49 protein-coding genes, 1 other RNA gene and 2 pseudogenes (2 of these 52 only partly in view) are annotated in these 56463 nt (G+C 64.1%); 21 read left to right on the top strand and 31 right to left on the bottom strand.

What is annotated here, in order from left to right; translation table 11 throughout:
- Both ABIB73_RS25600 and ABIB73_RS25605 read left to right on the top strand, forming a co-directional pair.
- A protein-coding gene (locus tag ABIB73_RS25600; RefSeq protein ID WP_354228542.1) for a DUF3734 domain-containing protein crosses the window boundary here: on the top strand, nucleotides 1-912 show its 3' portion. It extends 264 nt beyond the left edge of the window; the window shows 912 of its 1176 coding nt (coding positions 265-1176); its start codon lies beyond the left edge, outside the window; it ends in the stop codon at nucleotides 910-912.
- A 1-nt stretch (nucleotide 913) separates the two neighbouring features.
- Nucleotides 914-1702, top strand: a complete 789-nt coding sequence (locus ABIB73_RS25605) for a 3-hydroxybutyrate dehydrogenase (RefSeq protein ID WP_354228544.1) — start codon at nucleotides 914-916, stop codon at nucleotides 1700-1702.
- Nucleotides 1703-1758: 56 nt separating this feature from the next.
- Here ABIB73_RS25605 and ABIB73_RS25610 read toward each other — a convergent pair whose 3' ends face one another.
- From ABIB73_RS25610 to ABIB73_RS25620, 3 genes are all read right to left on the bottom strand, one after another.
- Nucleotides 1759-2583 (bottom strand): sulfite exporter TauE/SafE family protein, encoded by an 825-nt coding sequence (locus ABIB73_RS25610; RefSeq protein WP_354228545.1) that lies wholly within the window; start codon nucleotides 2581-2583, stop codon nucleotides 1759-1761.
- Between the two features lie 201 nt (nucleotides 2584-2784).
- Nucleotides 2785-4152 carry a flippase gene (locus tag ABIB73_RS25615; RefSeq protein ID WP_354228634.1) on the bottom strand — a complete coding sequence of 456 codons (1368 nt, stop codon included), beginning with the start codon at nucleotides 4150-4152 and terminating at the stop codon, nucleotides 2785-2787.
- Nucleotides 4153-4412: 260 nt separating this feature from the next.
- Nucleotides 4413-5252: a protein-disulfide reductase DsbD domain-containing protein gene (locus ABIB73_RS25620; RefSeq protein WP_354228547.1), complete on the bottom strand. Its 840-nt coding sequence runs from the start codon at nucleotides 5250-5252 to the stop codon at nucleotides 4413-4415.
- Nucleotides 5253-5394: 142 nt separating this feature from the next.
- Here ABIB73_RS25620 and ABIB73_RS25625 point away from each other — a divergent pair, with 142 nt between their 5' ends.
- Nucleotides 5395-6039, top strand: a complete 645-nt coding sequence (locus tag ABIB73_RS25625) for a YqgE/AlgH family protein (RefSeq protein WP_354228549.1) — start codon at nucleotides 5395-5397, stop codon at nucleotides 6037-6039.
- A gap of 77 nt (nucleotides 6040-6116) precedes the next feature.
- Here ABIB73_RS25625 and ABIB73_RS25630 read toward each other — a convergent pair whose 3' ends face one another.
- Both ABIB73_RS25630 and ABIB73_RS25635 read right to left on the bottom strand, forming a co-directional pair.
- A complete protein-coding gene (locus tag ABIB73_RS25630; protein WP_354228551.1) occupies nucleotides 6117-7004 on the bottom strand; it encodes a TauD/TfdA dioxygenase family protein in 888 nt (295 codons plus the stop codon).
- Nucleotides 7005-7102: 98 nt separating this feature from the next.
- A complete protein-coding gene (locus ABIB73_RS25635; protein WP_354228553.1) occupies nucleotides 7103-7882 on the bottom strand; it encodes an SDR family NAD(P)-dependent oxidoreductase in 780 nt (259 codons plus the stop codon).
- A gap of 99 nt (nucleotides 7883-7981) precedes the next feature.
- Here ABIB73_RS25635 and ABIB73_RS25640 point away from each other — a divergent pair, with 99 nt between their 5' ends.
- Nucleotides 7982-8719, top strand: a complete 738-nt coding sequence (locus ABIB73_RS25640; protein WP_354228555.1) for an SDR family NAD(P)-dependent oxidoreductase — start codon at nucleotides 7982-7984, stop codon at nucleotides 8717-8719.
- 61 nt (nucleotides 8720-8780) lie between these two features.
- Nucleotides 8781-9155, top strand: a complete 375-nt coding sequence (locus tag ABIB73_RS25645) for a CsbD family protein (protein ID WP_354228557.1) — start codon at nucleotides 8781-8783, stop codon at nucleotides 9153-9155.
- Between the two features lie 138 nt (nucleotides 9156-9293).
- Here the strand turns inward: ABIB73_RS25645 and ABIB73_RS25650 are convergent, their stop codons facing one another.
- Together ABIB73_RS25650 and ABIB73_RS25655 are read right to left on the bottom strand one after the other, a co-directional pair.
- Nucleotides 9294-10997 carry an SGNH/GDSL hydrolase family protein gene (locus ABIB73_RS25650; protein ID WP_354228558.1) on the bottom strand — a complete coding sequence of 568 codons (1704 nt, stop codon included), beginning with the start codon at nucleotides 10995-10997 and terminating at the stop codon, nucleotides 9294-9296.
- Nucleotides 10998-11179: 182 nt separating this feature from the next.
- Nucleotides 11180-12508, bottom strand: coding sequence for a lytic murein transglycosylase (locus tag ABIB73_RS25655; RefSeq protein ID WP_354228559.1), 1329 nt, complete (start codon nucleotides 12506-12508; stop codon nucleotides 11180-11182).
- 252 nt (nucleotides 12509-12760) lie between these two features.
- Between ABIB73_RS25655 and ABIB73_RS25660 the strand changes: the two genes are divergently transcribed.
- Nucleotides 12761-13636, top strand: coding sequence for a UTP--glucose-1-phosphate uridylyltransferase (locus ABIB73_RS25660; RefSeq protein ID WP_354228561.1), 876 nt, complete (start codon nucleotides 12761-12763; stop codon nucleotides 13634-13636).
- A gap of 182 nt (nucleotides 13637-13818) precedes the next feature.
- Here ABIB73_RS25660 and ABIB73_RS25665 read toward each other — a convergent pair whose 3' ends face one another.
- A complete protein-coding gene (locus ABIB73_RS25665; RefSeq protein ID WP_354228563.1) occupies nucleotides 13819-15315 on the bottom strand; it encodes a sensor domain-containing diguanylate cyclase in 1497 nt (498 codons plus the stop codon).
- 146 nt (nucleotides 15316-15461) lie between these two features.
- On the opposite strand from ABIB73_RS25665, the gene ABIB73_RS25670 reads away from it, so the two are divergent.
- A complete protein-coding gene (locus ABIB73_RS25670; protein ID WP_354228564.1) occupies nucleotides 15462-15731 on the top strand; it encodes a DUF7662 domain-containing protein in 270 nt (89 codons plus the stop codon).
- A gap of 177 nt (nucleotides 15732-15908) precedes the next feature.
- Here the strand turns inward: ABIB73_RS25670 and ABIB73_RS25675 are convergent, their stop codons facing one another.
- Nucleotides 15909-18785, bottom strand: a complete 2877-nt coding sequence (locus tag ABIB73_RS25675; protein ID WP_354228566.1) for an EAL domain-containing protein — start codon at nucleotides 18783-18785, stop codon at nucleotides 15909-15911.
- Nucleotides 18786-18924: 139 nt separating this feature from the next.
- On the bottom strand, nucleotides 18925-19923 hold the full coding sequence (locus ABIB73_RS25680; RefSeq protein WP_354228568.1) for an NAD(P)H-quinone oxidoreductase: 999 nt from the start codon (nucleotides 19921-19923) through the stop codon (nucleotides 18925-18927).
- Nucleotides 19924-20036: 113 nt separating this feature from the next.
- Between ABIB73_RS25680 and ABIB73_RS25685 the strand changes: the two genes are divergently transcribed.
- Both ABIB73_RS25685 and rcdA read left to right on the top strand, forming a co-directional pair.
- Nucleotides 20037-20228 (top strand): DUF1192 domain-containing protein, encoded by a 192-nt coding sequence (locus tag ABIB73_RS25685; protein ID WP_354228570.1) that lies wholly within the window; start codon nucleotides 20037-20039, stop codon nucleotides 20226-20228.
- A 492-nt stretch (nucleotides 20229-20720) separates the two neighbouring features.
- The gene (rcdA, locus tag ABIB73_RS25690) at nucleotides 20721-21230 is read left to right on the top strand and encodes a protease adaptor protein RcdA (protein WP_354228571.1); all 510 of its coding nucleotides are present in this window, start codon (nucleotides 20721-20723) and stop codon (nucleotides 21228-21230) included.
- Nucleotides 21231-21482: 252 nt separating this feature from the next.
- Here the strand turns inward: rcdA and rpmE are convergent, their stop codons facing one another.
- Nucleotides 21483-21710 (bottom strand): 50S ribosomal protein L31, encoded by a 228-nt coding sequence (gene rpmE, locus ABIB73_RS25695; protein ID WP_354228573.1) that lies wholly within the window; start codon nucleotides 21708-21710, stop codon nucleotides 21483-21485.
- A 215-nt stretch (nucleotides 21711-21925) separates the two neighbouring features.
- On the opposite strand from rpmE, the gene ABIB73_RS25700 reads away from it, so the two are divergent.
- The gene (locus ABIB73_RS25700; protein WP_354228575.1) at nucleotides 21926-23752 is read left to right on the top strand and encodes an ABC transporter ATP-binding protein/permease; all 1827 of its coding nucleotides are present in this window, start codon (nucleotides 21926-21928) and stop codon (nucleotides 23750-23752) included.
- 314 nt (nucleotides 23753-24066) lie between these two features.
- On the opposite strand, the gene ABIB73_RS25705 is transcribed toward ABIB73_RS25700, so the two are convergent.
- The 3 genes from ABIB73_RS25705 to ABIB73_RS25715 form a co-directional block, all read right to left on the bottom strand.
- Nucleotides 24067-24513 (bottom strand): GNAT family N-acetyltransferase, encoded by a 447-nt coding sequence (locus ABIB73_RS25705; protein WP_354228578.1) that lies wholly within the window; start codon nucleotides 24511-24513, stop codon nucleotides 24067-24069.
- Nucleotides 24513-25541, bottom strand: a complete 1029-nt coding sequence (locus ABIB73_RS25710) for a peptidoglycan -binding protein (RefSeq protein WP_354228579.1) — start codon at nucleotides 25539-25541, stop codon at nucleotides 24513-24515. The genes ABIB73_RS25705 and ABIB73_RS25710 overlap by 1 nt, the downstream gene beginning before the upstream one ends.
- A gap of 154 nt (nucleotides 25542-25695) precedes the next feature.
- On the bottom strand, nucleotides 25696-26712 hold the full coding sequence (locus ABIB73_RS25715) for a flagellar motor protein MotA (RefSeq protein WP_354228580.1): 1017 nt from the start codon (nucleotides 26710-26712) through the stop codon (nucleotides 25696-25698).
- A gap of 200 nt (nucleotides 26713-26912) precedes the next feature.
- Here ABIB73_RS25715 and ABIB73_RS37640 point away from each other — a divergent pair.
- Nucleotides 26913-26999: pseudogene (locus ABIB73_RS37640) on the top strand (DUF1295 domain-containing protein); the annotation flags it as partial.
- Nucleotides 27000-27253: 254 nt separating this feature from the next.
- Entirely contained in the window at nucleotides 27254-27478 is a 225-nt protein-coding gene (locus tag ABIB73_RS25725; protein WP_354228635.1) for a hypothetical protein, read from the top strand.
- A gap of 148 nt (nucleotides 27479-27626) precedes the next feature.
- Here the strand turns inward: ABIB73_RS25725 and ABIB73_RS25730 are convergent, their stop codons facing one another.
- Nucleotides 27627-28028, bottom strand: coding sequence for a response regulator (locus ABIB73_RS25730; protein ID WP_354228582.1), 402 nt, complete (start codon nucleotides 28026-28028; stop codon nucleotides 27627-27629).
- Between the two features lie 359 nt (nucleotides 28029-28387).
- On the opposite strand from ABIB73_RS25730, the gene ABIB73_RS25735 reads away from it, so the two are divergent.
- Both ABIB73_RS25735 and ABIB73_RS25740 read left to right on the top strand, forming a co-directional pair.
- Entirely contained in the window at nucleotides 28388-29581 is a 1194-nt protein-coding gene (locus ABIB73_RS25735) for an efflux RND transporter periplasmic adaptor subunit (RefSeq protein WP_354228584.1), read from the top strand.
- A gap of 6 nt (nucleotides 29582-29587) precedes the next feature.
- Nucleotides 29588-32740: a multidrug efflux RND transporter permease subunit gene (locus ABIB73_RS25740; protein ID WP_354228587.1), complete on the top strand. Its 3153-nt coding sequence runs from the start codon at nucleotides 29588-29590 to the stop codon at nucleotides 32738-32740.
- Nucleotides 32741-32916: 176 nt separating this feature from the next.
- Here the strand turns inward: ABIB73_RS25740 and ABIB73_RS25745 are convergent, their stop codons facing one another.
- The 3 genes and pseudogenes from ABIB73_RS25745 to ABIB73_RS25755 form a co-directional block, all read right to left on the bottom strand.
- Nucleotides 32917-33630, bottom strand: a complete 714-nt coding sequence (locus tag ABIB73_RS25745) for a hypothetical protein (protein ID WP_354228589.1) — start codon at nucleotides 33628-33630, stop codon at nucleotides 32917-32919.
- Between the two features lie 43 nt (nucleotides 33631-33673).
- Nucleotides 33674-33778: pseudogene (locus ABIB73_RS25750) on the bottom strand (inositol monophosphatase); the annotation flags it as partial.
- A gap of 4 nt (nucleotides 33779-33782) precedes the next feature.
- Nucleotides 33783-35228, bottom strand: coding sequence for a hypothetical protein (locus ABIB73_RS25755; protein ID WP_354228591.1), 1446 nt, complete (start codon nucleotides 35226-35228; stop codon nucleotides 33783-33785).
- 317 nt (nucleotides 35229-35545) lie between these two features.
- Between ABIB73_RS25755 and ABIB73_RS25760 the strand changes: the two genes are divergently transcribed.
- The gene (locus ABIB73_RS25760) at nucleotides 35546-35689 is read left to right on the top strand and encodes a hypothetical protein (protein WP_354228593.1); all 144 of its coding nucleotides are present in this window, start codon (nucleotides 35546-35548) and stop codon (nucleotides 35687-35689) included.
- 158 nt (nucleotides 35690-35847) lie between these two features.
- On the opposite strand, the gene ABIB73_RS25765 is transcribed toward ABIB73_RS25760, so the two are convergent.
- From ABIB73_RS25765 to tkt, 8 genes are all read right to left on the bottom strand, one after another.
- Nucleotides 35848-36633, bottom strand: a complete 786-nt coding sequence (locus ABIB73_RS25765) for an inositol monophosphatase family protein (protein WP_354228595.1) — start codon at nucleotides 36631-36633, stop codon at nucleotides 35848-35850.
- Nucleotides 36634-36745: 112 nt separating this feature from the next.
- Nucleotides 36746-37822: a tetratricopeptide repeat protein gene (locus ABIB73_RS25770; RefSeq protein ID WP_354228597.1), complete on the bottom strand. Its 1077-nt coding sequence runs from the start codon at nucleotides 37820-37822 to the stop codon at nucleotides 36746-36748.
- A gap of 8 nt (nucleotides 37823-37830) precedes the next feature.
- The gene (locus tag ABIB73_RS25775; RefSeq protein WP_354228599.1) at nucleotides 37831-38499 is read right to left on the bottom strand and encodes a thiamine phosphate synthase; all 669 of its coding nucleotides are present in this window, start codon (nucleotides 38497-38499) and stop codon (nucleotides 37831-37833) included.
- A gap of 3 nt (nucleotides 38500-38502) precedes the next feature.
- Nucleotides 38503-39528 carry a class I fructose-bisphosphate aldolase gene (locus ABIB73_RS25780; RefSeq protein ID WP_354228601.1) on the bottom strand — a complete coding sequence of 342 codons (1026 nt, stop codon included), beginning with the start codon at nucleotides 39526-39528 and terminating at the stop codon, nucleotides 38503-38505.
- A gap of 280 nt (nucleotides 39529-39808) precedes the next feature.
- Nucleotides 39809-40876 carry a class II fructose-bisphosphate aldolase gene (fba, locus tag ABIB73_RS25785; protein ID WP_354228602.1) on the bottom strand — a complete coding sequence of 356 codons (1068 nt, stop codon included), beginning with the start codon at nucleotides 40874-40876 and terminating at the stop codon, nucleotides 39809-39811.
- Nucleotides 40877-40914: 38 nt separating this feature from the next.
- The gene (locus ABIB73_RS25790) at nucleotides 40915-42111 is read right to left on the bottom strand and encodes a phosphoglycerate kinase (RefSeq protein ID WP_354228604.1); all 1197 of its coding nucleotides are present in this window, start codon (nucleotides 42109-42111) and stop codon (nucleotides 40915-40917) included.
- A 143-nt stretch (nucleotides 42112-42254) separates the two neighbouring features.
- On the bottom strand, nucleotides 42255-43262 hold the full coding sequence (gene gap / locus ABIB73_RS25795; protein WP_354228606.1) for a type I glyceraldehyde-3-phosphate dehydrogenase: 1008 nt from the start codon (nucleotides 43260-43262) through the stop codon (nucleotides 42255-42257).
- 171 nt (nucleotides 43263-43433) lie between these two features.
- On the bottom strand, nucleotides 43434-45428 hold the full coding sequence (tkt, locus tag ABIB73_RS25800; RefSeq protein ID WP_354228636.1) for a transketolase: 1995 nt from the start codon (nucleotides 45426-45428) through the stop codon (nucleotides 43434-43436).
- A gap of 277 nt (nucleotides 45429-45705) precedes the next feature.
- On the opposite strand from tkt, the gene ABIB73_RS25805 reads away from it, so the two are divergent.
- From ABIB73_RS25805 to ABIB73_RS25825, 5 genes are all read left to right on the top strand, one after another.
- Entirely contained in the window at nucleotides 45706-46026 is a 321-nt protein-coding gene (locus ABIB73_RS25805; RefSeq protein WP_502918460.1) for a DUF4164 domain-containing protein, read from the top strand.
- A complete protein-coding gene (locus ABIB73_RS25810; RefSeq protein ID WP_148738730.1) occupies nucleotides 46023-46406 on the top strand; it encodes a cell division protein ZapA in 384 nt (127 codons plus the stop codon). The genes ABIB73_RS25805 and ABIB73_RS25810 overlap by 4 nt, the downstream gene beginning before the upstream one ends.
- Nucleotides 46407-46454: 48 nt before the next feature.
- A non-coding RNA gene (gene ssrS, locus ABIB73_RS25815) (6S RNA) lies at nucleotides 46455-46615 on the top strand.
- Between the two features lie 190 nt (nucleotides 46616-46805).
- Complete coding sequence (locus ABIB73_RS25820; protein WP_354228610.1) at nucleotides 46806-47402, top strand: 5-formyltetrahydrofolate cyclo-ligase; 597 nt, start codon at nucleotides 46806-46808, stop codon at nucleotides 47400-47402.
- The gene (locus ABIB73_RS25825) at nucleotides 47380-48204 is read left to right on the top strand and encodes a TIGR00282 family metallophosphoesterase (protein WP_354228611.1); all 825 of its coding nucleotides are present in this window, start codon (nucleotides 47380-47382) and stop codon (nucleotides 48202-48204) included. Before ABIB73_RS25820 ends, ABIB73_RS25825 begins: the two co-directional genes overlap by 23 nt.
- Before the next feature lie 50 nt (nucleotides 48205-48254).
- Here the strand turns inward: ABIB73_RS25825 and ABIB73_RS25830 are convergent, their stop codons facing one another.
- The 5 genes from ABIB73_RS25830 to ABIB73_RS25850 all read right to left on the bottom strand — a co-directional run bounded on the left by ABIB73_RS25830 (nucleotide 48255) and on the right by ABIB73_RS25850 (nucleotide 55950).
- The gene (locus ABIB73_RS25830; protein WP_354228613.1) at nucleotides 48255-49598 is read right to left on the bottom strand and encodes a c-type cytochrome; all 1344 of its coding nucleotides are present in this window, start codon (nucleotides 49596-49598) and stop codon (nucleotides 48255-48257) included.
- Nucleotides 49595-51772, bottom strand: coding sequence for a xanthine dehydrogenase family protein molybdopterin-binding subunit (locus tag ABIB73_RS25835; RefSeq protein ID WP_354228615.1), 2178 nt, complete (start codon nucleotides 51770-51772; stop codon nucleotides 49595-49597). Before ABIB73_RS25835 ends, ABIB73_RS25830 begins: the two co-directional genes overlap by 4 nt.
- 8 nt (nucleotides 51773-51780) lie before the next feature.
- Nucleotides 51781-52245 (bottom strand): (2Fe-2S)-binding protein, encoded by a 465-nt coding sequence (locus ABIB73_RS25840; RefSeq protein ID WP_354228617.1) that lies wholly within the window; start codon nucleotides 52243-52245, stop codon nucleotides 51781-51783.
- Between the two features lie 343 nt (nucleotides 52246-52588).
- Nucleotides 52589-54004 (bottom strand): methyl-accepting chemotaxis protein, encoded by a 1416-nt coding sequence (locus ABIB73_RS25845; protein ID WP_354228619.1) that lies wholly within the window; start codon nucleotides 54002-54004, stop codon nucleotides 52589-52591.
- A gap of 197 nt (nucleotides 54005-54201) precedes the next feature.
- Nucleotides 54202-55950, bottom strand: coding sequence for a methyl-accepting chemotaxis protein (locus tag ABIB73_RS25850; protein WP_354228621.1), 1749 nt, complete (start codon nucleotides 55948-55950; stop codon nucleotides 54202-54204).
- Nucleotides 55951-56161: 211 nt separating this feature from the next.
- Here ABIB73_RS25850 and ABIB73_RS25855 point away from each other — a divergent pair, with 211 nt between their 5' ends.
- On the top strand, nucleotides 56162-56463 hold the beginning of the coding sequence (locus tag ABIB73_RS25855; protein WP_354228622.1) for a YebC/PmpR family DNA-binding transcriptional regulator. Its footprint extends 445 nt past the window's final position; 302 of the gene's 747 nt are visible here — the first part of the coding sequence; the start codon lies at nucleotides 56162-56164; the stop codon falls past the right edge of the window.

The raw sequence follows: 56463 nt of genomic DNA on the forward strand, positions 1-56463 counted from the left end.
ATCGGCAAGAGCGATCACAGCCGCGAGCTGTTCAATTCCACCAGCGCGGCGCTGATCGCGACCTTCGGCGTGCCGGGCTTCTTCGTCCCGCGCGTCCCGCCGGCGCCGATGTGGCCGCCGGGCCATCCCGAAGCGGAAAGCTATTACGACACCGCGCCGTTGAAGAAGACGCTGGAGCGGCTGGTCGACTTCGACCGCATCAACGACCTCAAGACGCGGCTGTCGGTCGGCGCCGTCGGCGTCACCTCGGGCAATTTCAAATATTTCGACAATTACGAGTTCAAGAAGCTCGGCAAGAAGATCGGCCCGGAGCATATCATGGCCTCCGGCGCGCTGCCGCCCGGCTTTCCGTCCGTGATCATCGACGGCGAGCACTATTGGGACGGCGGCATCGCCTCCAACACGCCGCTCGACTTCGTGCTGGACGCGGAGATCGATCGCGACCTCCTGATCTTCCAGGTCGACCTGTTCAGCGCCCGCGGTGATCTGCCCAACTCGCTGCTCGAGGCCGCCGAGCGCGAGAAGGACATTCGCTTCTCCAGCCGCACGCGGATGAACACCGACAAGAACAAGCAGATCCACAACGCCCGCAGGGCGGTGCGCGATCTGATCGGCAAATTGCCGGATTATCTGAAGAACGATCCCTCCGTCGAATTCCTTGCGAAAGCGTCGCGTGAAAGCACCGTCACGGTGGTGCACCTGATCTATCGCAGCAAGAACTACGAATCCTCGTCCAAGGACTACGACTTCTCGCATGTCGCCATGGTCGAGCATTGGGAAGGCGGCGTGCGCGACGTGCATCTGTCGATGCGCCACAAGGACTGGCTCGAGCGGCCGCAGTCCGACGAGACCATGGTCACCTACGATCTCACGGGGGACGTCACCGCGCCCCCGCCAAAAAGGAGCGAATAATATGGGTAGTCTGTCAGGCAAGAACGCCGTCGTGACCGGATCGACCAGCGGCATCGGGCTCGCCTATGCGCGCGCCTTTGCCGCCGCCGGTGCCAATGTCGTCATCAACGGCTTCGGTTCGCCCGAGGATATCGAGAAGGAGCGCGCGAAGATCGAGTCCGATTTTGGCGTGAAGGCGGTTTACTCGCCCGCCGACATGACCAAGCCGGCCGAGATCGCCGGAATGATCGCGCTCGGCGAGAAGAGCTTCGGTTCGGTCGATATTCTCGTCAATAATGCCGGCATCCAGTTCGTCTCGCCGATCGAGGAATTTCCGCCGGAGAAATGGGACCAGATCATCGCGATCAACCTGTCCTCGGCCTTCCATGCCATTCGCGCTGCCGTCCCCGGCATGAAGAAGAAGGGCTGGGGCCGCATCATCAACACGGCGTCGGCGCATTCGCTGGTCGCCTCGCCCTTCAAATCGGCCTATGTGTCGGCCAAGCACGGCATCGCCGGCCTGACCAAGACCGTGGCGCTGGAAGTCGCGACCAACAAGATCACCTGCAACTGCATCAGCCCCGGCTATGTCTGGACCCCGCTGGTGGAGAAGCAGATCCCCGACACGATGAAGGCGCGCAACCTGACGCGCGAGCAGGTCATCAACGACGTGCTGCTCGATGCGCAGCCGACCAAGGAGTTTGTCACCTCCGAGCAGGTCGCCTCACTGGCGCTGTTCCTGTGCAGCGACGATGCCGCGCAGATCACCGGCACCAACCTCTCGATCGACGGCGGCTGGACCGCGGAGTAGGGCCCTCGATCGCGTTACGAAAGCGGCGGGAGCGGGATGCTACCGCCGTTTTTCGTTCAATGGCTCCAGGCCAGGGCCGTCACGATGGCCGATGACAGGTTCAATTCCGTGAACATGATCCTGCCGGCGACCACGATGAGGACGCTGGCGAGTGCGACGCGCAGCACCGTCTCCGGCACCCGCGTCGCGCTGTAGCTGCCGAGGATGATGCCGGGCAGCGAACCCAGCAGCAAAACCCCCATCAGATGCCAGTCGACCGAGCCGAGCATCCAGTGGCCGGTCCCGGCCACAAGCGTCAGCGGCACCGCATGCGCGATGTCGGAGCCGACGATGGTCGCCATCGGCAGGCGCGGATAAAGCAGCAGCAGCACGGTGACGCCGACCGCGCCGGCGCCGACCGATGAAATCGATACCAGCACGCCGAGCACGATACCGGTGACGACGGTCGCGACCGCCGTGGCGCGCTCGTCGACCTGCTCCAGGCGCCGGCGATAGCGCTCCATGATCGACTTGCGGAAGATCAGGGAGATCGCCGTCAGCATCAGCGCCAGGCACAGCACCAGATTGACAAGGTTACGCTCGGCGTCGTTTCTGAGATCGAGCTTCCACAGCACGAACAGTGTGAGGGCGCTTGCCGGAATGCTGCCGCAGGCGAGCCGCAGCACCGCCGGCCAGTGCACGCTGCGCGACCAGCCGTGCACCACGCTGCCGCCAGTCTTGGTCGCGGCGGCATAGAGCAGGTCGGTGCCAACAGCGGTGGAGGGGTGGATGCCGAACAGCAGGATCAGCAGCGGTGTCATGAGCGAGCCACCACCCACGCCGGTCATCCCGACAAGCAGGCCGACGCCAAATCCGGAGGCGACGTAGAGCGGATCAATCATGGTCTGGGGAATCTTAGGTTTATCTCGTCAGTTGGGCAATACGACGTAGAATAAACTTTCCCTGAGATGCAACTGCTTCGGGCGAATAAGAAAAATCGTGCTTGGATCGGGGAATGGGCAGTCATTTTACCCCATTCGCCGGTGTCTCGCGAAATGGACGTTTCGTGGGGAAGGCGGAGGGGCGTAAAGAGCGCGGCCTTATTATTTTCCAAACGCCAGCACGTGCAGCCCCAGCCGCTGCCGCACGATCCAGAACAGCAGCACCGTCTCGAAGGTCAGCGAGATCGATGTCGCCGCCGCAGCGCCATGGCCGCCGTAGCGCGGCACCAGCGCGATGCAGAGCGCGAGGTTCATCACGAACGCCAGCGCATAGGCCAGCGCGCAGATCTTCTGCTGACCGAGCATGTTGAGCAGGCGTTCGACCGGCCCGATCGCGGCGCGCACCACGAGCCCGATCGCGGCGACAAACATGATGTCGTAGCCGCCCACGAATTGCGGTCCGAACAGCCAGAGCAGCGGCTTGCCGAGGACGAGCAGCACAGCCGTCGCCGCCAGTGACGGCCAGAACGTCCAGTTGATGGCATGCGCCACATAGGCCGACAGGCGCGCCTTGTCGCCGATTGCGTTGTATTCGGCGAAGCGGTGCGCGGTCGTCGCCGACATCGCGTAGTGAATGAACGAGACCAGAGCGAGCGTCTTTACCACGGCAAAATAGACGCCGACCTCGTCGGAGGGACGGAACTGCTGGAGCACCAGCACGTCGGTGTAGGACAGCAGCAGGTAAAAGCTTTCGACCAGCAGGATCGGCAGCGAGACGGCGAGCCAGCCGCTGATGTCGTAGGCCTTGGGGCCGGGCTCGATATGGTCGGCGAGCTTGCGGTTCAGCACCACCATCTGGCCGGTCATAGCGATCCACACCGCGCCGGCGCTTGCGATCATCGCGGCAATTGCGCCGAGATGGTAGCCGAGCAGGAAGGCGCAGGCAGTGATGCCGATGATCAGCGCCTGGCGGATGACGAATTGCGGCATCAGGCCGAGCTGCATCCAGTCATGCGAGCGCGCGATGCCGTCCTGGGTGTTGGCGACGACGAAGGCCGGCAGCGTCATGCAGCCGATATAAAGCGGCAGCTCTTCGGCCGGGTTGATCCAGGGCGAGAGCAGTTTGACGATGCCGGCGAGTCCGAATGACACCAGCGTCGATACGGCAAAAGTCAGCCAGCGGCTGCCGGAGAGGAAGCCGCGCAGCAACGCATGCTCGCCGCTGGCGCGGTACTCCGGAATGATTTTTTGCGCGGAAGCCGAGATGCCAAAATCCATCATGCTGCCGAGCAGCAGCACCCAGGTCCAGACATAGACATAGATGCCGTAGTCGGACGTGCCCATCCAGCGTGCGAGCAGAACCTGCGAGAAGTAGGCGAGGCCTGCGCTGAGCACACGGATGATGAAGATGGTGCCGGCCAACCGCCGCGTCAGCGACGCTTCGCTCGATCCGCCCGTCAACTTGCCGCGCAGCCGCGCGATCAGGCCGGCCCATCCGGTCGAGGCAGGTTGTGTGTCCATCACGGCCACGTCGAAGATCCCCAGGCGTTCCGCATGCTGCGGCAGCCATGTGCGGCAGCCTTGGGGATTAGCAACCATTCGTTAAGATTCGGTTGGGTGGGGTACGCCACCCTCGGTGTCGTCCCGGCGAAGGCCGGGACCCATAACCACAGGGAGAAGTTGCGGCGCGAAGCTAGTAACTCCGAATTTTCGCAAAACTATTGCTGCGGCGTATGGGTCCCGGATCTGCGCTCTGCTTCGCTGCGCTTGTCCGGGACGACAATTGGAGCTCACTCCAAATTCGTATTGAACTCGTACGATTTCTCCGGTCCGACCAGTGTGAACTTCAGCGCCGCGCCGTCGAGCTTGGCGCCCGGCGGCAGCCCGTCGAGCTCGAAGGAGAAGCGCTTCACCCCTGGCGGGCTGTGCTCGACCGGCGCCGGAATCGGCAGCGACCAGTCGGGCGTCGGCCCTTCCACGTACAAATTGACCTTGCTGCTCTCCGGCGCGACCACATCGACCACCACGTTCCTGGCGCCGTCGCGCTTGATGTCGCGGATGGTGAGCGGATTGGGATCACCGATATTGGCGGGCTTGGGCACGGTGTCGAGCGCTGCACGCAGATTGGCGTCCTCGGTCGAGGCGACGCTGTTGAAGCCGAGCTCGGCGCTGGCCTCGACGGGAATGCAGAGTTTTTCGCACACAGCATAGTTGATCTCGGCGCGCAGCGTCACCGGCTTGTCGGCGGCTTTGGCGACGATGCGCAAGGGCAGCACGATCTGGTCGTGGTAGCCGATCGAATGGCCGCCCGCGCCGTCGTCAAACTTTAGCGGTGCCGGCCACATGATCGTCACAGCCTCGACATTGTCCGACTTCGAGAAGTCGAAGCGCGGCGGAACACCGGAATCGCCGGGCGTGCGCCAATAGGTCTTCCAGCCAGGCTGTATCTGGAAGGCGATGCCGCCGAGCAGCACCGCGCCACTGCGCGATCCCGCCAGCAGCCGCACCGCGGAATGTCCGTCGCGCTGCCATGGCGAGGCGTCGTCGGCGCGGGCCGTCATCGCCAGCGACGACGCAAGCAGGGTGGTCACGACGCCAATCGCCGCACGCAGGGGAACTCTTGTGAGCATGGCACGTCTTTACAGGGTCACCCCGGGGCAAACCATTGAATTGCTTGTGATGGATGCACTGGAATCAAGTCTCTGCAAGCCTTGATTTGACAGCGGCCGGGCCCGACATCAGGATAGGAATTGAAACCGGAGTGCTCCACCGATGGCTCCTACTGGCAAAAGGACTGGCGACAGCACCCGGATCTCGGGCTCAGCATTTCCCAATTCGGCCGGCTATCTCGACGGCCGGCTCCTGATCGCGATGCCCGTGATGGGCGATTCCCGCTTCGAACGCTCGGTGATCTATCTCTGCGCCCATTCGGCGGAGGGGGCGATGGGCATCATCGTCAATCATCCGGCTGGCAGCATCGATTTCCCGGAATTGCTGGTGCAGCTCGGCATCGTCAAGAAGGGCGAGCACATCAAGCTGCCCGAGAATGCCGAAAGCATGAAGGTGCTGCGCGGCGGCCCGGTCGATACCGGCCGCGGCTTCGTGCTGCATTCCAGCGATTTCTACATCGACAATGCGACGCTCAAGATCGACGACGGCGTCTGCCTCACCGCAACCGTCGATATCCTGCGGGCGATCGCCAGCGGCTCCGGGCCCAAGCACGCCATCCTCGCGCTCGGCTATGCCGGCTGGGCGCCGGGCCAGCTCGAGACCGAGATCCAGAGCAATGGCTGGCTGCATTGCGACGCGGACGCGGATTTGATCTTCGGCGACGACGTCGATGAAAAATACGGACGCGCCTTGCGCAAGATCGGCATCGATCCCGGCATGCTCTCGAACGAGGCGGGGCACGCGTAGCTGGCGCAACACCCTCGGTGTTGTCCCGGATCTGCGCTCCGCTTCGCTGCGCTTGTCCGGGACGACGGAATTTGCAGCTACTCCGCCGCCTGCTGTTGCACCGTCGGCTCCGTTCCCGCCACCGTTGCGCGGCGCATGTCGCGGGGCTGCGACTGGTCGTAGCGGCGGACGCGGTGCATGGTCTGGCGGTTGTCCCACACCACGAGGTCATGCAGCTTCCATTTGTGGACGTAGACGAATTCGCCTTGCGTCGCGTGCTCGTTGAGATCGCGCAGCAGAAGCCGGCCCTCCGGCACGCTCATGCTGACGATCTTGCCGGCATGCGACGAGAGATACAGCGACTTGCGGCGATGGACGGGGTGGGTGCGCACGAGACGTTGCAGCACCGGCTTGAACATCTGCTTCTCGTCGTCGGTATATTCGGTGAAGCCGAGCGAGCCGCGCGAATACATCAGCGAGTGTTCGCAGACGAGGTCCTCGATCTCAGTCTTGGTCTCGTCGTCGAGCGCGTCATAGGCCGCGCGCATGTCGGCGAATTCGGTGTTGCCGCCCTTCGGGTTCACCACGCGCGCCGACAGCAGCGAGAATTTCGCAGGGATGGGGCGGAACGAGCTGTCGGAATGCCAGAGGCAGTTGCCGAGATTGAACAGATGCGTGCGGCTGTCTTTCGCCAGCGGCTTACCGTCCTTGCCGAGATTACTGACGTCGTTGAGGCCGGATTGCAGCCGGTAATCCTTTGCCTTGGTGACCGTGCCGCCGCGGGCGTCCTCGCGCTGGCCGAAATTCAGCGCGAAGCCCATCTGCTGCTCGTCGGTGATGTCCTGGTCGTGGAAGACCAGCACCGCATATTTGTCCATTCCGGCTTCGACCTCGCGTGCCTCGTCTTCGGTGAGAGGCTTTCGCAGGTCGAGGCCGGAAACCTCGCCGACAAAATGCTTCTGAAGCTGCCGGATGGCGATCGTCATGGCGTTTTCTCCCGCGGACCGCGAGCGGTTGCTCCCGCTCTGTTGACGAAAAAGCTACTCCGGCGGCCGGCGATGTCAACGTTTGGACCGCATACCTCTTACGCGTTACGCGCCATCAGGCCGCCGTCGACCGGAATCACCGCGCCGGTCAGGAAAGAAGCCGCCGGCAGGCACAGGCTCAGCGTCATATGCGCGACTTCCTCGGGATCGCCGTAGCGGCCAAGTGCGGTGCGACGCTTGGCGTAGATGGTCTTGTGCTCCTCGGAGATTCGGTCGGTGATGGCGGTGCGGATCGGGCCCGGGCAAATGCAGTTGACGGTGATGCCCTCGCGGCCGAGCTCCACCGCGAGCGAGCGGGTCAGGCTCGCGACGCCGCCCTTCGCCGCCGAATAGGGGCTGTGCAGTGCGGTGGCACCGAGCGCCTCGGTCGAGGCGATGTTGACGATACGCGGGGACTTCGATCTGCGCAGGTGAGGCAGCGCCGCGCGGATAATGCGCGGATGCGCCGTCAGCATTACGGCGATGCCTTTCGCCCATGCGTCTTCGTAAGCTTCGTCATCGATTCCAACGCGCACGGAGATGCCGGCATTGTTGATGATGATGTCGAGCCCGCCGAAATGCGCCGCAACTTCATCGACCACGCGCTTGATCTCGTTGGCGTCGGAGACGTCGAGCTTCCAGGCTTTCGCCGTACCACCGCTCGCCACGATTTCCCTCGCGACGGCCAGCGCGCCTTGCTCATCATAATCGGTGACGGCGACGTTTGCGCCCTCAGTGGCGAACACGCGTGCGGTCGCGCGACCCATGCCGCTCGCCGCGCCGGTGACGAGAACGGTCAGGCCCTTCACGGACCGGCTGAGCTGCTTGAAGTCAGACATGCTGTTTCCTCGCCGCGTGCTTGTTTTTTGTTATGAGATTGACGAGGCTGGCATCGATCCGCAGACAGGTCAAACAAGCAAACAAAAAGGGAGGCGGCGATGGCGAGTGAGCTCGATTTCTCAGGCAGACAGGTGCTGGTCGTCGGCGGTTCCAGCGGCATCGGCAACGGCATCGCGCAGGCCTTCCGCGCCAAGGGTGCACATGTCGCGGTTTGCGGGACACGTGCCCAGCCTGCGGAATATTCGCCGGAGGAAGGTTCTGATCTCGCAGGTCTGTCTTACGCGCAGCTCGATGTCAGCAATGCCGGCGCGATCGAGGCGTTCAAGCCATACTTCGATCGACTCGACGTGCTCGTGCTCGCGCAGGGCGCGGTGCTCTATCGCCGTGGCGAATTCGAGATGGAGGGTTTCCGCAAGGTCGTCGAGGTCAATCTCATGAGTTTGATGGCCTGCGCGACGCGCTTCCATTCCATGTTGCGGGATACCAGGGGCGCGCTGATCATGGTGTCCTCGACCGCGGCCTATCATTCCACCATGGGCAATCCCGCCTACAACGCGTCGAAGACCGGCGCGGTCGGATTGACGCGGACGCTGGGTGAGGCCTGGGCCGAAGACGGCATTCGCGTCAACGGCATCGCGCCCGGCCTCGTCGACACCAAGATGACGAAGGTGACGACCGATAACCCCAAGCGGCTCGAAGGCGCGCTGTCGCGCATTCCGCTGCGGCGATTGGGCACGCCGGCCGACATGGCGGGCGCGGCGCTGTTCCTGGCCTCGCCGCTGTCGTCCTACATCATCGGCCAGACGCTGGTCGTCGATGGCGGGCTCATTCTCTAACCCAAATGGAACTGGGCTGCGCCTGATCGGTTACTCCGGCTGACCCCCGAGGAGGAGCATCATGGATAAGGATCGGATTGTCGGATCGGCCAAGGAATTCGCCGGCCGCGCTGAAGGCGCAGTCGGCGATCTGGCGGGCGATGCGCAGACACAGGCGTCGGGCAAGGCCCGCGAAGCCGCGGGCACCGTGCAAAATCTTTACGGCCAGGCCAAGGATGCCGTACGCGACGCCGGCGAGACTGCGGCGGGCTACGCCAAGAATGCCTACGACAACAGCGGTGACACGCTTCGCGACGGCTCGCAGGCCATCGCGCGGAAGGTGCAGGACAACCCGCTCGGCTCGCTTCTGATCGCCGGTGGCATCGGCTTCGCGCTCGCTTTGCTGATGTCGCGTCCCGCACGCCGCCCGCCGCCGCGCTGGCGCTATTACGGCTGAGTGACATCCCGCGCATCTCTCGTGCCCCGGACGCAATGCGGCGTGAAACGCCGCGTTGCCGAGCCGGGGCCCATTCTTTGTGGATGTCGCAAGAGCTGGGTCCCGGCTCTGCCTGCCGCCGGGACACGAGATCAGTAGCTACCGAAACACTTCCGCCGATCGCCCAACATTACCCGGCGGACGCGGGATCGCGGGATTGGGGTTCGGGCTGCGCGGTACCGGTGCCAATTGCCGCGGCGCTGGCTGCGGAGAGCCGAAGCCGAAGAAATCACGGAATGACGGCGATGCCTGTGCCGGCTGCTGCGGCACCGGCGGCTTCTTCGGCGCGAGCTTTGGCGGCGCGATCGCAGCGGCAGCGCCCGGCGTGCCGGGAGCAGCGGCACCACCGTCAGGCGTTGTCGCCGCCATCGGCGTATCGCCCTTGGCCTGCTCGCGGCCGACCTCGCGGCGTGGCCAGGCATAATCGTCGGCACGGCCCGCGGGGGCTGCCAGCGGCTCGCCCTTCACCAGTGTCTTCGCGGCGAGCGCGTCGACCGCTGCGGGACGTGTGCCAGGTCCACCCAGCAATTGATCGGTCGAGATCGAGGCTGCTACCAACGGCACGATCGGGCCCGCCAGCGGCCGCGGCGCGGGCTTGCCGGGCTCGGCGCTGGTGTCAGGCGTCGCCGGCTCGCTTGGCAGCGCGATCGGGCCAGAGCGGCCTGCGAGCAGACGCGTGATCTCGCGCTCGACATAATGCGCGAGCTTGCGCGCGCCGGGCTTGGTGAAATAGACGCCGTCATAGCTGCGGAGCTGGCGGATCTGGCCTTCGAAGTCCGGGCCCTTCTGGAGGAAGCGGCCGGCTTCGTCGACAAAACCGTCCCAGACGTCGACATAGGTGATGCCGGCCTTGGCCGCGCCCTCGCGATAGAGCGAATCCAGGAACAGCATGTCCGTGGTGCCCTTGGGTCCGCGGATCGCGGGCAGGCCGACCCAGAGCACCGGCACGCCCTTGGTCTTGAGGACGGCGGCGAGCTCCTCGATCTTCTTGCTGTAGAGTTCGACCCAGCGGTCGTCGCGGAATTCGTAGAGGCCGTTCGGGTTGCGCGCGCTCTTTTCAGGTGCGGCGACCGCCGGCGTATCGGCGTTGTCGGCGTCGTCCTGCGGCAGGTCGGTGTCGGCCGGCTTGGCGGCAGTGTCAGTGCCGTTGGGCTTTGCATCGCCTGGCTTGGCGTCACCTGGCTTTCCTTGCGGCTTGGCGCGCGCGCCCTTGTCGTTCTTCTTGTCCGTGGCCTTGTCGGATTTGTCTGCTGCGGGCTCGCGGATCGCGATGCGGTCGTTGAGGCCGAGCATGACGACGATGACGTCGGGCTTCTCCGTTTCGAGGATGCCCTTCGCAGCAATCGCCCAGTCCGAGGGCTCACCCTTCGGCTGGTATTTGATCAGGCCGGACGTGGTCTTGTGCTTGCGGATCACGCCCATGTCGGGCTGCTCGGTGTAGGCGTCTTCCAGGCCATAGGCGAGCCAGTCGGCCATCGCGTCGCCGATCACCAGCACGTTCTTGTCGGGGATGGTGTCGCGCTTGGCTGGCGAAGGCGCGCGCGAAAAATCCTGACGCGGCGCCTGCGGCTGTTGCTGCTGGAACGGCGCAAAGAAATCGCCACCGAACCATCCGCCGCCGCTTCGTGGTGGCGGGGCCGAGCGCTGCGGCGGACCGCCGAAGCCGGGGAAGTTGAAGAACTGCGCAGACGCGGGTCCCGCAATCGAGACCAGGATCGCAAGCGCAGTCCCCAGCGCGATCAACGGGCCGGTCTCGGTCAGCGCCTTGAACAAGGACTTGGACTGGGGCCTGGGCTTCGACATGCGATCTCGGGCGCGCGCAACGGGGTCTGGAATAGGCTCGATATAATAACGGAATCAGGCCGCAAACGGGCAAATTCTCTTGCAGATTTTCTTGCAGATTCTTGCCCCATACACCGGGGATCAGCCACCTGCGTCAAGGCTGCCTGCCAAAATCCCTGTTCAGGGTTACTTTCGGCGCGATTTTACCGTCCGCGCAGCCGTTCCAGCACGTCGGAGGAGGCAAACCCGTCTGCCGGCACTCCGATCGAGGCCTGGAAGTTGCGCAGCGCCTCCCGGGTCTGGCCGCCGAACTGCCCGTCCGGGGTGCCCTTGTAGAACCCGCGCTGGGCCAGCAGCTGCTGAAGTTCCAGCCGCTCGGTGCGCGACAGTTCCCGTTCCTGCCGCGGCCACGGCTGCACGAAGGGCTGGCCGCCGCGCAGGCGATCGGCGAAATGGCCGATCGCCATCGCATAAGCCTCGGCCGGGTTGTATTTCATGATGACCCGGAAGTTCTGGAGCATCAGGAAGCCGGGCCCCTGCGCGCCGGCGGGCGCCAGCAGATAGGCTTTCTCCGCCGGGTGCGGGAACGGCTGGCTGGTCGGGCGCTTGAGCCCAAGCTTTTCCCACTGCGCGATCGTCATCGCCTTGGCGCGATCGGCCAGCATGTAGTTGAAGCCCTGGGGCACCACGACCTCAAAACCCCAGGTCTGGCCGGTCTGCCAGCCGTCCTTCTTCAAATTGTTGGCGGTCGAGGCGATCAGGTCGCTTGCGTTGTCGACGACGTCGCGCCGGCCGTCACCGTCCCCGTCCACGGCGAAGCGCTTGAACGCAGTCGGCATGAACTGCGTCGGGCCGAAGGCGCCGGCCCAGGAGCCGCGCATCTGCTCGGGCCGCAAATCGCCGCGATTGAGGATCTCCAGCGCTGAGAGAAACTCGTCCCTGAAATAGGCCTGGCGGCGGCCGATGCAGGCGAGCGTCGCGGTCGATTGCAGCACGCTGCGGTCGCCCATCTGCGTCGAGTAATTCGACTCGATGCCCCAGATCGCGGCAATGATGGTGCGATCGACGCCATAGGCTTTTTCGGTGGCGTCGAACTGCGCCTTGTACTTGGCGAGGACTTCCTTGCCCTTGGCGAGGCGGTTGTCGTTCACGAGGATGTCGAGATAGTCCCAGATCGATTTGGTGAATTCGGGCTGCGAATCCATCAGGTCCATGATGCGCAGATCGGGGGCGAGCCCGGCGGTGAAGCGCTGAAAGTTTTCCTGCGTGATGCCGCGCCGTGCGGCATCAGGCCACATTCCGGCGACGCAGTTGTCGAAATTGGAAGCCGCCTCGCGGATCGCGGCCGCGGTCATCAGCGGATGGCCGGAGGCGCCGTCCTCGCCGCTCCAGGGTTGGGCGCCACCGGGGCCGGGCGCGGGTTGCGAGGGCGCCGGGTTCGAGCCGGAGAAAATACCGCCGAACAGGTTCGACAGGCCGTTCTGGGACTGCGCTTGCGCGGCAGGCGGGAACAGCAGGGCGGCCGCAAGCATTGTTGCGCCGGTCAAAGATAAAGCTACCGCTGTCACCAATTGCCTCATGTCCCACCCGTCCGGCCGAAAATCCGCCATCAGGAGGCCTCGTTACGGTTGCCAATATCTTAACAAAGGTGAATTTCTGCTGGTCACCTTTTTCTCAAATTCCCTGAGACGGAGCCCTACATCCGCCTTTGTTACCGGCTGCAAAACGGCTAGCAAGATGCCATTGCTTCTTTCACATGTGTCCCAAGGTATTCGATCAATCACATGAAAATCCGCAAAGCTGTATTCCCCGTCGCCGGCCTCGGCACCCGCGTCCTGCCCGCCACCAAGGCAATGCCGAAGGAAATGCTGACCATCGTCGACAAGCCACTGATCCAGTATGTCTATGACGAGGCCAGGGAAGCCGGTATCGAGCATTTCATCTTCGTTACCGGCCGCAACAAGAATGTCATCGAAGATCATTTCGACCGGATGTTCGAGCTCGACGCCACGCTCGCTGCGCGCGGCAAGAAGGCCGAGCAGGACGTTCTGGCGCAGAACCAGCCGGAGGCCGGCGCCGTCAGCTTCACCCGCCAGCAGGCGCCGCTCGGCCTCGGACACGCGGTCTGGTGCGCGCGCGACATCGTCGGCAACGAGCCGTTCGCGGTCGTGCTGCCCGACGAGCTCGTGCTCAACACGCCCGGCTGCCTGAAGCAGATGATCGAGACCGCGACCGCGCTCGGCGAGAAATCCAATCTGATCGCGGTCGAGGCGGTGCCCGACCATCTCACCCATCAATACGGCATCTGCGGCGTAGGAAAACGCACCGGCAAGATGTTCGAGGTCGACGGCATGGTCGAGAAGCCGGCCAAGGGCACCGCGCCCTCCAACCTCTCGATCACCGGCCGCTACATTCTCCAGCCGGAGATCTTCAAGATCCTGGAGACCCAGGAGCGCGGCGCCGGCGGCGAGATCCAGCTCACCGACGCCATGATCGGACTCGCCAGGTCGCAAAAATTCTACGGCGTCGAGTTCGAGGGCGAGCGCCACGACTGCGGCTCCAAGCCCGGCTTCCTGCGCGCCAACATCGCCTACGGCCTGAAGCGGCCTGAGCTGCGCGACGGGTTGATTGCGGAAATGAAGAAGTATCTGGGGCAGTAGCCCTCGGTGTCGTCCCGGCGAAGGCCGGGACCCATACCGCGTGATCTATCGATTGCGAGCGCTAGGCGTACCGAACTGCTAGTCTTCGCCAAACCACTCCCTGTGGTTATGGGTCCCGGCCTTCGCCGGACGACACCTGAGTATTTCGTGAGTTGTTCACCGCCCAATCGCGGCGTAGCCGCTTACGCCACCAGCGACAGCTTCGGAACACTTGCCACCACGGACTGGTTGCGGCCGCCGGCTTTCGCCGCATAGAGCGCCTTGTCGGCGGCGGCGACCAGGACCGACCAGTCCATGCCGGCGGTGGGAGCGAGGCTGGCGACGCCGCAGGAGACGGTCGATCCCGCTCCGTCGTCGGACCAGCCCTGCACCTTGCCGCGGATCGTCTCGGCGACCTTGAACGCGTCGGCGGTCGAGGTGTTCGGCAGCAGCACGGCGAATTCCTCGCCGCCATAGCGCGCGGCGCAGTCGCCGGCGCGGCGCACGGAATCGGAGATGCAGATGGCGATTCCGACCAGCACCTGGTCGCCGGCCTGGTGGCCGAACGTGTCGTTATAGGCCTTGAAATGATCGGCATCGATCATCAGCAGCGCGACAGGCGCCTTCTGGCGCATGGCGCGCCGCCATTCGAGGTCGATCGCCTGGTCGAACTTGCGGCGGTTGCGCAGGCCGGTAAGCGAATCCGTCGTGGCCATTTCCTCGAGCCTGTCCTCGGCGTCGGCGCGCCGGCCGATCTCGCGGGCGAGCACCAGCGTCGAGGCCAGCATGAACAGGATGAGCGCCAGCACCACGGCGCCGATGCGATAGGCCTCCTTCTGCCAGAGCTCGAACACGGCGTTCAGCGGCTTGCCTGCCACCACGAACATCGGACCGGAGCTGGTGCTGCGCACGTAGAGGCGCGGCGTCGCGTCCACCGGGCCCTGGCCCGCGAAGGATCCGCCGGCCTTGAGATTGTCGGCCTTCCAGCTCTGCTGTATCCCGAGATTCTTGCCGATGACGTCGAGGTCGAACGGCCGCCGCATCATGATGGTGCGGTCGCGCTTCAGCACGGTGATGGTGTCCGCGGGATCAAGGCTCAGCCGCTCGAACAGCTCGTGGAAATAGCTGAAGCGGATCGAGCCGGCGACGACGCCCATGAAGCCGCCGTCGGTGTCGCTGATGCGTCGGCTCAACACGATGGAATAGGCGCCGCGGAATAGCATCGGGCGGCTGATGAACAGTCCGGCGTCGGGATTGTCGCGATGAACCTTGAAATAGTCTTCGTCGCCCCGGTTCTCCGGCATGGGATCGAGCGTGGAGGCGTCGATGGTCAGCCTGCCGTCGGCATCGAACACCTGGATGGCGCCGAAATGCCTCGCCGTGGTCGCATGATCGAACAGGATGAGGTGACGGACCGGCTTCGAGACCGTGGCGATCTCGGGCAGCAGCATGTTGTTGGCGACCGCCCTCAGGGACAGGTCGTAGATCTCGATATTGCGGCTGATGTCGGCTTCGATCGTCGTCGCCAGGTTTTCCAGCGTCTGGCGCGCCAGCGCCTCCTCGCCGCGACGCATGTCCAGCATCACGTTGACGCAAATGGCGGAAAAGCCGATCACCGTCACGACGGACGAGATGATCAGCAGCTTCGCCGAAATCCGCCACGGCCGGCGGGCCGTGACTTCGCGCCATCCAGACAGCATCCTTTGCTCCCGACACTAGTGGATGCGCCTGAAAGCTTGAGTAGTGTTTAAGCCGGGACGGCGCTGCTGCAATGAGTTAAGAATTGGTTTCCATAGGCCACGCTTTTGGGCAGACCAGGCTTCCGACAAGTGGATAGAGGACGGCGGTGAACGACTACGACGCGTTGCGGGATTACCTGATGCGGCAGAAGCAGATGGAATTCGTGCTGAGCTTTGAGCAGATCGAGGAGATCATCGGCGCGGCGCTGCCCCGCGCGGCGAATCGTGCCTCATGGTGGGACAGCCTGCGCAGCCCCGACATCCAGATGCCGCAGCGCGAGGCCTGCCTGGCCGCGGGTTTCGTGGCGATGCGGATGCCGGACGGCCAGAGCGTCAGGTTCACGAAGAAGAAGAGCGACCGGCGGCGGCCGGGGTAAGGCTCGAGCGTTCTTCCCCTCTCCCCTTGTGGGAGAGGGTGGCTGGCCGCGGAGCGGCGAGACGGGTGAGGGGTCTCTCTCCGTGCGCTGCTCTCTTGCCTTAGACTCGCGGAGAGAAACCCCTCATCCGGCGCTTCGCGCCACCTTCTCCCACGAGGGGAGAAGGAAGAAGAGCGACTAGCTCGCCGCTTCCAGCCGTACTTCGGTCAGCAGCCGCATCGCGGCGTCGGCGTCCATCGGTTCGCCGAAGGCGAAGCCCTGCGCGTATTCGCAGCCCAGCTGGTAGAGCTCGACCGCGTCGGAATCGGTCTCGGCGCCTTCCGCCACCACGTCCATGCCGAGATCATGCGCGAGCGCGATGATCGATTTCAGGATCACCGGGCGGGTGCCGCGGTTCGTCGTGCGCACGAACGACTGGTCGATCTTGATGGTGTCGAACGGGAAGCGCTGGAGATAGGCGAGCGAAGAATGGCCGGTGCCGAAATCGTCGAGCGACAGTCCGGTGCCGAGCTCGCGGATCCGCGTCAGCATCTGGGCTGCGTGCTCCGGATTCTCCATCACCAGGGATTCCGTCAATTCCAGCTTCAACGTCCCACGCGCCACCGACGAGCGCGACAGCACGGTGCGGATGTCGTGGATGAGGTCGTGGCGCAGCAACTGCCGCGAGGAGACGTTGACGCTGGCGAAGATCGGTTCGCGCGAGCGCATCGCGCGCTGCCAGATCGAGAGCTGCTTTGCGGTCTGGTCGAGCACGAACATGCCGAGGTCGATGATCAGGCCGGTCTCTTCCGCAATGGTGATGAACTCCGACGGCGCCATGCGCCCGAGTTTCGGATGATCCCAGCGCACCAGCGCCTCGAAGCCGGCGACCGATCGGTCTTCCAGCCGCACGATCGGCTGGTACAGGATGGTGAGCTCCTGCCGTTCGATGGCGCGGCGCAGCTCGCTTTCCAGCGTCAGGCGGTCGGTCTTGCGGGCGCGCATCGCCGGCTTGTAGACGTCGATGCGGTCGCCGCCGATGCGCTTGGAATGATACATCGCCAGCTCGGCGTCCTTGATGATCTCGTCCGTGAGCTGGGTTTGCGGATCAGAGAGCGCGAGACCGATCGAGGCGGTCAGGAAGATCTCGCGATCGTTGAAGGCGATCGGCGCGCGGATGGTCTTGCGGATGGTTTCGGCGAAGGCGGTGATGCGGGCGGGATCCTGCTCCGACAGGAGGATCAGGCCGAACTGGTCGCCGGCGAGCCGCGCCAGCGTGTCCTGCGGCTTCAGGATTCGGGTGAGGCGGCGGGCGAGCGTCAGCAGGATGGAATCGCCGACCGCGATGCCGACGGAATCGTTGACCTGCTTGAAGCGGTCGAGGTCGATTACCATGAGCGTCGGCCGCAGCGTCGGCATGGTCTTGGCGAAATGCGCGACCGCACCTAACCGGTCCATGAACAATTTGCGGTTGGGCAGCCCGGTCAGGTTGTCGTGCACGGAATCGTGCAGCAGGCGCTCTTCCGCGTTGCGCAGCTCGGTGACGTCGGTGAGCGTGCCGACCACGCGCGAGACCTCGCCGTCGGAGCCGACCACGGGGCGCGCCTTCAGCGCGAACCACATGAAATGACCGTCCGGCGTGCGCAGGCGGAAATCCTGCACGAGGCGGCCGCGACGCTGGTCGAGCACGCTGTCGAGCGCGGCGCGGAAACGGTCCTGGTCGAGCGGGTGCAGCACTTCCAGCCAGGATGCTGCCGGCCCTTCCAGCGTGCCGCGCTTCAGGCCGAGCAGGGCTTCAGTCTCGGGGCTGGTGAAGACCTTGTCGGCGGAAACGTCCCAGTCCCAGATCAGGTCGCCGGAGCCGGCCAGCGCCAGCGCGCGCCGCTCGATGTCGGAGACGACGCCGGTGGTGGCGCCGCCGCCGGCGAAGGCGTGCTGCATGACGGTGAACCCGATCAGCATCACGATCAGCACCAGCCCGCCGAGCAAGGCAGGGCCGACGATGTCGTTGGTGACGGAGCCCGCGACCGTCATGCCGGCTGCGACCACCCAGACCACGAGGAGGAACCAGGTCGGGATCAGCAGCACTGCGCGGTCGAAGCCGTGGGTCGAGAGATAGACGATCAGCGCGAAGCCGGCGAAGGCAATCAGCACCAGTGAGATGCGCGCGATGCCGGAGGCCACGGCCGGATCGAACAAAGCGAGCGCCACCAGCGAGCCCAGGAAGGCGAGCCAACCCACCGTGATGTGGGAGTAGCGCACGTGCCATCGACTGAGGTTGAGATAGGCGAACAGGAACACCAGCAGCGTTGCCGCCAGGATCGCCTCACCCGCCGCGCGCCAGATGCGCTCGGCGTTGTTCGACATGTCGAGCACCTTGCCCCAGAAGCCGAAATCGACGCCGATATAGACCAGCACCGCCCAGGCCAGCGCCGCGGCGGCCGGGAACATGATGCTGCCCTTGACCACGAACAAGATGGTGAGAACGAGAGCCAAAAGCCCGGAGATGCCGATCACGATACCCTGGTACAGCGTGAACGAGTTGACCTTGTCCTTGTAGGCTTCCGGCTCCCACAGATAGAGCTGCGGCAGCTTGTCGGTGCGCAGTTCCGCGACGAAGGTGATGACGGCGCCGGGATCGAGCGTGATGCGGAAGACGTCGGCGGTCGGGCTTTCCTGGCGCTCCGGCCGGTCGCCGGTCGAAGGAGTGATGGTCGCGATGCGCGACAGCCCGAGGTCGGGCCACAACAGCCCTGAGGAGACGATGCGGTAATGCGGGGCGACAATCAGGCGGTCGAGCTGGTCGTCGGTGTTGTTGGCGAGCGCGAACACCACCCAGTTCTGGCCACCTTCGCGGGCGCGCACCTCGATGCGGCGGACGATGCCGTCGGTGCCGGGGGCGGTCGAGACCTGGATACGGTCGGCATCGCTGCGCTGGTGCTCGAGCACGCCGGTGAGGTCGATCGCAGGCGCATCGCCGCGGACGCTGACAGCGTCAAGCGCGCGTGCAGGCGACGCGGCGACAAGAATCATGAGGCCCAGCGCAATGGGCGCGAGGCACCTGATCAGACGCAAGGTGAGTTCTCCGCGTTCGACGCAACTCTTCAGTGCAAGGCATTTTCCGAACGGAACGAGATGGTTCGGCGCGTCGCGATAGATGCCACGAAAGCGAGGAAAATCAAAGGGTTTCCGCCTCGCCCTGTGGGCCAGAGGCCTAGACCTCCAACACAATTTTGCCAATATGTGCGCTGGTCTCCATCCGCCGGTGCGCGTCGGCCGCCTTTTCCAGCGGGAAAGAGCTGTCCATCAGCGGTTTGACGCGGCCTTCGCGCAGGAGCGGCATCACTTTGGCCTCGATCGCAGCCACCATCGCTGCCTTGTCCGCATTACTACGGGGACGCAGCGTCGAGCCGGTATGGGTCAACCGCTTCACCATCACCTTGGCGACGTTGATGCTGACCTTGGGTCCGTTGAGGGTTGCGATCTGCACGATGCGGCCGTCGACCGCGGCGGCATCATAGTTGCGGTCGACATAGTCGCCGGCAACCATGTCGAGGATCAGATTGACGCCGGCATTGCTGGTCTCCGCCTTGACCACGGCGACGAAGTCCTCGGTCTTGTAGTTGATGGCGCGGTCGGCCCCTAACTTGAGACAGGCATCGATCTTGTCCTGCGAGCCGACGGTGACGAACACCTTCGCTCCGAACGCTTTCGCAAGCTGGATCGCCATGGTGCCGATGCCGGAGGAGCCGCCATGGATCAGCAGCGTCTCGCCGGCCTTCAGCCCGCCGCGCTCGAACACATTGTGCCAGACCGTCATCAAGGTTTCCGGCAGTGCACCGGCTTCCATGATCGACAGCGACGGCGGCACGCTCATCGCCTGGCCATCCTGGGCGATGCAGTATTGGGCATAGCCGCCGCCAGCGACCAGCGACATTACCTTGTCGCCGATCTTGTGCCGTTTGGCATTGCTGCCCACCGCCACCACTTCGCCTGCGATTTCCAGGCCGGGCAGGTCGCTGGCGCCGGGCGGCGGCGGATAGGCGCCGGAACGTTGCGCCACGTCGGGCCGGTTGACGCCGGCGGCCTGCACCTTGACCAGGATCTCGTCAGGGCCGGGCTGCGGCAGCGCCCGTTGTTCCGGCACCAGCACCTCCGGTCCGCCGGGCTTGGAGATGGCGACCACGGTCATTTGCGCGGGCAGCTTGTCCATGATTTGTCCTTGAGCAAAGGTGCGGGATGGGACGAGGCCTTTGATTAGCCAGCGCGGTCCAAGCTGGCAACCGCTTCAGCCGTTTGGGCTACCCGAACGCAGGAGGAACGACCATGGTGATGGAAGACGACGACCGCCCGCGCAAGAAGATCAGTCATGAGATCGGACAGGACCTCTCACTCTTGTCGGTCGAGGAACTGACCGAGCGCGTCGCCCTGCTCAAGACCGAGATCACAAGGCTGGAGGAAGCCGCGACGAAAAAGCGCGCCTCGCGCGATGCGGCGAACAGCGTCTTCAAGTCGTAGGATCCGGTGCTCCACTCTCGTGTCCCGGACGCGGTGCGGCACGCAGTGACGCTCCGCAGAGCCGGGACCCATGCCTCTCCAACACCTCAGCCAAGGACTGGGCCCCGGCTTAGCAGTGCAGCACTCCGCGCCGCACTGCGTCCGGGGCACGATGGCCACTCAGCCAATGACCGACATGGCTAACGAACCCTCAAAAAAATCGTTCGTTTACTCCTAATTAAGCTTTCGGGTTTATGACTGAACTGTCCTCGTTTGGACACCGAGTGGCTCCTGTCCACTCTGTTTGACGCCTCCCTGTTATCAACTTTCAAAGCCGCCGGTCTTCCGGCGGCTCTTTTTTGCGTCTCTCTCAGATTGAAACCCGAGGAAAGACCCGCGGAAACCATATCCGCGCTTGTCGCTGGACTCCGCGTCCCGCGCGCGCAATGATTTGTTCATCATAAGCCGGCGCCAAAGCCGGACGGGTAAACAGTTGCGTAAGGGGCGTTAACCATGGAACGTTTGCAGGCCGACGGCGCTCTCGTTCAACTCAGCGAGCGGTTCACCAATTCTGCGGCGTTTGGCACCCTGTTCCGGGAGGGTATGGATCTCGTCGAAGAGACCGCCGCCTATCTCGACGGCGCCGGCCGCACCGAGGCCAAGGCGCTCGATCGCGCCGTCAGCCTCACTTATGCGACCGAAAGCATGCGTCTCACCACCCGCCTGATGCAGCTCGCCTCATGGCTGCTGCTGCATCGTGCGGTGAAGGAAGGCGAGATGACGCTGGGCCAGGCCAATCGCGAGAAGACCAAGGTCAAACTCTCGGCCGCCGATCCCGGTGCCGCGGACACCATCGAGAAGCTGCCGTCGCAGCTGCAGGATCTGATCCATCGTTCGATGAGCCTCCAGACCCGCGTGCGCCGCCTCGACACCACCATCCACACCCCGCCGGCCGATCACCCCACGATCGGCAACCCGCTGGTGCCGCACCTCAACGCGCTGAAGGCCGCGTTCGAGCGGTAGGCTCCAAGCAACTTCGACACCGTCACCCTGAATATCGAACCCTCATCCTGAGGTGGCCGCTTCTTCAGCGGCCCTCGAAGGGCGACGGCCCCACTGTGGCCGTTCATCCTTCGAGGCTCCCCACGCGACGCTGTGCGTCGCGTGGCTCGCGCCTCAGGATAACGGGTCTGGTAGCGACGCGACGGTCGTCCCCAAAACAAAAACGCCCCCGGTCTCCCGGGGGCGTTTTTCGTTTCCAGCCTCGCGGCCGGATCAATCCTTCTTGAGGAAGCCCGAGAACTTCTTCTGGAAGCGCGAGACGCGGCCGCCGCGATCCATCAGCTGCGCGTTGCCGCCGGTCCAGGCTGGGTGTGACTTCGGGTCGATGTCGAGGTTCAGCGTGTCGCCTTCCTTGCCCCAGGTCGAGCGGGTCTGGTACTCGGTTCCGTCGGTCATCACGACCTTAATCGTATGATAATTCGGGTGAATCTCGGCTTTCATGGCAATTCCTAGGGCGACCGGCGCCGCACGCTTGAGTGATGATCGATGACGGATTTGGCCGGGTCTATACCCCACGGGACCCGGTAAAACAAGTCATTGCCGGGAACTTGGCCGGGCCTTGAGAGCCGGGCAGTCCCTTAACGCACATCCCGGATTTGCCACGCCCGGTCCCCCGGCCTATCTGGAGCGGAGTTATCCTCTTTTGGTCGGACCTCATGAGCGCAGTAGAACGGCTTGAAACCGGGCCTGTAGAAGACTCCTCGATCGAAGTCGAGCTGATGGAGGCGCCGGCGAAGAGCCGTGCGCGGCTGCGGCCGCTGCTCGCGCTTGCGCCTTATGTGGCCCGCTATCGCGGCCGGGCGGCGCTCGCCTTCGTCGCGCTGACGGTTGCAGCGCTGACCACGCTGCTGGTGCCGGTCGCGGTGCGCCGGATGATCGATTTCGGCCTGACGCCGGAAGGCATCGCGCTGATCAACAGCTACTTCTCGGTGATGATCGCGGTCGTCGCTGTGCTCGCGCTCGCAAGTGCCGCGCGCTACTACCTCGTGATGACGATCGGCGAGCGCATCGTTGCCGATTTGCGGCGCGACGTTTTCTCTCACCTGTTGTCGCTCTCGCCGGGCTTTTTCGATTCCGCGCGCAGCGGCGAGCTGGTGTCGCGCCTCACCGCGGACACCACGCAGATCAAATCCGCGGTCGGTGCCTCCGTCTCGATCGCGCTGCGCAATCTGATGATGTTTTTTGGCGCGGCAGCCATGATGGTGATTACGAGCCCGCGTCTCTCCGGTTTCGTGCTGCTCGCCATTCCGCTGATCGTGCTGCCGCTGGTCGCCTTCGGCCGCTGGGTACGGCGGTTGTCGCGCAATGCGCAGGACACGCTCGCCGAAGCCTCGGCCTATGCGGGCGAGCTGGTCAGCGCGATCCGCACCGTGCAGGCCTATACCAGCGAGGGGCTGGCTGCGAAGCGCTTCGGCGGCGAAGTCGAGCAGGCCTATGAGGCCGCGCGCACCTCGACGCAGGCGCGCGCGGTGCTCACCGCCATCATCATCTTCATCGTGTTCGCAAGCGTGGTCGCGATCCTCTGGATCGGCTCGCATGACGTGCTCACCGGCGCCATCACGCCGGGTCGCCTCGGGCAGTTCGTGCTCTATGCGGCCTTCGCCGCAGCCGGTCTCGGCCAGCTCAGCGAAGTCTGGGGTGAGGTCTCGGCGGCTTCCGGCGCCGCCGAACGCCTGTTCGAGATTTTGCATGTCCAGCCCGACATCACCGCGCCCGCGTCGCCGCGCGCGCTGCCGGTGCCGGCGCGTGGCGAGGTCGGGTTCGATCGCGTCAGCTTCTCTTATCCCGCGCGGCCCGACGTCAATGTGCTCGACGCCGTGTCGTTCACCGTGCGGCCCGGCGAGAAGGTCGCGATCGTCGGTCCCTCCGGCGCCGGCAAGAGCACGATCTTCCATCTCCTGCTGCGCTTCTACGATCCGCGGGGCGGCGCGATCTCGCTCGACGGCGTGCCGGTGAAGTCGGCTGACCCGCGCGACTTCCGCGCGCACATTGCCTTGGTGCCGCAGGAGTCGACCGTGTTCGCCGCCAGCGCCCGCGAGAACATCCGCTTCGGCCGGCCGGATGCGACCGATGCCGAGGTCGAGCGCGCAGCCGAGCTGGCGCACGCCGCCGAATTCATCCGCCGCATGCCCGAAGGCTTTGAGACCCCGCTCGGCGAGCGCGGCGTGACGCTGTCCGGCGGTCAGCGCCAGCGCATCGCGATCGCCCGCGCCATCCTGCGCGATGCGCCGCTGCTGCTGCTGGATGAAGCGACCTCCGCGCTCGACGCCGAAAGCGAGACGCTGGTGCAGACCGCGCTGGAGGAGCTGATGCGCCACCGCACCACGCTGGTGATCGCGCACCGCCTGGCGACTGTGCTCTCCTGCGACCGCATCCTGGTGATGGACCAGGGCAAGATCGTGGAGCAGGGCACGCATGCCGAGCTTGTGACTGTGAACGGGCTTTATGCGAGGCTGGCGAGGCTGCAGTTCGAGGGGGCGTGAGGCGCCGCACTCACGGTGTCATCACACGCCTTGTGCGCACTTGCGCACTGCGGCGGGTGATCCAATATTCCGAGACGTCAGCAATCAATCGATAAGCCGCGGCGTACTGGATTCCCCGCCTTCGCCGGGACTGACAGCAGAGCTTTTAGAGGGAGCTTCGAGCCACAACAGCTCCAGTACCTGATCATAGCAAAATGCTCCTGTTTTGCCCGACGAGTCAAAGAGCTTTGCTGCCCGCGTAAGCCGTTGATTCCGCTATCATCAGCTACTGTGCATGGGGTTGTTTTCGACATTTTTTGTCGAGGGACTTGCCTTTACGGCTTCCATTCCATCTTCAACACCGGCCGTCCCGAGGTCGGGTTCACATCGTCGCCGGCATGGGCAAAGCCGTTGCGCTCGTAGAAGCGGATGGCGCGGGCATTGTCCTTGTTAACGAGCAGCGTGACGCCTGCGGGTGACAGGCGCTTGGCTTCCTCCACCAGCAGCCTTGCCGCGTCCGAGCCCCAGTGATCGGGATCGACCACGAGCTGGTCGAGATAGCCTTCGCCATCGATGGTGACGAAGCCGGCCAATGCGCCGTCCGTTTCCGCGACGACGATCGAGGCCTTCGGCACCAAATCCTTGCGCCAGCGCTCGCGCCACCAGTCCAGCCGCACGGCGAAGTCGATCTGCGGATAGGCCTGTTGCCAGGTGCGATGCCAGAGGTAGATCGCGGCCGCTTCGTCGGAGGCCACGTAGGGGCGGAGGCGGAGGGCGCTCACTACCGCTCCGTCAGCTTGAGCTCGATGCGGCGGTTGCGCTTGTAGGCGTCTTCGGTATTGGCGGTGTCGAGCGGCTGGAATTCGCCGAAACCGGCGGCGACCAGGCGCTGCGCCGGCACACCGAGAGAGATCAGGTACTGCACGACCGAGATGGAACGGGCGGCCGACAGGTCCCAGTTGGATTTGAAGTTCGGACCGTTGACCGGCCGCACGTCGGTGTGGCCATCGACGCGCAGCACCCAGGGGATCTCGTTCGGGATCTTCTTGTCGAGGTCGATCAGCGCGGTTGCCAATGTATCGAGCTCAGCGCGGCCCTCGGGCAAGAGAGTCGCCTGTCCGGTGTCGAAGAACACTTCGGACTGGAACACGAAGCGGTCGCCGACCACGCGGATGTCGGGGCGGTTGCCGAGGATGGTGCGCAGGCGGCCGAAGAATTCGGAGCGGTAACGCGACAATTCCTGCACGCGCTGCGCCAATGCGACATTCAGGCGGGATCCGAGATCGGCAATTCGATTTTGCGATTCCTTGTCGCGCTTCTCCGAGGCGTCGAGCGCCTCTTCGAGCGCCGCTAATTGTCGCCGCAGCGCGCTGATCTGCTGGTTCAGCACCTCGATCTGGGCGAGCGCCCGCGCCGAGACTGCTTTCTCCGAGTCCAGCGCCTTGCCGAGCTCGGTGGTCTTGCCCTGCGCGTCGCTGCCGGCATTGGCAAGGCCCTCATAGAGGCCCTTCATGCGGTCGCGCTCGGACTCAGCCGAGGCGAGCCCGGCCTTCAGTTGCGACACCTGGTCGTCGAGCGTGAGCTTCCCGAGCTTTTCCAGCGACAGCAGTTCGTTGAGCTGCGCGATCTTGGCGTTGAGTAGCTCCAGCGCCTTGTCCTTGCCGGTGACCTCCTGCGACAGGAAGAACTGCACCACCAGGAACACCGAGAGCAGGAACACGATCGACAGCACCAGCGTCGACAGCGCGTCGACGAATCCGGGCCAGTAGTTGAAGGCGCCTTCGCTGCGGCGGCCGCGGGCAAGAGCCATTTACGTCTCCGCTTCTCTCTTGTCCCGGACGCGGTGCAGCTTGCAACGCTGCTCCGCAGAGCCGGGACCCATTCTTGGTTTCTCTGGGCCCCGGCTCAGCAGCGCATCACTGCGTGCTGCGCTGCGTCCGGGGCACGATACTCTGTCGCGCAGCTCAACTCTTCTCGGGCTGGCGGGCGATGCGTTCCAGCAGGCGCCGGATCTCGCGGTTCTGCTCGCCCTGGCCGTCGGCCCATTCGCGGATCATCTGCTGCTCGGTGCGCATGTGCGAGACCAGCGCCTGGATGGCTTCGGCAAGGCTCGCCATCGACGCGGTGGTGCTGCGGCTGGCAGTGCCTTCCTCGAGCACGATGCGCAGCCGCTCGACTGCGGCCTGGAGCTCGCCGCTCGCAACGCCGCCGCTCGATGCGACGGCAACCTCGCCGCTGCCATATTCGCGCACGGTGGTGGCGAGCCAGTCTTCGAGGTCGGTGTAGAAACGGTTCTGCGCCTGGCTCGATTGCAGGTCGAGGAAGCCGAGGATCAGCGAGCCGGCGAGGCCGAACAGCGAGCTCGAAAACGAAATGCCCATGCCGCCGAGCGGGGCGGCCAGCCCCTCCTTCAGCGTATCGAACAGCGCGCCGGCATCGCCGCCGACCTTGAGCCCGTCGATCACCTTGCCGACCGAGCCGACCGTCTCGATCAGGCCCCAGAAGGTGCCGAGCAGGCCGAGGAAGACCAGCAGGCCGGTCATGTAGCGGGAGATGTCCCGGGCCTCGTCCAGGCGGGTCGCGATCGAATCGAGCAGGTGCCGCATGGTCGTTTGCGTAATGGTCATCCGCCCGGTGCGCTCGCCGCCCAGGATCATCGCCATCGGTGCCAGCAGTTTGGGGTGGCGGGCGGGCGCCAGGCCGGGATCGGCGATGCGGAAATTGTTGACCCAGGAGACCTCGGGATAGAGCCGGATGACCTGGCGGAAGGCCAGCACGATGCCGATGAACAGCACCGCCCCGATCAGGGCGTTGAGGCCGGGATTGGCGAAGAAAGCCTGGATGATCTGCTTGTAGAGCACCACGCCCACCAGCGTGCAGAGCACCAGAAAAACCAGCATCCGCACCAGGAAAACGCTGGGCGAGGATAGCTTGGTGTATTCGATCTCGATGGAGGAGCGGGGCAGGGCGCCTGGCGGCATGGCCGGTATCATCCGTTACGAAGCTTGCTTGCGGCCGCACTATGGCACAGCGCCGGTCCAAAAAAAGCGCCGGATGTGCCGATTTCGGGGCGGGACGCGGAACCCAATGCTGAAACCGCGCTTTGATAACAACGTATTTTGCAAAACTTCGGCATTCCCACCGGCATAGGTTGGATTTTTTTCTCTCGCTCGCGATCCTGATGGCGTTCGCCTGGGAGGTGCAGCAACGCACCGGCAATTCCGGTTGGGTCGACACCATCTGGACGTTTGCGGTTGGCCTGGCCGGCAAAGAATTCCGGCGGTGATCGGAAACGTCGGGCTCCTCCGTGGTTATCGGCAGAGACCCTGAGGAGGAAACATCATGCGGCATCTCGCATTCGCGGCAATTGCATTGGTGGCCGGCTTTACGGCACCGGCGATGGCGCAGCAGACCTCGCCATCGCACAACCTCCAGAATGAGGCCGACAAAGGCATCAAGACTGAGAACTCTGGTGCATCGGGTTACGTCTCCGAACAGGAGAAGCCCGGGTCAGCGGCTCAAATCCCGGGTAGCCCTGCTCGCGCCGGGTCCGGCAGCGCGGCAACAGCTCCGAGTGCGCAGAACTCAGGGGCAGGAATTGCGGGCGCTCCCGGCAACAAGAACGGGCCGCCGGCTCGTACCGGCACGGTTGGCTCGGCGTCTCAAAACCAATCGGTGCAGGAGCAGGATCCGGCGAATGTCAAGGGATTGCCTGGCAACAAAAGTGGTCCGCCTGCCAAGCGATAGGCTAGCTACCGTTCCGCAGGCCCCCGCGAGTGGCATCATCGCCAGCGCGGTGTCTCGCGCCGCGCAAGCGGGTGGGTTATAAAATGGACCGATGTCGGTCTTGATCACCGATACCAAGTTGGCCGAGTTCGGCGGCGCCCCCAAGATGTCAGGATGACGGCGGCGCGATCGGCGGGGTACTGGTGTTGAGCAGATTGGAAAGGGCCGTCACAAGCTGCGCTGGCGCGAAGGGCTTGGTCAACAGAACGCTATTCGGGACACCCTTGGAAGCCCAGTCTTCGGCGTGCGTGCCCGTCATATAGATGACGGGCATCAAGGGGTCGATTTCTCGGGAGCGTTGGGCCGCTTCCCATCCGTCGCGCTTCCCGGCCAAATTGATGTCGGTGACGATCGCTCGATAGAGGGTGTTGTTGGCTTCAAGCAGCATGATCGCTTCTTCGCCCGAGCCCGTGACGACTGGTTGAAAACCGCCATCCGAAAGAGCCTCTTCGATCACAGCCTGAACGAGCCGGTCGTCCTCGACGACCAGAACCGTGACAGCCTCACTCACTTCACGTTCTCCCCGGCTGCGTGCAGTCCTTCGCGAGATAAGTGACCCGGAAAACATCGGTTCCAGAGAATGTTCAAAAGTGTACTTACGTCCAAGGCGCACCCGGCCACGAACAGATTGATTATCGGTCCGTGATGTTCTGTCGCAGCACGCGGCTATGGAACCCGACTCACAATCCGGTGAGTCCAGAAAAGCGGCCTGAACTCAGCGCGATACCTCATGTGACATTGAGCCGCCTGCGCAACGCGTTGCATCGCAGCAAGTTCCTTCTATTTTGATGGCATCAGCCGCGCAGAATTGCCCAGAACAGGCTTGCGCGGCGTGTGATCAGTTTCGACAGCATCGGGGCACCCCACTTCATGTCAGGATTTCGCGCGCGATCGGCATGCGTTGCAATGATGCTCGCGGCCTTTGCGCCGCTGCTGGGTGCCTGCGATGAATCCAGCTCTGCCGTCTCGGCCGCGCAGGCCCTCGAGCCCGATGTCAGCGTCGTTACCGTGAAGCCGCAGCCGCGCGCCGTGGTGCGTGAGCTGCCCGGCCGGATATCACCGACGCGTGTCGCCGAGGTGCGGCCGCGTGTCTCCGGCATCGTCGTCGAACGGCTGTTCCGCCAGGGCAGCGAGGTGAAGGCGGGCGATCCGCTCTACCGCATCGATCCGCGTCCGTTCGAGGTCGAGGTGATGGCCAACGACGCCGCGCTCGCCAAAGCCGACGCCGCCTTGATGCAGGCGCAGCAGCAGGCGCGCCGCATCGCGACGCTCACCAGCCAACGCGCTGCGCCCGAAGCCGAGAACGAAAAGACGATCGCCGCCGAGCGGCAGGCCCAGGCCGAGTTGGAGGGACGCAAGGCCGACCTTGCACGCGCAAAGCTCAATCTCGACTACGCCACCGTGCGCGCGCCGATCGACGGCGTCGTCGGCGCGGCGCTGGTCAGCGAAGGCGCGCTCGCAGTGCAGAACGAGACCAATCTCGCCTCGATTCAACAGCTCGATCCGATCTACGCCGATTTCACCCAGTCGGTGAATGAGCTCAACCAGCTTCGCCGCGCCTTCGAGAACGGCGACCTCGATCGCATCGAGGCCGATGCCGTCAAGGTGCGCCTCGTGCTCGACGACAACACCGTCTATTCGCTCGACGGCAAGCTGCTGTTCTCCGAGGCCAAGGTCGATGCCCATACCGGGCAGGTGACGCTGCGCGGTGAGTTCCGCAATCCCAAGCGCGAGCTGTTGCCGGGCATGTATGTCCGCGTGCGGCTCGACCAGGGTCTGGACTCCGACGCGATCGCGGTGCCGCAGCAGGCGGTGCAGCGCAATGGCGGCGGCGGCAGTGAGGTGTTCGTCGTCAAGGACGACAACCGCATCGCGGTGCAGCCGGTGCGCACCGGCTCGGTGCAGGACGGCATCTGGTTCGTCACCGACGGTCTGAAGGCCGGCGACAAGGTCGTGGTCGAAGGTTTCCAGAAGTTCGCGGCCGGCGACAAGGTCAAGCCGCAATCCTGGTCGGAGGCGGATGCGACTGCCGACAACCGGCACGCTCAGAAGCTCACGCGGTAACGCGCCATGGCGAGCTTCTTCATTGACAGGCCGATCTTCGCCTGGGTCGTCGCGCTGTTCATCTGCTTGATCGGCGCGATCTCGATCCCGCTGCTGCCGGTCGCACAATATCCGATCATCGCGCCGCCCTCGATCTCGATCTCGACCAGCTATCCCGGCGCCTCGCCCGAAAACCTCTACAACAGCGTCACCCGGCTGATCGAGGAGGAGCTCAACGGCGCCTCCGGCATCCTCAACTTCGAATCGACCAGCGACTCGCTCGGCCAGGTCGAGATAACAGCCAATTTCCAGCCGGGCACCGATACCAGCGCGGCTTCCGTCGAAGTGCAGAACCGCATCAAGCGCGTCGAGGCGCGCCTGCCGCGCGCGGTGATCCAGCAGGGCATCCTGATCGAGGAAGCATCCAGCGCGGTGCTCCAGATCATCACGTTGAACTCGACCGACGGCAGCCTCGACGAAGTTGGCCTCGGCGACTTCATGATCCGCAACGTGCTCGGCGAGATCCGCCGCATCCCCGGCGTCGGTCGCGCCACGCTCTATTCGACCGAGCGAAGTCTGCGCGTCTGGGTCGATCCGGCAAAGCTCGTCGGCTATGGCATGACGGCTGACGACGTCAACAAGGCGATCGCCGCGCAGAACGCGCAGGTCGCCTCGGGCAGCATCGGCGCCGAGCCGTCGACGGGCAGCCAGCGCACCTCCGCGCTGGTGCTGGTCAAGGGCCAACTCTCCTCGCCGGATGAATTCGGCGCCATCATCCTGCGCGCCAACGCGGATGGCTCGACCGTGCGGCTGCGCGATGTCGCGCGCATCGAGGTCGGTGGCCTCAGCTACCAGTTCAACACGCGCCTCGACGGCAAGCCGACCGCCGGTCTTTCCGTGCTGATGTCGCCGACCGGCAACGCGCTGGCGACCGCGAGCGCGGTCGAAGAGAAGATGAAGGAGCTGTCGCGCTTCTTCCCGGCCAACATCTCCTACGAGATCCCCTACAACATCACGCCCGTGGTCGAGGCTTCGATCAAGAAGGTGCTGTCGACGCTGGTCGAAGCCGTGGTGCTGGTGTTCGTGGTGATGTTCCTTTTCTTGCAGAACATCCGCTACACCATCATTCCGACCATCGTGGTGCCGGTGGCGCTGTTGGGCGCCTGTACCATGCTGCTGCTCGCTGGCTACTCCATCAACATGCTCTCGATGTTCGGCATGGTGCTCGCGGTCGGCATCCTCGTCGACGACGCCATCGTCGTGGTCGAGAACGTCGAGCGCATCATGGCCGAGGAAGGCCTGCCGCCGAAGGAAGCGACGCGGAAGGCGATGTCGCAGATCACCGGCGCCATCATCGGCATCACGCTGGTGCTGATGGCGGTGTTCGTGCCGATGGCGTTCTTCCCGGGCTCGGTCGGCATCATCTACCGCCAGTTCTCCGTCACGATGGTCGCCGCGATCGGCTTCTCCGCTTTCCTGGCGCTGTCGCTGACGCCGGCGCTGTGTGCGACCTTGCTCAAGCCCGTCGCCGCCGGCCACGGCCATGCGAAGAAGGGCGTGTTCGGCTGGTTCAACCGCATGCTCGAAGGCGGCAAGGAGGGCTATTCCCGCACCGTCGGCTTCTCGTTGAAGCGTACCGGACGGCTGATGCTGGTCTATGTCGCGTTGCTCGCCGGCCTGTCCTGGGCCTTCATCAACCTGCCCGGCGGCTTCCTGCCCGTCGACGACCAGGGCTTTGTCACCACCGACGTGCAGACGCCATCGGATTCGTCCTACGGCCGCACCGAGGCAGTGATCGAGAAGGTCGAAAAATATCTGGCGCAGCGGCCGGGTGTCGACAGCGTCACCTTTCTCACCGGTTTCAGCTTCTCCGGCCAGGGCATGAACACCGCGCAGGCCTTCATCACGCTGAAGGACTGGTCGGAGCGCGGGCCGAAGGAGTCCGCCGCCGCTGTTGTCGCCGACATCAACCGCGATTTGTCGTCGTCGATCCGCGACGCCAAGATCTCCGCGCTGCAGCCGCCGCCGATCGACAATCTCGGCAACTCCTCAGGCTTCTCGTTCCGTCTCCAGGACCGCGGCCAGAAGGGCTATCCGGCCCTGATGCGCGCCGCCGACCAGTTGATCGCCGAGGCCAATGCGAGCCCGGTGCTCCAGAAGGTCTATGTCGAGGGCCTGCCCGAGGCGGGCGTGGTCAATCTCGTGATCGACCGCGAGAAGGCCGGCGCCTTCGGCGTCACCTTCGAGGACATCAACAACACGATCTCGACCAATCTCGGCTCGAACTACATCAACGACTTCCCGAACCGCGGCCGCATGCAGCGCGTCGTGGTGCAAGCAGATAGCCGCGACCGCATGAAGACCGAGGACATCCTCAACTACAACGTCAAGAACAGTCGCGGCCAACTCGTGCCGTTCTCCTCCTTCGCCACCATCGAATGGGCGCGCGGGCCGACGCAGATCGCCGGCTTCAACTACTATCCGGCGGTGCGCATCTCCGGCGAGGCAAAACCCGGCTTCACCTCGGGCGATGCCATCGCCGAGATGGAGCGGCTCGCCGGCAAGCTGCCGCGTGGCTTCGGCTATGAATGGACCGGGCAGTCGCTCCAGGAGAAGCTGTCGGGCTCGCAGGCGCCGTTCCTGCTGGCATTGTCGGTGTTCGTGGTGTTCCTGTGTCTGGCCGCGCTCTACGAGAGCTGGACCATTCCGCTCGCGGTGCTGCTCACCGTGCCGCTTGGCATCGTCGGCGCCGTGATCGCGGCGATGCTGCGGGGCCTTCCCAACGACGTCTATTTCACCGTCGGCCTGATCACCATCATCGGACTTGCGGCAAAGGACGCGATCCTGATCATCGAGTTCGCCAAGGACCTGCGGAAAGAAGGCAAGCCGCTGGTGGACGCGACCATCGAGGCCTGCCGCCTGCGCTTCCGCCCGATCCTGATGACCGGCCTTGCCTTCATCTGCGGCGTGCTGCCGATGGCGATCGCGCACGGCGCCGGCGGCGCCAGCCAGCAATCGCTCGGCACCGTCGTGATGGGCGGCATGATCGCGGTGGTGATCCTCGCACTGCTGATGGTGCCGGTGTTCTTCGTCTCGGTGCAGCGCGTGCTGGCGGGGGACCGGGAGAAGGCGGTGGAGGAAGGCGAGGCGTACGGCCCGCCGGCGCGGGTGAAGCCGTAAGGCATACTGTCATGCCCGCGAAGGCGGGCATCCAGCACGCTGCGGCCCTCGTGATCGAAGCGCAATAGGGAATTATATCCTGCACGCCACAGGTACTGTTTTAGTTCGGAACCTGCGGGCAGTGCTTCGGCGCTCCGCGATTGAAGTGACACCGGCTATGGTCGCGGCCGGTGCCGCTATTCTGCGGAGCTGGAATCGTCGGGTTGAGGACTTTGAGTCGATAGCCCAGTCTGTGTATCTGACGATGGCTCACTAGGCTGAAGGAGTCCCTCCGCGAGAGCCTCGGGCGTGATCTCTCTCAAGAAAATCTGTCGGTAGTATCGAGAGTTTTCCCAAAGGACGGCGTTGGGACCGTTGGTCTCTAGCTCATAGGCTAGGTATAGGTAGATGAGTTCGATCGTCCGGGCGTATTTCAGTTTTGCGAATACCGGCACAGCGCCGAGGATGCCCCCGAATGCGACCACTTCGGGGATTGCGAGCGAATTGCAGGCATCCACGATTTCTGGCGTCTGAAACGTCACGTCCGCTCTCGTGTGTGCGAACACATTCCTTATGTTCTTGATCTTAGTAAGTTCGCTCCTGATAAAATCCTCGATTATGCCCATGGCGTAAGCGAGTTTGATTTTCATCGCGAAGGTAGAAATTCCGCCCTCTTGCTCTGCAAACAAGAGGGCGCGGGCTTCTACCGGGCTCAGCCTTAGATGTGTCAGAATGGCGTCCTCAAGGGACTGTTCGAGTAATGCGGATGCTACGATAGCATTGGCGCGGTCGTGGCCTTCAACCATCCCCCAGGATCGGATGACCGGCCAGCACTCGTCAGCGTCGCGGACCGCATTGATGAGCTGGGATAGTCCGTTCCTGATTTGGGAGGATTTTCCCTTCGATGACATCTGATAAGCCCTTACAGAAAGTCAGAACAGGTTTGAGGCAGCTACGTGGAGCGCTCAAGACGACGCCCTTGCCGCGCCCGGCGATGTAGAGCTCATCATTGGTGGGGTTGTAGATCACGCCGGTGATTGTGGTGCGTTCGCGCGCGAGACGTCTACGTCGCTATTGCGGTTTCTGCCTCATCCTCCAGGGCAGTGGTACTGATATCTCCCGACCAAGTTCCTAGGCGGCGAATTAACAAGCATACTAGTACGAGCGAGAATCCCATAACGAACTCATGCATGTAGTATTCACCCGGCACATCTGCGGGATGATTTAATTCATAAGTGAATTGATTGAAGGCAAGCAACGCGCCGCCCAATAACATCATTGCAATTGCTACGATGACCTTTGGGATCCGCGTGCCTGAAAAGTATGCCCAAAGGCTCAACAGGGCCGGCGATATCACGCTAGGGAACACGGCTTGAAACAGCAGTCCGGGATCTAGGTATTCGAAAGGGCGCGCAGGTGGAGAATCTCCCGATTTCGCGCGCCAGACGGTAATTAGATGAAAAGCTAGGCCAACAAAAATACCCATAATGAGTTGGGCTGCTACAGTACGGCGAATTAGACGCTTTCTCGCCTCGCCACTCGTTTCATCAAGATGGTTTAACTCGTAGAAGGCAAGTCCATACACTAGCGTGGCAGCAATCTGAAGCGAATAGCTGATGACCTCTATGGTCAGCGAATACTTCACGTCTGTCGGCCACGTAACGGGCACAGTAAGATGAGGGTCAAGAAGGGTTGCGACAAACGTACAATGTGGAACGTAGGAAATGTAGAGCCAGGCGAAGATGCTATAAAGGACTATTCCAATGGTAACTTGGTTGAAGTCGAAAAACTGTATCTTGCTGTGGACACGATATTCCACCTCGAAGAGGTTAAGGATGTGGTTCAGCGAACGGTCTAACCCGATCGTCGGAGCTTTAAGGCTAGCGTAATATAAGAGTTGATATTTTGTCAGGTATTGCTCGTCACCAGACAGTTCCCGAGGACGCGGCGCCAGCCTCCTATTGAAACTTTGCTCTAGTTTCTTTTCGATTTCGCGCTGAGATAGAGACGAGAGTTGAACGTGCACCTCGTCGACGAGCCTCTGAGCATTCCCCTTGAAGTCAACCATTCTCTGTATGGCATCTCGACATTTCGAGAGGCAGAACTTCACCTGAGGGAAAAGAAGGCATAAGCCTGCGATTCCTGTCACAAACGGAAGCGCAAACTGGGGGAGCGCGCCATTGAGCGTTGTTATGAATCCAGAATTGCCAGTGCCGACAAGCTCCGTCAGCCTCTTCAAGAGGTAGGTGTTGGTCGCAACTGTTATGTGAGGTGAAAAAGCAAGTACCTCCAAAGGGCCAAATACCCCGAGTGCAATCAGTAGGGAAAACGCTTTTCTGTAAGAGTCCAATGTTCTCGATCTGACGTAGTCGTTCAGTCGAAAGAAGCTGGCGGTTACTTCTGGCGCCCGGGCGTTTGACTGTTTTGAAAAGGAATAACTCGAATACCATCCAAATAGTGCTGCAACTGCCCCGTTCAGCAGGGTCAAGACGACAACGTCGGCGTCCATAGCTCTACTGACACCTGTTGTTGGGACACGGATTTGCTAAGCAGTCGCGTGTCGCAATGCAGGAGAGAGAGACGACAAAGCTACAAATCGATAAGACAAAAAATGCTCTCGCAATACATCTCCACATGGGAAAAACTCCTTTCAACAATGCACCAAGATACAACCTCCCCGTGCTATTGCAAAGAGCAAAAGGCACTACTCGACCGCTGTTCTCTTTAGGAGAAGTTTTTGACGGCTCCCCGCTAGGGGGGGCCTCGCCGCGAGCTTGGTAGATGGCGATCGTCCGGCGCCAGTCGGCAATCGTTTGCCCGAGCGGCATGACCGCCTTGGCTATCCTCGCACTGCTGATGGTGCCGGTGTTCTTCGTCTCGGTGCAGCGCGTGCTGGCGGGGGACCGGGAGAAGGCTGCGGGGATGGAGGGCGAGGCGTATGGGCCGCCGGCACCGGCGCGGCCGACTTAGTCGCTCGTCATTCCGGGGCGCGCGACGCGCGAACTATGATGCGCAATTGCGCATCTGAGAATCCATCGCGCGACTATCGCTGTCGATGAATGGATTCCGGGCTCGCGCCAAGAGACGCGCCCCGGAATGACAACGTGGAGAGAAGGGCGCTTAGCGGCCTACTTCCTCAACACCTTCACCAGCTCCCCGTGCACGAACTCGTTCCCGCACACGACATGCCCCGTCACCACCGGGTCGCCCGGGGTGTCGATGTCGCTCACCGTGCCGCCCGCTTCGCGCACCATGATCAGGCCTGCTGCGACGTCCCAGGATTGCAAATTGCGTTCCCAGTAGCCGTCGAGGCGGCCGGCGGCGATGAAGGCGAGGTCGAGGGAGGCGGCGCCGAAGCGGCGGAGGCCTGCGACGCGGTCCTGGATCGCGGTCATCTCGCGACGGAATTCCTCGTGGTCGCCGCGGCCGATATGGGGCAGGCCACAGGCCACCACGCATTCGTTGAGCTGGCGGCGGCCGGCCACGCGCAGGCGCTGGTCGTTGAGGAAGGCGCCCTTGCCGCGCTCGGCGATGTAGAGCTCGTCATTGGCAGGGTTGTAGATCACGCCCGCGATGATCGTGCCCTCGCGCGACAGCCCGATCGAGATCGCGAATTGCGGGATGCCGTGCAGGAAGTTGGTGGTGCCGTCGAGCGGATCGACGATCCAGGTGTGGCTCTTGTCGGAGCCTTCCCGCGTACCGCCTTCCTCGCCGATGAAGCCGTAGCCGGGCCGCGCCTTGGCGAGGTCCTGGTAGAGGATCTCTTCGGCGCGCTTGTCGGCGAGCGAGACGAAATTCGCCGGCCCCTTCAGCGAGACCTGGAGATGCTCGATCTCGCCGAGATCGCGCTTGAGGCTGCGGCCGGCGCGGCGCGCCGCCTTGACCATGACGTTGATAGTGGCGGAATACAGCATGAGCTCTGGTCTTGATGGGGGGAAGGGGCGCAAAACCGCGCCATTTGAGGGGATTGGGTGCCCCGCGAGGGGCCAAACGTCAAGTCATTGCTTCAAGCCATTTGGCGTCAGGTCATTTGGTCCCGAGCCATTTCTTGGCGGCGGCCTCCGCCTTGGCGCGGTCCTCAGCGGGCAGATCGGCCAGCTGCTTGTCGAGCTCCGGATCGCCCTTGCCGGAGGTTTTTGCCACCAGGTGCCACTTGAACCCCTCGACCTTGTCCACGGGCGTACCCATGCCGTTGATCAGGACCCAGGCCAGCCGGTTCTGTGCGATCGCGCTGTTCTGGCGGGACGCCTTGCGGAGCAACGCCACAGCCGCCGGCTGGTTTTTCGACGTGCCGGTTCCGTTGAACATGGCGATGGCATATTCGACCTCGGCATCGACATTGTCGGCCAGCGAGGCGGCCTGGAGCAGCCGCACCGCCTTGTCGAGGTCCTTCGGCACGCCCGTGCCCTCCTTGTAGAAGGTCGCGAGCGCGTATTGGGCTTCGGGCAGGCCGGCATCGGCAGCCTGGCGCAGCAGCTCGGCGGAACGCTTGATGTCCTGCGGCAAGGTCTGGCCGTCCAGATAAAGCAAAGCCAGGTTATAGGCGGCCTTGGGCTCGCCGAGCTTGGCGGCGGAGGCCATCAGCTTGACGGCGTCGCCCTTGTCGATCGGGCTGCCGCGGCCGGCCATGCGCATCATGGCGAGTGCGAACATCGCCTCGCGATCGCCGGCATCAGAAGCGCGCTTGTACCACTCGACCGCCTTGGCGTAGTCGCGCCGGATGCCCATGGCGTTGGAATAGAGCTCGCCCAGCATGGTCATGGCCTTGGCATCGCCGGTCTTGGCGCGAGCACTGGCGAGATCGAAGGCGGTCTTGTACTGGCCGCGCTGATAGGCGCCGAACACCAGGTCGACGTTGGAATTGTCGGTCGGGGGCGCGGGGATCACGGTCGCAGGCAGCGCCGTGCTCGGCGAGGCCGATGGCTTCGGCGCCGGTGCAGCTTCCTTTTTCTTGGTGATCGTGTGCGGCTTGGTTGCAGGCTTTGCCTTGGCCTTTTCGGTCGACGGGCTCGGCGTCGCAGCCGGTGGTGTGATCTGGAGCTGTGCCGCCGCGGGCGCCGTCAAGAGCAGTGTGGCCAGAAGGGTGATGCGCGGAAACTTCATCGCGGGCGCTAGCTTTGGCCCACGGCAAGCGCCGCGTGAGCCTTCTTGATGGCAGCGTCCGCCTCGATCAGCGCGGCCTTGGCTCCGCGCGGGTCGGTCCAGACGAGATCGCCGACCAGCACGAAATCGGCGCCGCTGGCGGCAAACTCATGGGCCTCCTCGAACGTGGTGGCAAAGCCGACACAGGGCGGCTCGAACAGCTCGGCCCACCAGTCCAGCCGCTCGGCGATCGCCTGGGACGACGGCCGCTCGCCCTTTGCGTCGGGCTCGCCGAACAGCACGTAGTCTGCGCCCATCTCACCCGCGTTCATGGATTCGTGTCGTGTCTCAAGCCCGCCAATTCCGGCGATGCGGTCGGGCTTGAGCGAGGGCGCCGCCTCTTCCAGCGCGGCGATGCCGGTGAGGTGCGCGCCGTCGGCGCCGCCGCGTGCGACCAGCTCCGGATGGCCGTCGACCAGCAGCGCTGCGCCGGCATTCTGCACCACCGGTGCCAGCGCCTTGATCCGCGAGATCATGGTGCGCTGGTCAGTCTCGTTCAGGCGGACCAGCACGGCCGCGACATCGGCAGCGGCGAGCAGGGCCGGCAGCTCGGCGACGAGCGAAGCGGGATCGTCGACGAGCGGCGTCGCGAGATAGAGGCGCGGCGCCGGGCGCGGTGGAGGCGATTTGTTCGACAAGATCTAGGCTGCCTTCTTTTCCAGGCTGCTTTGCCATTCGCCTTTGGAGGCGAGGCCGTTCATCCGGGCGCGATGACTGAATGCGTTTTGTCCGGTTGCGACGTTCTCGGCCTTGCCGGACCAGGCCTTCTGCGGCGCGGCCTGCAGCGCTCGGCCATAGGAGAAGGTCAGGCCCCATGGCAGCGCGCCGAGCTTGTGCATGGCGTTGAGATGCGCGGTCGCCTCTTCGTCGGACTGGCCGCCGGAGAGGAAGGCGATGCCGGGCACCGCCGCCGGCACGCAGGCTTTCAACAGCCGCACGGTCTTCTCCGCGACTTCCTCGACGGAGGCCTGCTTCGCGCACTTCTTGCCTGAGATCGCCATGTTCGGCTTCAGCACCATGCCCTCGAGCGCGACGCGCTGCACGCGCAATTCCTGAAACGTCTTGTTGAGCACGCGGCCCGTCACCTCATAGCAGCGGTCGATGTCGTGATCGCCGTCCATCAGCACCTCCGGCTCGACGATCGGCACGATCTGCGCGGCCTGACACAGCGCGGCATAGCGCGCCAGCGCATGGGCGTTGACGCTGATTGAGGTCATCGAGGGAATACCACTGCCGATGTCGATCACCGCGCGCCATTTGGCGAAGCGGGCGCCGCGCTCGTAGTAATTCTTCAGCCGCTCGGCGAGCTTGTCGAGCCCGACGGTGACGAGCTCGCCCGGGCACATCGGCAAGGCTTGCGTGCCTTCGTCGACCTTGATGCCGGGAATGGCGCCGCTACTCTCGATCAGCTTGACCAGCGGCGTGCCGTCCTTCGCGTCCTGCCAGATCGTCTCGTCATAGAGGATCACGCCGGAGATGTACCGGCTCATGGCCTCCCTGGAGCGGAACAGCATCTCGCGATAGTCGCGGCGGCTTGATTCCGTCGATTCCACGCCGATCGCGTCAAAGCGCCTCTTGATGGTGCCGGAGGATTCGTCGGCGGCAAGGATGCCCCTGCCGGGTGCGACCATGGCGGTTGCGATCCTGTTGAGCTCAGTCAGATTCATCGAGAGGTCCTCCCAAAACGATTCTGCCCTTGCCTGTGAAAATAGACCGTTCTCGGGCAATTGCCGAGTTAACGTTCGTCGCAGGGGGCAAGGAGGGGGTGGGAGTGCCACAAAGAAGATCGTCATTCCGGGATGCGCCGGAAGGCGCAGACCCGGAATCCATAACCCCAGGCTGCGGTTATGGATTCTCAGATGCGCAATTGCGCATCATAGCTCGCCGCTTTGCGGCGCCCCGGAATGGCGGGAGGGTGCTTGAGGGCCTTACGCCACCGCGCGATCGCTACACGACGCGGGGGGCGAGCTCGCCCTTGGCGTAGCGCTTGGCCATGTCGGCCGGGGTCAGGACCTTCTTGAATTTGGAGGCCTGGCCCGCGGTGTTGAACTCCTGGAGCCGTTGCTTGCACAGCCTGGTCATCGCTTCCATGGCGGGCTTCAGGTACTTGCGCGGGTCGAACTCTTCCGGGTGCTCCTTGAACACCTTGCGGATCTGGCCGGTCATGGCCATGCGGTTGTCGGTGTCGATGTTGATCTTGCGCACGCCGTTCTTGATGCCGCGCTGGATCTCGGCGACCGGAACGCCCCAGGTCGGCTTCATCTTGCCGCCGAACTCGTTGATGATGTCCTGGAGGTCCTGCGGCACCGACGAGGAGCCGTGCATCACCAGATGCGTGTTCGGCAGCTTGCGGTGGATCTCCTCGATCACGTTCATGGCGAGGATGTCGCCGTCCGGCTTGCGGGTAAATTTGTAAGCACCGTGAGAAGTCCCCATCGCGATCGCGAGCGCGTCGACCTGGGTCTCCTGGACGAACTTCACGGCCTCGTCCGGATTGGTCAGCAGCTGGTCGTGGCTTAGCTTGCCCTCGGCACCGTGGCCGTCTTCCTTGTCGCCCATGCCGGTTTCGAGCGAGCCGAGCACGCCGAGCTCACCCTCGACCGAGATGCCACCGAGATGGGCCATGTCGGTCACGGTCTTGGTGACGCCGACATTATAGGCCCAGTCGGCCGGGCTCTTGCCGTCGGCCTTGAGCGAGCCGTCCATCATCACCGAGGTGAAACCAGCCTGGATCGCGGTCATGCAGGTCGCGGCCTCGTTGCCGTGGTCGAGATGCACGCAGACCGGGATGTGCGGATAGATCTCGGTGACCGCGTCCATCATGTGCTTGAGCATGATGTCATTGGCGTAGGAGCGCGCACCGCGCGAGGCCTGGATGATGACGGGCGCGTCGACCGTGTTGGCCGCGTCCATGATCGCCAGCGCCTGCTCCATGTTATTGATATTGAAGGCCGGGACGCCGTAATCATGCTCCGCCGCATGGTCCAGCAATTGACGCAACGTGATCCGAGCCATCTGTATCTTTCTCCCGTTTGGGCCAGTTCGGCCGCTAGTTACTTGGTGCGCAAAACCTCGACGCCGGGCAGGGGCTTGCCTTCCATCCATTCAAGAAATGCGCCACCGGCGGTCGAGACATAGGTGAACTGAGCGGCCACATGGGCCTGGTTGAGGGCCGCGACGGTGTCGCCGCCGCCCGCGATCGAGATCAGCTTCTTGGCCTTGGTGCGCTCGGCGGCATGCTTGGCGGCCGCGACCGTGCCGCGATCGAACGGCTGCATTTCGAAGGCGCCGAGCGGTCCGTTCCAGACCAGCGTGGCGGCATCGTCGATCGCGGCGTGGATGCGGGCGATCGACTGCGGGCCGACGTCGAGGATCATGCCCTCGGCCGGGATCGCATCGAGGCCGTAGGCGTGCGACGGCGCGTTCGCCGCGAAGTGATAGGCGACGGTGGCGTCCACCGGCAGAATGATCGCGCAGTTCGCCGCCTCGGCCTTCTCCATGATGCGCAGCGCGGTCGCGGCGAGATCCTTCTCGGCCAGCGACTTGCCGACGCCGACGCCCTGGGCGTGCAGGAAGGTGTTGGCCATGCCGCCACCGATCACCAGCGCATCGACCTTGTTGACGAGGTTTTCCAGCAGGTCGATCTTGGTCGAGACCTTGGCGCCGCCGATGATCGCGATGACCGGCTTGGTCGGTGAACCCAGCGCCTTCTCCAGCGCGACGAGCTCGGCCTGCATGGTGCGGCCGGCATAGGCCGGCAGCTTGTGACCCAGGCCCTCGGTCGAGGCGTGGGCGCGGTGCGCGGCCGAGAACGCGTCATTGACCCAGATGTCGCCGAGTTTTGCCAATTCCGCGACGAAGGCGGGATCGTTCTTTTCTTCTTCCTTATGGAAGCGGGTGTTTTCAAGACACAGGATGTCGCCATCCTTCAGTGCGGCCACCGCCGTGGCCGCAGGCTCGCCGACGCAGTCGTCGGCGAAGGCGACGGGCTTGTTCACGACCTTCGACAGCGCTTCGGCAACGGGCTTGAGCGACTCCTTGGAGTCGCGGCCCTTGGGCCGGCCGAAATGAGCGAGCAGGATGACCTTGCCGCCCTTGTCCGAGATTTCAGTGATGGTCGGCGCGACGCGCTCGAGCCTCGTCGCGTCACTGACGCGCCCATTGTCCATGGGCACGTTGAGGTCGACGCGCAGCAGCACGCGCTTGCCCTTCACATCGACGTCGTCGAGGGTGCGAAACTTGTTTGCCATCGGACACTCTCTTGTCCCGGGCGCACTGCGGCGCGAAGTGCCGCTGTGCCGAACCGGGACCTACGCGGATGAGACATGGGTCCCGGCTCTGCGGCGCACCGTGAAGACACGCTGCGCCGCGTCCGGGACACGAGACCTTGAGCTCAGATCACCTTCGCCATCGCAACGGCGGTGTCCGCCATGCGGTTCGAGAAACCCCATTCGTTGTCGTACCAGGCCATCACCCGCACCAGCGTGCCGTTCTGCACCTTGGTCTGGTCCATGTGGAAGGTGGCCGAATGCGGGTCGTGGTTGAAGTCGATCGAGACGTTCGGTGCCGTGGTGAAGCCGAGGATGCCCTTGAGCTGCTGCTCGGAGGCGCGCTTCATCGCCTCGTTGATTTCCTTGGCCTCGGTCGCGCGCTTGGCGACGATCTTGAGATCGATCACCGAGACGTTCGGCGTCGGCACGCGGATCGAAACGCCGTCGAGCTTGCCTTTCAACTCCGGCAGCACCAGGCCGATCGCCTTGGCCGCACCGGTCGAGGTCGGGATCATCGACATCGCCGCCGCGCGGCCGCGATAGAGATCCTTGTGCAGGGTGTCGAGCGTCGGCTGGTCGCCGGTGTAGGCGTGGATCGTCGTCATGAAACCGGTCTCGATGCCGACGGTCTCGTTCAGAACCTTGGCCACCGGCGCGAGGCAGTTGGTGGTGCAGGAACCGTTGGAGACGACCAGATGCTCCTTGGTCAGCACGTCGTGGTTGACGCCGTAGACGATGGTCGCGTCGGCGCCGTCGGCAGGCGCCGAGACCAGCACGCGCTTGGCGCCGGCGGTCAGATGCGCGGAGGCCTTGTCCTTCGCGGTGAAGATGCCGGTGCATTCCAGCGCGATGTCGACGCCGAGTTCCTTCCACGGCAGCTTCGAGGGATCGCGCTCGGCGGTCACCTTGATCTTGTTGCTGCCGAGGCTGATCGAGTCACCGTCAATGGTGACGGTGCCGGGGAAGCGGCCATGGACGCTGTCGAAGCGGAGCAGATGGGCGTTGGTCTCAACCGGGCCGAGGTCGTTGATGCCGACGACTTCGATATCCTTGCGACCGGACTCTGCGATCGCCCGCAGGACGTTGCGGCCGATGCGGCCAAAACCGTTGATTCCAACGCGGACTGCCATGTTTCATCTCCTTATGACCGTTCAATGACGCGTGTTCAATGACATCTGTCATCCCGCACAACGCGCTTGGCGCGCCTGCGAGGGTTTTTTTAGGGCGGACGCCCGGTTCGGCCGGGCGGGGCTTGATCATATGAGGAGTTACGTAGCCCTTTTTTTTGGCAAGCTCAACTCTCAGGTAACGCGCTTCAGCACAGCGTTAACCGCAGCCTCGGCGGTAATGCCGAAGTGCTTGTAAAGGTCCTTGGCCGGCGCGCTCGCGCCGAAGGAATGCATGCCGATAAATTCGCCATCCTGGCCGATCACGGCATCCCAGCCCCAGCGCACGGCGGCCTCGATCGCGACCTTCACCGGCGCGTTGCCGATGATGGCGGCACGCCTGGCCTCTGGTTGCGCTAACAACAGCTCGAGCGAGGGCACCGAGACCACCCGCGACGCGATGCCGCGTTCGGCGAGTTGCTTCTGGGCGGCGACCGCGATCTCGACCTCGGAGCCGGAAGCGAACAGCGTCGCCTTGGCTTCGCCCTGGGCGGCGACCAGCTCGTAAGCGCCTTGCTGGCAGGGATTGTCGTTCGGCGCGGTGGTGCGGAGCTGCGGCAGGTTCTGCCGCGTCAGCGCCAGCACCGTCGGGCCGTCGATGCGGTTCAGCGCAAGCTCCCAGCACTCGGCGACCTCGATGGAATCGCAGGGGCGGAACACGCGCATGTTGGGAATGGCGCGCAGCGCCGCGAGATGCTCGACCGGCTGATGGGTCGGGCCGTCTTCGCCAAGCCCGATGGAATCGTGGGTCATCACATAGGCGACGCCGGTGCCCATCAAGGCGGCAAGGCGCATCGCGGGCCGGGCATAGTCCGTGAACACCAGGAAGGTCGCGCCGTTCGGCGCAAAACCGCCGTGCAGGAAGATGCCGTTCATCGCGGCACACATGCCGTGCTCGCGGATGCCGTAATGGATGAAGCGGCCCTTCGGCGTCTTGGCCGAGAAGGCGGTTGCCGACTTCGCCTTGTTGTTGTTGGAGCCGGTGAGGTCGGCCGAGCCCGCCAGAAACTCCATCGGCATCGCGCCGGCAATGACTTCGATCACGGCTTCCGAGGATTTGCGAGTGGCCGCGGTCATCGGCTTTTCCAGCAGCTCCTTCTTGTAGGCGCGCACCGCCTTTGCGAGCGCGGCCGGACGCTCATGGCGCAGGCGGCGCTCGAACTCGGCGCGCTTGCGGCTGCCGAGCTCACTGAGCCGGCCTTCCCATTCCTTCCGCGCCGTCGCGCCGCGGCTGCCTGCCGCGCGCCAGGCCTTCAGCACGTCGTCGGGCACCGAGAACGGCTCGAGCGAGATGCCGAGATTCTCTTTGGCTGCCTTGAGCTCATCGGCGCCGAGCGCCTCGCCATGCGCCTTCGCGGTGCCGGCCTTATGCGGCGCGCCGAAGCCGATGGTGGTGCGGCAGGCGATCAGCGTCGGCTTGTTGGATTTTTTGGCGCGGGTAATGGCGGCGGTGATCGCGGTCTGATCCTGGCCGTCGATCTTCTCGGCGGCCCAGCCGCACGCCTTGAAGCGCTTCACCTGGTCGACGGAATCCGAAATCGAGGTCGGGCCGTCGATCGAGATGCCGTTGTCGTCGTAGAGCACGATCAGCTTGTTGAGCTTCCAGTGCCCGGCCATCGCGATCGCTTCCTGCGACACGCCCTCCATCAGGTCACCGTCGGAGGCGATGACGAAGGTGTGGTGGTCGACGATCTTCTTGCCGAACTCGGCGGCGAGCATCTTCTCGGCGAGCGCCATGCCGACCGCGGTCGAGATGCCCTGGCCGAGCGGGCCCGTCGTGGTCTCGATGCCCTTGGTGTGGAAGTTCTCGGGGTGACCCGGCGTGAGCCCGCCGAGCTGGCGGAACTGCTTGAGCTGGTCCAGCGTCATGTCCGCATTGCCGGTGAGATACAACAGCGCATAGAGCAGCATCGAGCCGTGGCCGGCGGAGAGCACGAAGCGATCGCGGTCGGGCCAATCGGTTGCGGCGGCGTCGAATTTCAGGAATTGCGTGAACAGCACCGTGGCCATGTCGGCGGCGCCCATCGGCAGGCCCGGATGACCCGATTTCGCCTTCTCGACGGCGTCCATCGCGAGGCCGCGGATCGCGTTGGCCATACGGGTGTGATCGACCTGCGTCATGTCTGAAATCCGTCTGAAATGAGGCGCTTGTGGCAGTATTCGCCGCGCCGGAAGGAGCCTTTCGGCCGCTGGGGTCGCGGCTGGGATAGCATCTCGGTTCCGGCAGGCCAAGGCAATCAAACGCCGGTTTGGCCGCAAAAGTTGCTTAACAGTGCATAGTTTCGCAGCGGCGTTGCGCTTGGCTAGCTTGCCACGTAAATTTCTGCTTGTAACCGCTTGCCGAACCGAGTCTTTTGCCGGCCGGCAAGCTCCGATGCAAAGGCCACCAAGATCCGCCGCTGACTGCATGAACGATCGCGTTTCCAACAGTTCCGCCATGACGGAATCCTCCGCCGTCGAGATCGAGATCGCGACCCGCAGGCTCATGGCGGCGCTCGACGGACTCGAGAGCGCGGTCGAGCGGCGGCGCGATGCCGATCGCGACGAGAACGAGCTTGCGACGCGCATTCAGGCGCTAGGCGCGGATCGCTCGCGGCTTGCGGACGAGCTCGACGGCGCGCTGGTGAAGGCGCGCAAGCTCGAGCGTACCAATCGGGAGATCTCCGATCGGCTTGATTCCGCGATCGTCACGATACGCTCGGTGCTCGACACCGGAGAGGATGGATGAGCCACATCAACGTCACCATCAACGGCCGGCAATACCGCATGGCCTGCGAGGAGGGCCAGGAGGTGCGGCTGTTGAAGCTCGCCGAAAGCCTGGAGACGCGGATCCAGTCGCTGCGCGGAAAATTCGGCGAGATCGGCGACGCACGGCTCACCGTGATGGCGGCGCTGACGGTCTGTGACGAGCTGGTCGACGCTGGCAACCGCATCCGCACCATGGAGCAGGAATTGACCGAGCTGCGGGATTTCCGCAATGCTGCCGTCGAGCGCGCCCGGATGACCCAGACCGCGGTGGTGAATGCACTGAATGCCGCGGCCGAACGTATCGAGAAGTCGACCCAGGTCCTGAACCGGACGGTCGGCAACGGGATCGCGATTGGCTGACCCTTCGCCGGGCTGGTGATTCGTCAGTATCGTTGTTACATTGCCCAAGCGAGGCTGCGACGCGCGTCCGGAGCCATATATCCCCGGGGCCTTATCGATCCTTTAGGGAACTGTCCCTGGCCGGGCCCGTGGGCCCGGACATATGGTGCCCACCTACTTTCGTAGGGAACTCCGGGATCGAGTGCTTCAACGGCGTCTGCGGCTTCGCACTTTTGTCTGCTTGGTTTGTGCTTGTCGAAACGACTGCGGCCACTTCAGTAGATGTCATGCCCCGGCTCGACCGGGGCATCCAGTACGCCGCGGCCTTTGTGTGAATCACCACCGCCTCTGGAATACTGGATCACCCGCTCCAGTGCGCAAGGGCGCACAAGGCGGGTGATGACGTGGGGGACCAAGCGCATGTCCAATTCGAAAGCCGAACTCCGCGCCAAGGCCCTCGCTAAACGCGACGCACTGAGCGAGAAGAAGCGCACCATCGCCGCCACCAAACTCGCCAAGCGCGGGCTGCCATTCAAGCTCCTGCCCGGCAGCATCGTCTCCGGCTACTCGCCGATCCGCAGCGAGATCGATCCGATGCCGCTGATGCGGAAGCTCGCCGAGGAGGGTGCAAAGCTGGCGCTGCCTTGCGTCACCGCACGCGGCCAGGCTCTGGTCTTCCGCATCTTCCATCCGAACGACCGCCTGATGCTAGGCCCGCTCGGCATTCCCGAGCCGTCGCCCGCCGCGGCTGAAGTTGTCCCCGATATCATGCTGACGCCGCTCGCGGCGTTCGACCGTCTCGGCCATCGCATCGGCTACGGCGCGGGACATTACGATTTCACCTTCGCGCACCTGCGCAAGACCAAGCAGATCGTCGGCATCGGGATCGCTTTTGCAGCGCAGGAGATCGAGGCCGTTCCAGCACTATCCCACGACGTCGCGCTGGATTATGTGCTAACGGAATCGGACGTGTTCGATTTCCGGAGTTCTGAAGTTGCGCATTCTATTCGTGGGTGATGTCGTCGGCCGTAGCGGCCGCAGCGCCATCGCCGAATACCTACCTGGCATGGTCAAGGATTGGTCGCTCGATTTCGTCGTCGTCAACGGCGAGAATTCCGCAGGCGGATTCGGCATCACGGAAGCGATCTATCAGGAGTTTCTCGATGCCGGCGCCGACGCGGTGACGCTCGGCAACCATTCCTGGGACCAGCGTGAGGCGCTGGTGTTCATCGAGCGCGCAGAGCGCCTGGTGCGTCCGGCGAACTATCCGCGCGGCACGCCCGGCCGTGGCGCGGCGCTGGTCGAGACCAAGAACGGCAAGCATGCACTGGTGGTCAACGCGCTCGGCCGCGTCTTCATGACCCCGTTCGACGATCCCTTTGCAGCACTGGAGCGCGAACTCGGCGCCTGTCCGCTCGGTGTTGCCGCCGACGCCATCGTCGTCGACTTCCATTGCGAGGCGACCAGCGAGAAGCAGGGCATCGGCTTCTTCTGCGACGGCCGCGCCAGCCTCGTCGTCGGCACCCACACCCACGTGCCGACCGCCGACCACCAGATCCTCACCGGCGGCACCGCCTACATGACCGACGCCGGCATGACCGGCGACTACGACTCCATCATTGGCATGCAGAAGGAAGAACCGCTGCGCCGGTTCACGTCGGGGATTCCGTCGGGACGTTTCGAGCCCGCGGCGGGAGCAGCGACGTTGAGCGGTGTTGCCGTGGAGACGGACGATGCGACGGGCCTCGCACTGCGCATCGCGCCGGTGCGTGCCGGCGGCCGGCTGGAGCCGGCGACGCCGAAGTTCTGGTTGAGCTAGCTCCACAAGCACAGTGTCGTCCCGGCCTTCTCCGGGACGACACTGGTTGCCTACTCCGCCGTCTGCTCCCGCAACTCCGCGACATCCTTCGCCGTCAGCTTCGAGCCCTTCGCACCGAACCGCGCCGTGACGTAGTTCGCCACCGCGGCGATCTCGTCGTCGCTGTACGCATTGCCGAACGCGGGCATCGAGAGCGCGCCGTCGGGCGTGTGGCGCCTGGTGCCGGAGAGCACGATCTGCGCGACGTTGGTGGCGGCGGGGTCGTTGACGGCCCATGTGCCGGTGAGCGTTGCCAACGGCGACACCGGGCTTTCGCCGCTCCAGCCGTGGCAGCTGGCACAGGCGCTGGCGAACACGCGCTTGCCGCGCGCATCCGCCGTCACGCCGTCTTTGTGCGAGGCGGGAGCGACCGGCGCCGTGTCGGCAGGCAGGTCGGGCGAGGCCACCGGCGGCACGCTGCGCAAATAGGCGACGATGCTGCGGATGTCTTCGGGGGCAAACTGGCTGAAGCTGTGATCGACCGCTTCACCCATCGGACCCGAGGCCGAGCCATGGCCCGGTGCGTGTCCAAGCGAGAGATAGGCGATCAGGTCCTCATCGCGCCAGTTGCCGAGACCGGTGGCCTTGTCCGAGGAGATGTTGAAGGCACGCCAGCCGGCCGTAATCGCACCGGCAAATTTCTTCCGGTTATCCAGCGCGAAGCCGAGATTGCGCGGCGTGTGGCATTCGCCGCAATGGGCCAGCGCTTCCGCGAGATACGCACCGCGATTCCATTCCGGGCTTTTCGTCGTATCGGGCGCAAAACGCGTGTCGGGGTTGAACACGGCCGACCAGAAGATCATCGCCCAGCGCTGGTTGAACGGAAATGACAGCGTGTTCTCCGGCGCCTTGGCGCGCACCGCCGGCAGGCTGAACAGATAGGCCTTCACCGCCAGCACGTCCTCGTCGGTCATGAAAGTGTAGGACGTGTAGGGCATCGCCGGATAGAGGCGCGCGCCGTCATGGCGCTTGCCATGCTGGACCGCGCCCAGGAAATCCTGGTCGCTGTAATTGCCGATGCCGGTCTCCTTGTCCGGCGTGATGTTCGTGGAATAGAGCGTGCCGAACGGCAGCTTGAAGCCGAGACCGCCGGAATATTCCTTCTCGCCCGGCTTGGTGTGGCAGACCATGCAGTCGGCCGCCTTGGCGAGATATTCGCCACGCTCGACCAGGCTTGCCTTTTCGAGCTTTGCCGGCACGCCGGTGGGCTTGCCGGCACGATAGTCCGCGAGCGCCACCTTGGTGCCGCCGGCGAAATCGAGCGGGCCGGGCCCGCGAATGATCCAGACGCCGAGCGCCACCGCAACGATGGCGATCACGATCAGGCTTGCGAGGATGCGCATCTTGCCGCTCATGCCTTCCTCCCGGCAGCCAGCAGTTTCCGGTCGATCGGCAGGCGCCGCAGCGCCACGCCGGTTGCGGCGTAAATCGCGTTGCGGAGCGCTGGCGGTCCGGCGTTGACGCCGGCTTCACCGATGCCGCCGGGCGCCTCGCCGCTCTTGACCACGGTGACGTCGATCTTTGGCGTCTCGTTGATGCGCATCATGCGGTAGTCGTGGAAGTTCGACTGCTGCACGCGGCCCTTGTCGATGGTGATCTCGCCAAAAAGCGCGGCGGTGAGGCCGAAGATCAGCCCGCCCTCGATCTGCGCCTTCACCGTGTCCGGATTGACGGCGATGCCGGTGTCGACCACCGAAATGATGCGGCGAAGCGCAATCTCGCCGATATCGTCGATCTCCGCCTCGACCACGGTCGCAAGGAAGCTCGCGAATGACGGCTGCACGCAGACGCCGCGGCCGACGCGCGGTGGCAACGGCTGGCCCCAGCCTGACTTCTCGGCGGCGAGGTTGAGCACCGCGAGCGCCCGCGGACTGTTCGTCAGCATTGAGCGGCGGAATTCGATCGGGTCCTTGCCGGCCTTGCGCGCCAGCTCGTCCATTGCACATTCGAATGCGAACACGTTGTTGTTCGGGCCGACGCCACGCCAGAAGCCGGTCGGAACCGCAGGCGGCTCGGCGCGGACATATTCGACGTGGAAGTTGGGAAAATCATAGGGCGTTTCAACGGCGGCATCGACCGCGTCGATATCGACCCCCTTCTGGAAGGCCGGCGGCAGCCAGCGTGCAATCACTGCCGAGCCGGCGATCTTGTATTTCCAGGCTGCCACCTTGCCGTCGACCAGCGTCGCGGTGACCTGGTCGCGATAGACCGGGCGGTAGACGTCGTGCTGGATGTCCTCCTCGCGGGTCCACACCACCTTCACGGGGTAGTCGACTTGTTTGGCGATCTTCACCGCCGTGATCACCATGTCCGGCTCGAGCTTGCGGCCGAAGCCGCCGCCGAGCAGATGCTGGTTCACGATCACCTTGTCGACGGGAAGGCCGGCAGCCTTTGCCGCCTCGGACTGCACGCGCGTCATGATCTGCGTGCCGGTCCAGATCTCGCAGGCGTCCGGTCTGACGTGAACGGTGGCGTTGATCGGCTCCATCGATGCATGCGCCAGGAACGGCAATTCGAAGCTCGCCTCGAATTTGTCGCCGCTCGCCAGCCCCTTGGCGATGTCGCCGATCGATTTTGCGATCGCGCCGTCCTTTTCGCTGGCGGTGCGCAGATCCTGCCAGATGTCCTTCGTGCTGATCTCAGCGTTCGGTCCCTCGTTCCACTCGATCTTGAGCGCTTCGAGTCCTTTCTTGGCAGCCCACATATGGTCGCCGATCACCGCGACCGTGTCCTCGAGCACAACGATCTTGCGCACGCCCGGGATTTTCGTTGCCCCGCTGTCGTCGACCTTGCCGACCTTGCCGCCAAACACCGGGCAGGCGGCAACCGTCGCGATCTTCATGTTGGGCAGGATCGCATCGATGCCGTAGACGACCTTGCCGTTGACCTTGTCCGGCGTGTCGAGACGCTTCAGGGGCTGACCGATATAGACGAAATCCTTGGGTTCCTTGACGGGGACGTCCTTCGGCGGCGTCTGGCTCTGTGCGGCCAGCGCCAACTCGCCATAGCCGAGCTTGCGGCCGCTTGCCGCGTGCATGACCTCGCCTTTCGACGTCGTGCAGCCCGCGGGCTCGACCTGCCATTGCGCTGCTGCGGCCTGCACCAGCATCGCCCGCGCGTTGGCACCCGCCGCGCGCAGCGGTTTCCACCAGGCGCGGATCGAGGTCGAGCCACCCGTCGCCTGTAAGCCGAAGACGGGATTGGCGTAGAACTTGTCGTTGGGCGGCGCGTGCAGCACCGCGACCTTGGCCCAATCGGCGTCGAGCTCTTCGGCGAGGATCATCGAAATCGAGGTATAGATGCCCTGGCCCATCTCGACCTGCGGCATCATCAGGACGGTGCGGCCGCTCTCGTCGATGCGGATGAAGGCGTTGGGTGCGAACTTGCCGTCGGTTGCATCGCGCGGCTGCTCCGGCTCGTTGACGGCGGCGCGCAGCGGCAGATGGAAGGCGAGCAGGAAGCCGGTGGCGAGGCCGCCGGTCAGCAGCCCGCGGCGGGAGACGTTCGGAAGAGTCTTGTCTGTAATCATGGCGGACCTCACGACTGCCGGCCGGAGGCGGCCTGCTTGATGGCCTCGCGGATGCGCACATAGGTGCCGCAGCGGCAGATGTTGCCGGCCATCGCCGCATCGATGTCGGAATCATCGGGGTTGGGCGTTGCCGCGAGCAGTGCTGCTGCCGACATGATCTGGCCGGACTGGCAATAGCCGCACTGGATCACTTCGGCATCGAGCCAGGCCTTTTGCACCTTTGCGCCCGACGGCGTGCTGCCGACATGTTCGATGGTGGTAATAGTGCGGTTCTCGACCGCGCTGACCGGCAGCACGCAGGAGCGCACCGCCTTGCCGTCGACATGCACCGTGCAGGCGCCGCATTGCGCGATGCCGCAGCCGAACTTGGTGCCGGTCATCCCGAGGATGTCGCGCAGCACCCACAGCAGCGGCATTTCGGGTGGCGCGTCGAAGGATTTCGTCTCGCCGTTGATGGTCAGAGTCGTTGCCATATGCATCCCCTTGCTCGACGATCGCTTACGGCGATCAGGTCGGCGAATTCGCGCGACCATAATCATAACGATGCGAAACGATGAAGCATCGATATTTTCAGCAATGCATATTTGCGCGAACGGCGCGTCAGACCATGACGTTCACGAATTTGTGCGGCGATCGCCGCATCGGTTTTGAGCTAATTGATATGATAAGCGTCATTTTTTGACGCATTTTCGTCGGATGTGCCGGCGATCGTCACAGACGATCGGGCGAACTCGCAAAACGGTACGAAGACGAAATTCGTGCGATTGCGAAAGCTGGGTGAAGGCAAGCGTTTCGCGATGCACGTCGCGAGGGCCATCAGCCCTGCCGGAACCCCATCCGGAAGGCGCCCCAGTGCTTGCCGCGGACCACGATCGGCGAGGACAGGTCCTTCATCAGCACGAATTGTCCGCCGCCCATGTCGCGGCGGTAAGTCTGGAGCAGGAAGGGCTTTGTGTTTGCCGCAACCTTCTTCACCGCGCGATCGGTGAACAGGCGGCGATTGCGGCAATTGGCATTATTCCAGACCGGGTCCTTGCCCTGCGGCAGGCGATAGTTCGGGTTGTGGGTCGGCAGATAGCCGCCTTTGGCCCAGGCGACGCAGAACACGATGCGAGGATCGGATTTCTGGATCGGATCCTGGATCGCAGGCAGCACGCGATCGGTGAACGCGACGTAGCTGGTGAGATATTGCTTGGGATCGGTGCCCGCGACCTCGCGATAGGCCTCGTCCATGAGCTGATCGAGCGTGATCTCGCCGCGGTCGACCGCGGCCTCGAACTCGGCCGAGATTCGCTTTGCGGTATCGACGACGATTCGGATCAGCGGCGCGTCCGACGTCTCCACGCCGCTGTCGGCGATCAGCGCGATCAGGCTTTCGGAGGTGTCGAGCAGTTTTGTCACGCGCTGATCGGCGTTCTTGAGATCGCGCGAGGAGAGGTCGACGCCCTTGTTGAGCTCGCTGATGACGGTGTCGCAATGGCCGAGATTGGAGGTCGCGGCGCGCGTGACGCTGTCGATCTCAGCTTCCACGGAGGCAAAACCCTGTTGCACGCGCGAGATGATGCCGGAGATCTGTTGGGCGCCTTCGCCGGCGGTTTTCGCGCGCTGCGAGGCGTCGCTGCTCTCGCCGATCAGGCCTTCGATCTGGCCGTCGAGATCGCGCACGGTGTCGGAGATCTGGTGCGTGGCCTGGCGGGTGGCTTCCGCGAGGTTTTTGACCTCGCTTGCGACCACCGCAAAACCGCGGCCGGCGTTGCCGGCGCGCGCGGCTTCAATGGTGGCATTGAGCGCGAGCAAATTTGTCTGCTTTGCGATCGCCTCGATCGAGCCGGAGACCTTTGCGACCTGCGCCAGCGCGGAACCGACCGCGCTGAGCCGCGCCTCGATCCGCCCCACTGCGGCGACGAGCTCGGCGATGTGGCTGACCGCGGCATCGACCGCGCCACGCGACTGCGCGATCTCGCCGACGGCGGCCGACGCGGTCGACTGCACCGCCTGCGATGCATTGGCGATGTCGTGATTGGCCGAGACCATGGTCTCGGCCGTCTCCTGGAGGTGATGGAACCGCTCCGACTGGTTCGCGACGCGGTTTGCGACCTCCTGGACGTTGCCGGCGATGTCGGCAAGCTCGACGCCGAGACCGCCGATGCGGTCGGCGAGCTGGTCGATCAGGCGCTCGGCCAGCGTCCGGTTCGATCCGGTGTCCAATACTGCAAGCTGCGCGACGGACATATGCGGGCTTCCTTCAGTCAGAGCCGTTGCTCGGCTTACCGCGGCATTCCCATTCCAGTCGGATTTTAAGGGGTGATTCGCGCCCGGCGTCTTGCCTGAGCGCGCACTAAGGCGCGATGAATTGTCATCGCGCCTTAGGTCTTTGTTTGCGCATGATCTTTTCGAAGAACCGCTGCACACTTTTTCGGATCATGCACTTAGAGCTTGTAAGCCGTGCGGAATCCGCCCCAGTGCCGGCCCTGCACGCGGATCGGGACGTCGATCTCGCGCATCATCACGGTATTTCCGTTGCCCATGTCGCGTGCATAGCTCTGGATCAGATACGAGCGCAGGTTGCGCGCGGCCGCCAACCCCGCCGGATCGTTGAAGATGCGCCGGTTGCGGCAATTGGCCGTGTTCCAGGCGACGTCGCCCGGCCGCTGCGGATGCGAATAGATCTTGTTGTGCACCGGCAGGAAGCCGTTGCGGTCGACCATGGCGCAGAACGCCATGCGCGGCTCGTTCGCCAGGAAGGCTTCCTGGAGAGGCGGCAACGCGCGGTCGGCCCATTCCAGATATCTTGTGCGGTACTGCTGCGGATTGGTTCCGGCGATCTCGGCATAATCGGTGTCGAAGAGGTCGTCGATCTTGACCTCGCCGCGCGCGACAGTCTGCTCGAAGAGCTTGGTCAGCGCGTTGCCCGCCTCCATGGCGCGAGTGACGAGCTCGGTGTTCTCCTCGTGGATCGACCAGAGCCTGTCTTCGACCTTCTCGCGGAGCGCGGCCGTGGGGCTGGCGAACTGCGTGCGGGCGCCGGCCTTGGATTGCTCGGTGACCCGGAGCTGGCAGGCGCCGACGTGTTCCAGCGTGCCGCCGATGGTCTCGTGCAGCGAAAGCCTCGCCGCGCTCGCACCGCCGATCAGCACGCCGTCCATCGCGATCTCGTAGACCGGCATCACGCCGCGCGCGCTCTCGAACTTGAGATGGCAGGGCAGCCGCTCGGTCTTGCGGCGATCGTCGTGCTCGCTCTGCTTGAGCAGCACCGCACAGCGCGATTTCAGCTTCTGTGCGAAGGTCGTCACCGCCTTGCCGGCGCTGGCGACGTTCTCGCCATGGGTCTCGGCCGCCTTGGTCGCGGCATCGATTTCGGCGGCGCTCTCGCCGACCGAGATGATGAACTGCGACGCGCTTGCCGCGTTGCCGGAGACCTCGCCGGTGGTGGCGTTCTGCTCGGCCACCGCGCCGTTGACGGTGTCGAACACCGGGCGGATCGCCTCGATCGCCTGCGAGATGCGGTGCACCGCGTCCGCAGAGCCGGCGGCATCGCGCTGGAGCGCGTCGATCTTCCTGGAGATCTCTTCCGTCGCGCCCTGGGTCTGTACTGCCAGCGCCTTGACCTCGGTGGCGACGACCGCAAAGCCTTTTCCTGCGGCACCCGCGCGCGCGGCCTCGATGGTCGAGTTGAGCGCGAGCAGGGTGGTTTGCCGCGCGATCTGCGCGATCAAATTGACGACGTTACCGATCGCCGCGGACGACTCGCGCAGGCGGTCGACATTGGCGCGGGCTTCCTGCGCGGCGGCGCTGGCCTCGTCGGCGAGCTTGCCGGCCTCGCGGACCTGCGCGCCAATTCCCTGCGCGGACTGGGTGAACTTGTCGGCGGCATGGGCAAAGGTCGAGGCGTTCGACTGCGCGGCATTGGTCCGTCCGGTGAGCGCGTCGGTGCGCTGGCGGATATCCGCAAGCGTTGCCGCGGTCGCTTCCGCACCGCCGGCCACCGAATTGGCGGCGCGCTCGAGCTGGCGGATCATGGCGCCGAGCTCGAGTTCCAGCAGTTCCAGGATTTCCCGGGCCGAATCGGCCTCGGCGGCTGGGGCGGGCTCGGAATTGGCGACCGGCTGCGCAGCCTGCGGGGCTGCCGCGGGCGCGGCCGAATCCGGCAGACGCTTCCGAAATAATGCGAACGCCATCAGGTCACTCTTGTCGGGAGGCGGGTGGAGGCTATTTTCGCAGGCTGGAATGAAATCAGGGTTAACGATGCCTGACTTTGAGGCACGGGCCACTACGGTATTACCTTAAAGTCGTAGAGCCTCTTTCATTCCGGTGGGTTGGCGGCCTATAACGCCGCGCTTCCATCCCCATTGGCGGACGATTCCAAGAGATATTTCCGAGAGACCACGCATGGCCGGACATTCCCAATTCAAGAACATCATGCACCGCAAGGGGCGGCAGGATGCCCAGAAGTCGAAGCTGTTCGGCAAGCTGGCGCGGGAAATCACCGTCGCGGCCAAGCTCGGCACGCCCGACCCCAACATGAACCCGCGTCTGCGTGCCGCCATCATCGCGGCGCGCCAGGAGAACATGCCGAAGGACAATATCGAGCGCGCCGTCAAGAAGGCGCTCGGCAGCGACGGCGAGAACTATGACGAGATCCGCTATGAGGGTTATGGCCCGGGCGGCGTCGCCGTCATCGTCGAGGCGCT

The sequence above is a fragment of the Bradyrhizobium sp. F1.4.3 genome, from assembly GCF_040548375.1.
In the GTDB taxonomy this organism is placed as follows: Bacteria; Pseudomonadota; Alphaproteobacteria; order Rhizobiales; family Xanthobacteraceae; genus Bradyrhizobium.

Excerpts from the sequence above, each read along its gene's own strand:
- ABIB73_RS25760 (WP_354228593.1), top strand. The coding sequence starts at position 35,546 with ATGACCGCCTTGGCTATCCTCGCACTGCTGATGGTGCCGGTGTTCTTC.
- ABIB73_RS25685 (WP_354228570.1), top strand. The coding sequence starts at position 20,037 with ATGGTGATGGAAGACGACGACCGCCCGCGCAAGAAGATCAGTCATGAG.
- ABIB73_RS25665 (WP_354228563.1), bottom strand. The coding sequence starts at position 15,315 with ATGCTGTCTGGATGGCGCGAAGTCACGGCCCGCCGGCCGTGGCGGATT.
- fba (WP_354228602.1), bottom strand. The coding sequence starts at position 40,876 with ATGGCTCGGATCACGTTGCGTCAATTGCTGGACCATGCGGCGGAGCAT.
- rcdA (WP_354228571.1), top strand. The coding sequence starts at position 20,721 with ATGGAACGTTTGCAGGCCGACGGCGCTCTCGTTCAACTCAGCGAGCGG.
- rpmE (WP_354228573.1), bottom strand. The coding sequence starts at position 21,710 with ATGAAAGCCGAGATTCACCCGAATTATCATACGATTAAGGTCGTGATG.
- ABIB73_RS25735 (WP_354228584.1), top strand. The coding sequence starts at position 28,388 with ATGTCAGGATTTCGCGCGCGATCGGCATGCGTTGCAATGATGCTCGCG.
- ABIB73_RS25810 (WP_148738730.1), top strand. The coding sequence starts at position 46,023 with ATGAGCCACATCAACGTCACCATCAACGGCCGGCAATACCGCATGGCC.
- ABIB73_RS25650 (WP_354228558.1), bottom strand. The coding sequence starts at position 10,997 with ATGTCGAAGCCCAGGCCCCAGTCCAAGTCCTTGTTCAAGGCGCTGACC.
- ABIB73_RS25780 (WP_354228601.1), bottom strand. The coding sequence starts at position 39,528 with ATGAATCTGACTGAGCTCAACAGGATCGCAACCGCCATGGTCGCACCC.
- ABIB73_RS25835 (WP_354228615.1), bottom strand. The coding sequence starts at position 51,772 with ATGATTACAGACAAGACTCTTCCGAACGTCTCCCGCCGCGGGCTGCTG.
- ABIB73_RS25630 (WP_354228551.1), bottom strand. The coding sequence starts at position 7,004 with ATGACGATCGCCATCCGGCAGCTTCAGAAGCATTTTGTCGGCGAGGTT.
- ABIB73_RS25645 (WP_354228557.1), top strand. The coding sequence starts at position 8,781 with ATGGATAAGGATCGGATTGTCGGATCGGCCAAGGAATTCGCCGGCCGC.
- ABIB73_RS25820 (WP_354228610.1), top strand. The coding sequence starts at position 46,806 with ATGTCCAATTCGAAAGCCGAACTCCGCGCCAAGGCCCTCGCTAAACGC.
- ABIB73_RS25715 (WP_354228580.1), bottom strand. The coding sequence starts at position 26,712 with ATGCCGCCAGGCGCCCTGCCCCGCTCCTCCATCGAGATCGAATACACC.
- ABIB73_RS25850 (WP_354228621.1), bottom strand. The coding sequence starts at position 55,950 with ATGGCGTTCGCATTATTTCGGAAGCGTCTGCCGGATTCGGCCGCGCCC.
- ABIB73_RS25845 (WP_354228619.1), bottom strand. The coding sequence starts at position 54,004 with ATGTCCGTCGCGCAGCTTGCAGTATTGGACACCGGATCGAACCGGACG.
- ABIB73_RS25765 (WP_354228595.1), bottom strand. The coding sequence starts at position 36,633 with ATGCTGTATTCCGCCACTATCAACGTCATGGTCAAGGCGGCGCGCCGC.
- ABIB73_RS25755 (WP_354228591.1), bottom strand. The coding sequence starts at position 35,228 with ATGGACGCCGACGTTGTCGTCTTGACCCTGCTGAACGGGGCAGTTGCA.
- ABIB73_RS25790 (WP_354228604.1), bottom strand. The coding sequence starts at position 42,111 with ATGGCAAACAAGTTTCGCACCCTCGACGACGTCGATGTGAAGGGCAAG.
- gap (WP_354228606.1), bottom strand. The coding sequence starts at position 43,262 with ATGGCAGTCCGCGTTGGAATCAACGGTTTTGGCCGCATCGGCCGCAAC.
- ABIB73_RS25830 (WP_354228613.1), bottom strand. The coding sequence starts at position 49,598 with ATGAGCGGCAAGATGCGCATCCTCGCAAGCCTGATCGTGATCGCCATC.
- ABIB73_RS25745 (WP_354228589.1), bottom strand. The coding sequence starts at position 33,630 with ATGTCATCGAAGGGAAAATCCTCCCAAATCAGGAACGGACTATCCCAG.
- ABIB73_RS25770 (WP_354228597.1), bottom strand. The coding sequence starts at position 37,822 with ATGAAGTTTCCGCGCATCACCCTTCTGGCCACACTGCTCTTGACGGCG.
- ABIB73_RS25610 (WP_354228545.1), bottom strand. The coding sequence starts at position 2,583 with ATGATTGATCCGCTCTACGTCGCCTCCGGATTTGGCGTCGGCCTGCTT.
- ABIB73_RS25700 (WP_354228575.1), top strand. The coding sequence starts at position 21,926 with ATGAGCGCAGTAGAACGGCTTGAAACCGGGCCTGTAGAAGACTCCTCG.
- ABIB73_RS25680 (WP_354228568.1), bottom strand. The coding sequence starts at position 19,923 with ATGGACAAGCTGCCCGCGCAAATGACCGTGGTCGCCATCTCCAAGCCC.
- ABIB73_RS25655 (WP_354228559.1), bottom strand. The coding sequence starts at position 12,508 with ATGCTTGCGGCCGCCCTGCTGTTCCCGCCTGCCGCGCAAGCGCAGTCC.
- ABIB73_RS25805 (WP_502918460.1), top strand. The coding sequence starts at position 45,706 with ATGAACGATCGCGTTTCCAACAGTTCCGCCATGACGGAATCCTCCGCC.
- ABIB73_RS25710 (WP_354228579.1), bottom strand. The coding sequence starts at position 25,541 with ATGGCTCTTGCCCGCGGCCGCCGCAGCGAAGGCGCCTTCAACTACTGG.
- ABIB73_RS25620 (WP_354228547.1), bottom strand. The coding sequence starts at position 5,252 with ATGCTCACAAGAGTTCCCCTGCGTGCGGCGATTGGCGTCGTGACCACC.
- ABIB73_RS25840 (WP_354228617.1), bottom strand. The coding sequence starts at position 52,245 with ATGGCAACGACTCTGACCATCAACGGCGAGACGAAATCCTTCGACGCG.
- ABIB73_RS25605 (WP_354228544.1), top strand. The coding sequence starts at position 914 with ATGGGTAGTCTGTCAGGCAAGAACGCCGTCGTGACCGGATCGACCAGC.
- ABIB73_RS25635 (WP_354228553.1), bottom strand. The coding sequence starts at position 7,882 with ATGTCTGACTTCAAGCAGCTCAGCCGGTCCGTGAAGGGCCTGACCGTT.
- ABIB73_RS25640 (WP_354228555.1), top strand. The coding sequence starts at position 7,982 with ATGGCGAGTGAGCTCGATTTCTCAGGCAGACAGGTGCTGGTCGTCGGC.
- ABIB73_RS25660 (WP_354228561.1), top strand. The coding sequence starts at position 12,761 with ATGAAAATCCGCAAAGCTGTATTCCCCGTCGCCGGCCTCGGCACCCGC.
- ABIB73_RS25625 (WP_354228549.1), top strand. The coding sequence starts at position 5,395 with ATGGCTCCTACTGGCAAAAGGACTGGCGACAGCACCCGGATCTCGGGC.
- ABIB73_RS25740 (WP_354228587.1), top strand. The coding sequence starts at position 29,588 with ATGGCGAGCTTCTTCATTGACAGGCCGATCTTCGCCTGGGTCGTCGCG.